Here is a 56884-nt window from a genome sequence, read left to right as displayed (position 1 = left end):
GAAGTTGCCCACAGCCGACTTCGTAAAGGCTTCCTTGAAGGCGGCGAAGCTGCCCCACTTGGCGTTGATCGCCTCGGCCAGCTTGCCCTTGGGTTCGCCGCCACCGCCCGGCTTCATGCTGTGCCAGAAGAAGGTGTGGTTCCAGACTTGGGCTGCGTTGTTGAACACGCCCCCACTGGACTTGCGGATGATGTCCTCCAGCGACATCGACTCGAACTCGGTGCCCTTGATCAGATTGTTCAGGTTCACCACGTAAGCGTTGTGGTGCTTGCCGTGGTGGAACTCCAGCGTCTCCTTGCTGATGTGGGGGGCCAGGGCGTCGATCGCGTACGGGAGCGCGGGCAGGGTGTGTTCCATCGTGTCGTCCTTTCGGTTTGTGGGAGATATTGTGGGGAGACTGCGTGCGAGGATTGTAGGCACTCGAGGGTTTGCCCGCTGCGGCCCGGGTGCGCGACCGCACGGGATGCAGGGTCAGGGCTGACGCTCGCGCACCTGCGAGACCAGCTGCCCGTCGGCGAGCACCGCGTGCACCGTGTCTCCCACCTGGACCTGCTGCACCGACACCAGCGCCCGCCCCTGCGGGTCGGTGAGGTAGGCATAGCCCCGCTGCAACACGCGTTGGGGATCGAGGGCCACCAGCCGGGCCTGCAGTGCGGACAGCCGCTGCGCGGCCGCCTGGCAGCGCACGTCCACGGCTCGCATCAGGCGGCGCGCCAGCGGGCCCTGGCGCTCGCGTGCCAAGCGCACGTGCTGGCCGGGCGCCACGGCCAGGCGCTGACCGAGCATGTCCAGTTGCGAGCGCCTGCGCGCCAGCACCTGGGCTGGGCGAGCCAGCCGCAGGGCGGCTTGGTCCAGGCGCTGGGCGAGGGCCTCCAGCCGCCGGCCCAGCCCCGAGCGCAGACGGTGTGCCAAGCCCGCCAGTTGGGCCAGGCATTCGTCGCGCGCCGGCGCCACCAGCTCGGCCGCGGCAGTGGGCGTGGGCGCCCGCAGGTCCGCCGCCAGATCAGCGATGCAGACATCGGTCTCGTGCCCCACGGCGCTGACCACCGGGATGGGGCTGGCCACGATCGCGCGCGCCAGGCCTTCGTCGTTGAAGGCCCACAGATCCTCCAGCGAGCCGCCCCCACGACCGACGATGAGCACATCCACCTCGCGGCGACGCGCTGCCAGGGCCAGCGCCTGCACCAGTTCGCGCGCCGCCGACTCGCCTTGCACAGCGGCTGGATAAACGATGACCTCGACATGAGGAGCTCGGCGCTGCAGGGCCGTGAGCATGTCGTGCAGCGCCGCCGCGGCCAGCGAGGTCACCAAACCCACCCGCGAGACGAAACGGGGCAGTGGTCGCTTGCGCGCCGCATCGAACAGGCCTTCGGATTCCAGACGGGCCTTCAGGCGCAGGAACTGCTCGTACAGCGCCCCCTGACCGGCCGGGCGCATGCTCTCGGCCACGAGTTGCAGGTCACCGCGGGCGTCATAGACAGCCAGCCGGCCACGGATCTCCACCAACTGCCCTTCGCGCGGCTGGAAGTCGAGCATCGCGGCGGCGCGGCGGAACATCGCCCCGCGGATGAGGGCGGGTTCGGGCGAGGCATCGTCCTTGAGGGCGAAGTAGCAATGCCCGCTGGGCGCGCGTGTGAAGCTGGACAGTTCGCCTTGCACCGTGACCGCACCGAAGCGCGCCTGCAGGTGGTCGGCGATGGCCCGCAGCAGGGCCGCCACCCGCCAGGGGCCACGGCCCGGGGAGTCGAGATATGACATGCGCTGGATTCCCAAGCCCGATGCGGGGTTAAAACTCCACAGCCGCATCAGACAAGGCTTTGCGCGGGGTTATCGTTGTCATCGCCTTGTCATCTCGTTGCAAGTTGTTGATTTGATTGTGTTTTTCTGTGCTCACGGATGCAGCAATCTGTCGGGAGCCTCGTCGATTCGCCACTTGGCGGGCGCTCACCCCGGGTTTCCCACAAAGTTATCCACAAGATTCGTGGATGACCGGCCGGTCGGACCACGGGGACGTCGCGGATGTGCAGCACCTCACGGCTGATGGGGTGGCCGCCGTGGCGCTTGGGGTCATAATCGCCCCCGTTGCGACCCCAGGACCCTCACCGCCCGAGGAGGATGCTCGTTGTTTTCGATCATACAAGCCGCCGGCTGGCCGATCTGGCCGCTCATCGCGTGTTCCATCGTGGCCCTGGCCTTGATCATCGAACGTTTCTCCAGCTTGCGCCCCTCGCGCATCGCCCCGCCCAGGCTGCTCGATGAAGTCCTGTCGGTCACCCGGGCCAGCCTGCCCTCGCCCGAGGTGGTGAACAAGCTGGCCGCCAGTTCTCTGCTCGGGCAGGTGTTGGCCGCCGGGCTGCGCAGCGTCATCAACGAGCCGCGCATCAGCGAACCCAACTTGCGCATCGCCTTCGAGACGGCTGGCCGCGCGGCGGCCCACTCGATGGAACGCTACCTGAACACGCTGGGCACCATCGCTGCGGCGGCGCCTCTGTTGGGCCTGTTGGGCACGGTGATCGGTATGATCGAGATCTTCGCCTCACAAGGCGGCACCACCGGCGGCAACCCGCAGCAACTGGCCCATGGCATCTCGATCGCGCTGTACAACACGGCCTTCGCGCTGATCATCGCGATTCCCTCGCTGATGTTTTACCGCTACTTCCGCGGCAAAGTCGACGAGTACCTGCTGGACTTCGAGCAAGCCGCCGAACGCTTGGTGCCCCACCTGATGCGCTTCACCGTCCAGCGTTGACATCGCAAAGGCTGCCCGTGAAGAAGATGAACTTCCACCACCGCCGCCTGGAGGAGCCGGAGATCGCGCTCATTCCGTTCATCGACGTGCTGTTGGTGATTCTCATCTTCCTGATGCTCACGACCACCTATTCCAAATTCGCCGAGCTGCAGGTGAACCTGCCGGTGGCCGATGCCCAGCCCCCGCGCGACCATCCCCGGGAGGTGATCGTCTCCGTCTCGGCCGACGGCCAGTACGCGGTCAACCGGCGTGTCGTGGACGGCCGCGCGGTGGACCTGCTGGCCGCCGAGCTGCGTGCCGCGGCCGGCGGCACCGAAGCCGTGGTGGTGATTTCGGCCGACGCCAACGCCGCCCACCAGAGCGTGGTCAACGTGATGGACGCTTCGCGCAGGGCCGGACTGAACCAGCTCACCTTCGCGACCCGGTTGAGCGAGCCCCAACGAGGCCGCTGAGTATCTTCGGTCTTTTTTGCCCCTATGCCGGTGTCCGTCAGGGTCGCCACACGCCTGCAGGCGGCCTGGGTCCGGCGCGGTCCGCTGGCCCGCCTGCTGTGGCCGCTGTCGTGCCTGTACCGCCTGCTGGCCACGCTGCGCAGCCGTGCCTACGTCTGGGGCCTACGGCGGGCCGAGCGCCTGCCCTGCCCGGTGATCGTCGTGGGCAATGTGGTGGCTGGCGGTGCGGGCAAGACCCCGACGGTGATCGCCACGGTGCGCGCACTACAGGCCGCCGGGGAGCACCCAGGCATCGTCTCGCGTGGCTATGGACGCAGCGGCCAGGGCGTGTGTGAAGTCACCCCGGGCAGCGCCGCGAGGCAGGTGGGCGACGAGCCCTTGCTGATGCGGCTGCACACCGGTGCGCCGGTGGTGGTGGGCAACGACCGTCTGGCGGCCGGCCGGGCGCTGCTGGCCCGCCATCCCGAGGTCACCGTGATCGTCTGCGACGACGGCCTGCAGCACCCCCGACTGGCACGCGACATCGAGGTGCTGGTCTTCGATGAGCGCGGCATCGGCAATGGCTGGTGGCTGCCGGCCGGGCCGCTGCGCGACGATGCCGGCCGCCGTGCGGACCTGGTGCTCTACAACGCCCCGGCCCCGTCCACGGCCCGCCCGGGTTGGCTGGCACGGCGGACCCTGGGCCCGGCCATCGCGCTGTCGGCCTGGTGGGCCGGCGCACGCACGGGGCAGCCCCTGCCGGCGCTGGCTGGACGGCGGGTGCTGGCGGTGGCCGGCATCGCCCATCCGCAGCGCTATTTCGGGATGCTGCGCGCCGCCGGCGTGTCCGTCGAGACCCTCGCCCTGGCCGACCACCACGCCTACACGGAGGCGCCCTGGGCCGGGCACCCGGCCGAGGTGGTGCTGCTGACCGAGAAGGACGCCGTCAAGCTGCCCCCCGGCTCGGCGCTGGCCGGTGACCCCCGGCTGCACGTGGTCGCGCTAGACTTCGAGCCCGATCCGCACTATCACCTGGCCTTGCAACGCCTGCTGCAGGGCGTTCGCGCCGCGAAGGCGGCGCAGGAAGACCGCCAATGGACACCCGATTGATGGAACTGCTGGTGTGCCCGCTGTGCAAGGGGCCGCTGGAACACGACCGTGAGGCGCACGAACTGATCTGCAAGGCCGACCGCCTGGCCTACCCCATCCGTGACGGCATCCCGGTGATGCTCGAAAGCGAAGCGCGCACGCTCGATGCCCCCGCCCCGACGCCGGCAGAGGTCGACACGCCGTGAGCTTCACCGTCCTCATCCCCGCACGGCTGGCCTCCACCCGTCTGCCCCGCAAACCCCTGGCCGACGTTGCCGGCCTGCCCATGGTGGTGCGCGTGGCACGCCAGGCCCAGGCCAGCGAGGCCCACCAGGTCGTGGTGGCGGCCGATCACCCCGACATCGTGCAGGCCTGCGAAGCTCACGGCGTGCGGGCCCTGCTCACGCGCAGCGACCACCCGACCGGCAGCGATCGTCTGGCTGAGGCCTGCGAACGGCTGGGGCTCGATGGCCACGATGTGGTCGTGAACGTGCAAGGCGACGAACCCCTGATCGACCCGGCACTGATCGATGCGACGGCGGCAGCACTGCTGATGCGCGAGGACTGCGTGATGAGCACCGCCGCCCACGAGATCGCCTCACCGGCCGAGTTCACGAACCCCAACGTGGTCAAGCTGGTCTGCGATGCAGCCGGACGTGCGCTGTACTTCTCGCGCGCACCCCTGCCCTGGTGGCGCGACGGCTACGCCCAGGGCATCCACGCGCTCAGTCGTCCGGCGCCCTTGCGTCACATCGGCATCTATGGCTATCACGCAGGCTTCCTGCGGCGCTTTCCTCTGCTGCCGCCCAGCCCGCTGGAGCAGATCGAATCGCTGGAGCAGTTGCGCGTGCTGTGGCACGGCGAGCGCATCGCAGTGCACGTGAGCGAAACGCTGCCCGGCCCGGGCGTGGACACCCCCGAGGATCTGGAGCGCGTGCGAGCGCTGCTCGGCGGCTGACCCTCCAGGCCGTCACGGGGAAACCCCTGTCGGGCGCGTCAGTTTCACGCAGGGGACCCCGTGATATCCTCGCCCGCAACTGGTGCCGGGCGTCTCGCGCCCGGTACGGCATTTTCCAAAGGATCCCCATGCGATTGATACTCTTGGGCGCACCGGGCGCAGGCAAAGGCACGCAGGCCGCATTCATCTGCCAGAAGTTCGGCATTCCGCAGATCTCCACCGGCGACATGCTGCGTGCGGCCGTCAAGGCAGGCACGCCCCTGGGCCTGGAAGCCAAGAAGGTCATGGACGCAGGAGGCCTGGTGAGCGACGACATCATCATCGGCCTGGTCAAGGAACGCATCGCCCAGCCCGACTGCGCCAACGGCTTCCTCTTCGACGGTTTTCCCCGCACCATTCCGCAGGCCGACGCGATGAAGGCCGCCGGCGTCAAGCTCGACTACGTGCTCGAGATCGACGTGCCCGACGAGGCCATCATCGAGCGCATGAGCGGACGGCGCGTGCACGCGCCCTCGGGCCGCACCTACCACGTCAAGTACAACCCGCCCAAGGTGCCGGGCAAGGATGACGTGACCGGCGAGGACCTGATCCAGCGTGACGACGACAAGGAAGAGACTGTGCGCAAGCGGTTGCAGGTCTACCAGAGCCAGACGCGTCCGCTGGTCGACTACTACTCGCAGTGGGCCGCCACCGGCGACCCGCAGGCCCCGAAGTACCGGCGCATCGAGGGCCTGGGTTCGGTCGAGGACATCACCGCTCGAGCCCTCGCGGCCCTGGCCTGAGCCGGCCTTATATCTTGCCCCCGGAGCCGGGCCTCAGTCGTCGGGGATCACCGCCGTCACCTCGATCTCGACCTTGGCACGGTCCTCGATGAGGGCCGACACCTCGATCGCGGTCATCGCGGCGTTGTAGCTGCCAATGAGTTCCTTGTAGGCCTGGCCGATCTCGCGCTGCTGCGCGAGGTACTCGCGCTTGTCGGTCACGTACCAGGTCATGCGCACGATGTGCTCGGGCCTGGCGCCCGCCTCGGCCAGCACCGCGACGATGTTGGCCAGGGCCTGTCGCACCTGGCCGGCCAGGTCGTCGGTGTGGAAGCGGCCCTCGGCGTCCCAGCCGATCATGCCGGCGACGAACACCATCTGGCCGCGCACGGCCACACCGTTGGCATAGCCCTTGGGGCGCGGCCAGCCCGGGGGTTGCAGGATCTTCATGTTCAATCTCCGTGTTGTCGAGGCCCGAAGCCCATCAGCGCGCGTCGCATGTCCTCGGGAATGGGCATGGCGCGATGGGTGTCGAGCGATGTGGTGACCAGCACCTGGCGGGCCGTGACGCGGGCTTCGTCGCCGCGGCGCACGCCCAGGCGCAGGCCGATCGAGGCCCCGCCCACGCGCTCGAGCGACAGTCCCAGCGTCACGACCTCGCCCATGCGGCTGGGGGCGGTGAAGTCGCAGGCCAGGCTCACCGTGGGCAATCCCGTGCGGCGCTCGCCCAGGATCTCGGCATAGGGCAGGCCCAGGGCCTCGGTGAACCAGTCCTCGACCAGCTGGTTGAACATCACCAGGTACTGGGGAAAGAACACCAGTCCGGCCGGGTCGCAGTGCGAGAAGCGAATGGGCTGCTCGCGCTCGAAGGCATGACGCTGCGCAATCGCTGGCATGACGGCCCTCACACCCCGATGTAGCGGTGCCACAGCGCCGGGTCGGCCCCGAGCTGCTCCGAATCGCCGTGCCAGACCACCCGGCCGCGCTCGATGATGGTGTGGCGGTCGGCCAGACGCACCAAACGCTGCACGTACTTGTCGATCACGAGGATGGTCTGCCCCTGGTCACGCAGGGCGGCCAGGCAGCGCCAGATCTCCTCTCTGATCAGTGGGGCCAACCCCTCGGTGGCCTCGTCGAGCACCAGCAGACGCGGGTTGGTCATCAAGGCCCGGCCGATGGCCAGCATCTGCTGCTCGCCACCGGAGAGCTGGTTGCCCATGTTGGCGGCACGCTCCTTCAGGCGGGGGAAGAGGGTGTAGACACGCTCCAGCGTCCACGGGTCGTTCGAGGCGCAGCGGTTGGCTGCAAACGCCAGCAAGTTCTCCTGCACCGTGAGATTGGGAAAGATCTGCCGACCCTCGGGCACCACGGCCAGGCCCATGCGCGCGATGCGGTCGGGGTCGCGGCCGTCGATGCGTTCGCCGAGGAAGCGCACCTCGCCCCCTTTTGCACGCACCAGGCCCAGGATCGACCGCACCGTGGTGGTCTTGCCCATGCCGTTGCGGCCCAGCAGCGTGGCCACCTCGCCGGCGGCCATGGACAGGTCGATGCCGAAGAGCACCTGGCTGCTGCCGTAGGCGGTCTCCAGACCACGGACTTCCAGCAAGGCACTCATGCCCCGATCTCCTCGAGTTCGTCGCCCAGGTAGGCCCGCTTCACCTCGGGGTGCTCGCGGATGGACTGCGGGCTGCCACTGGCGATGATGCGGCCCGACACCAGGGTGGAAATGCGGTCGGCCAGGCGGAAGACCGCGTCCATGTCGTGCTCCACGAGCAGCACGGTCAGCTCGCGGCGCAGGCTTTGCAGCAGGGCCACCATTTGCTCGGACTCCTCCGGTCCCATGCCGGCCATGGGCTCGTCCAGCAGCAGCAGCTTCGGCCGTGTGGCCACCGCCAGCCCCACCTCGAGCTGGCGCTGCTCGCCATGGGCCAGGGCCCCGGCCAGGGCGCCCAGCCGCGCCCCCAGCCCCACGCGCTGCGCGATGGCTGCGGCCTCCTCGTAACGGGCGTGCTCCTCACGGGCGCGCCGCCAGAAGCGCAGGCTCGAGCCCTGGCGGGCCTGCACGGCCAGGGCCAGGTTGTCGAGCACGCTCAGGCGCCTGAAGATGCTGGTGATCTGGTAGGAACGCACCAGGCCGCGCAGCACGCGCTCGTGCATCGGCAGGCGGGTGATGTCCTGGCCATCGAAGACGATCCGGCCCGCATCGGGCACCAGCGCACCCGAGATCTGATGGATCAGCGTGGTCTTGCCGGCCCCGTTGGGGCCGATCAACGCATGCACCTCGCCAGGCCACACCTCCAGACTGGCCTGGTCAGTCGCCGTCAGGCCGCCGAAGCGCTTGACCAGGCCCTTGAGTTCGAGCAGCGCCGGTGCGCTCATCGTGACTCCTTCGTGAACAGACCCATCAGGCCCCGCGGGGCCACCAGCACCACGAGCAACAACACCGCCCCCACGCCGAACTGCCAATGGATGGTGTAGCCCAGCGCGATTTCCTCCAGCAGCAGGAAGACGACTGCACCGACGAAGCCGCCGTACAGGTGGCCCACGCCGCCGAGGATGACCATGATCATCAGCGCACCGGACTGCTGCCAGCTCATCAGCGCCGGGCTGACGATGCCGCTCTGGTTGGCCATCAGCGCCCCCGCCAGGCCGGCGATGGCCCCGGCCAGCGCGAAGGCGACGAGCTTGTAGCGGTACACCGGAAAGCCGATGGCCGTCATGCGCGTCTCGTTCTCGCGTTGGGCCTGCAGCACATGACCGAAGCGGGCATTGAGCAGGCGCCAGATGAAGAGGAAACAGGCCGCGAAAAGGGCGAGCACCACGTAGTAGAAGTGCACGTCGTCGCGCAGGTTCAGCCCCAGGCCCAGCACGGAGCGCTGCGGCAGCGGCAGGCCGTCCTCGCCGCCGTAGTCTCGCAGCGAGATCATCACGTAGAAGAGCATCTGCGCAAAGGCCAGGGTGATCATGATGAAGTACACGCCGCGCGTGCGCAGGCTGATCGCCCCGATCGCCAGGGCGAACAGGCCGCCCATCACGGCCGCCAGGGGCCAGGTCACCCAGCCCGAGACCACGCCGTGGACCATGGCGATGCCCACGGTGTAGGCGCCGATGCCCACGAAGGCGGCATGGCCGAAGCTGACCAGGCCGCCGAAGCCCAGGATGAGGTTGAGGCTGGTCGCGGCCAGGGCCAGGATGAGGATGCGGCTGCCCAAGCTGATGTAGAAGGTCTCGTCCAGGGCCTGGGCGACCAGCGGGAACGCCACCAAGACCGCCAGCAGCGGCACAGCCCAGCGCAGATGCAACGGATGGTCGAGCACCCCCCGCAGCGGCATCGGCGGCACGCTGCGGGAGGGGGCCTGGGTCGCCAGCGGCGCGGTGGTCGTGGTGCCTTGCATCGGTTCGCTCATGGTGTCTTCAGCCTCGCGCCGGGAACAGCCCTTCGGGCTTCCAGAACAGCACCACGGCCATCAGGACGTAGATCAGGATGGAGGCCAGGGCCGGGCCCACGCCGGAGGCCACGGCCGGCCCCAGCAGACCGCCCAGGGCCACGGGCACGAAGGTTCGGCCCACGGTATCGACCACACCCACGAGCAGCGAGCCCATCAAGGCGCCGCGCACCGAGCCGATGCCGCCGATCACGATGACCACGAAGGCCAGGATGAGGATGTTCTCGCCCATGCCCACCTGCACGGCCACCAGCGGGCCCAGCAATCCCCCGGCCACCGCGCACAGCGCCGCGCCCACCCCGAACACCGCCGTGAAGAGCGTGCGCACGTCGGACCCCATGGCCAGCGCCATTTCGCGGTTGGAGGCGCCGGCACGCACCTGCATGCCCACCCGCGTGCGGGTGATGAGCAGGAACAGTCCCAGGGCGACGGCCAGCCCCACACCGATGATGAGCAGGCGGTAGGCCGGGTAGTAGAAGCCTTCCCAGAGCTCGACCGGGCCGGCCAGCGCCGCCGGCGGGTTGAGCAGGATGGGCTGGGGCCCCCAGATCATGCGCACGGCTTCGTTGCACATGAGCAGGATCGCGAAGGTGCCCAGCACCTGGGAGAGGTGGTCACGCTGGTACAGGCGCCGAAGGATGGTGAACTCCAGGGCCATGCCGAAGACTGCTGTGCCGACGATGCCCGCAGCCAGCCCCGCGGCAAAGGACCCCGACGCCTGGGCCACGGCCGCGGTGAGGTAGGCGCCCACCATGTAGAGCGAGCCATGGGCCAGGTTGATCATGTCCATGATGCCGAAGACCAGGGTCAGCCCGGCCGCCAGCAGGAAGAGCATGAGCCCGAACTGCAGACCGTTGAGGGCCTGCTCGAGGATGAGCGTCAGGGTCACGGTCGCGCCTTCGCTTTATTTCATCTTGCAGGCGCCCACGTAGGCGTCGGCGTGGTTCTTGAACACCGTGCCCAGTGTGCGATTGGTGATGCGGCCCTGGGAGTCCTTGTGCACGATGCGCAGGTAGTAGTCCTGGATGGGGTACTGGTTCGTGTTGAACTTGAAGGCGCCGCGCACCGACTTGAAGTTGGCCGCCTGCAGGGCCTTGCGCAACGCGGCCTTGTCCTCGATCTTGCCCTTCACGTCACGCACGGCGGCATCGATGAGCATGGCCGCGTCGTAGCCCTGTGAGGCATAGAGCGACGGCAGGCGGCCGTACTCCTTCTGGAAGTCGGCCACGAAACGCTTGTTCTGCGGGTTGTCCAGGTCGTGCGCCCATTGCGAGGTGTTGAACATGCCGAGCATGGGCTCACCCACCGCGCGGATCACATCCTCGTCGGCCGAGAAGCCCGGGCCGAACAGGGTGGTGTCCTTGGACATGCCAGAGGCCACGAACTGCTTGATGAAGTTGATGCCCATGCCGCCGGGCAGAAAGATGTACATCGCATCCGGCCGGGCGGCGCGCACCTGCGCCAGTTCGGCCGCATAGTCGAGCTGGCCCAGGCGGGTATAGATCTCGGAGACCACCTCGCCACCCTGGTAGTAGCGTTTGAAACCCGTCAGGGCGTCCTTGCCGGCCGGATAGTTGGGCGCCAGCAGGGCCACGCGCTTGAAGCCCTTGTCGGCCACCGTCTTGCCCACCGCTTCGTGCAGGTTGTCGTTCTGCCAGGCCACGTTGAAGAAGTAGGGATTGCACTGCTCGCCGGCATACTGCGAGGGGCCGGCGTTGGCGCTGATATAGAAGGTCTGGTTGTCGAAAATGGGCTGGCCCACGGCCAGCATCACGTTGGAGAAGACCACGCCGGTCATGAAGTCCACCCGGTCGCGCTTGAGCAGGCGCTCGGTGGTCTGCTTGGCGGCGTCGGGGCTTTGCTGGTCGTCGGCGACGATCACCTCGGCCGGCAAACCGCCCAGCTTGCCGCCGGTGTGCTTGAGCGCGAGGTTGAAGCCGTCGCGGATGTCGATGCCCAGGCCGGCACCCGGTCCGGACAGCGTGCTGAGGAAACCAATCTTCACCTTGTCGGCCGCCAGGGCCGGCGTGGCCAGCGCGCTGGCCGCCAGCGCGGCGCACACCAGGGTTCGAGGAATCAGGCGCATGGGACGTTCTCCTTGGTTGGGGGATCAAGCCTGCGAGCATGCCCGAGCCGGGCCGTTGCGGGTCAGCGGGTTCATACCGAGCGCAGCTTGAACCGCTGCAGCTTGCCCGTCTCGGTCCTCGGCAACTGGGTACGGAATTCAATCGCGCGCGGGTACTTGTAGGGCGCCACGGTGCGCTTGGCGAAGTCCTGCAGTTCGCGCACCATCGCCTCGCCCGGCGCATGGCCCTCGCGCAGCACCACGAAGGCCTTGACGATCTGGCCGCGCTGCTCGTCGGGCACGCCGATCACGCCGCATTCGGCCACGGCCGGATGCTGCAGCAGGCAGTCCTCCACCTCGACGGCGGCGATGTTGTAGCCGGCCGAGACGATCAGGTCGTCGGTGCGCGACTGGTAGTGGAAGTAGCCGTCCTCGTCGAGGATGTAGGCATCCCCGGTGAGATTCCAGCCTTGCTGGACGTACTGGCGCTGGCGCTCGTCGGCCAGGTAGCGGCAGCCCGTGGGGCCCTTGACCGCCAGACGGCCCACGGTGCCCGCAGGCACCGGGCGCCCTTCGTCGTCGAGCACACAGGCGCGGTAGCCGGGCACCACGGTGCCGGTGGCACCGGGGCGGGCATGCGCCTCGTCGGCCGAGATGAAGATGTGCAGCATCTCGGTGGCGCCGATGCCGTCGATCATCTCGATACCGGTGTGCTCCTTCCACAGCGCACGCGTGGCCGCCGGCAGGGCTTCCCCGGCCGAGACGCACTTGCGCAGGCTGCCGCCGCGGGGGGCGCCGATGCGCAGCTCGCCGGCCTGCACCGCCATCGCACGGTAGGAGGTGGGTGCCGTGAAAAGCACCGTCGCGCGAAAGCGCGGGATCGCCTCCAGCAACATCGGCGGGCCGGCCTTCTCCAGGAGCACCGTGGAAGCCCCGATGCTCATCGGGAACAGCAACAGACCGCCCAACCCGAAGGTGAAGGCCAGGGGCGGGCTGCCGATGAAGATGTCGTCGGCGTTGGCCTTGAGCACGTGGCGTGGCCAGCAGGCACAGATGGCCATCACGTCGCGATGGAAGTGCATCGTGCCCTTGGGCACGCCGGTGGTGCCCGAGGTGAAGGCGATCAGGCAGGTGTCGTCCGCAGCGGTGTCGACGTTGTCGAAGGACGGCGATTGACGCGCCATCGCGGCCTCCAGGCCCTGGGACGAATCGTCATGGAAGTAGCGGATCTCGCGCAGCACCGGATGCTGGGCCACCGCCAGCTGCAGCTCCTCGGCGAGCGAGGCATCGCACAGCGCATGGCTGACCTGGGCCTTGTCGATGATCTGACCGAGCTCCTTGGCGCGCAGCAGCGGCATGGTGGCCACGGCGATGCCACCGGCCTTCATCACCGCGAACCAGCAGGCGGCCATCATCGGGTTGTTGGGCGCACGCAGCAGCACCCGGTTGCCCGGCACCAGGCCCATCTCACGCACCAGCACGTGCGCGATGCGGTTGGCCTTGTCCTGCAGATCGGCATAGGTCCAGCGCAACCCGCCCGGGGCCTGCAGGCACAGGCGCTCGCCCTGGCCCTGCGCCACCCAGCGGTCCAGCAGCTCGGTGGCACAGTTCAGGCGCTCGGGGAACTGCAGTTCGGGCAGCTCGAAGAGGAACTCGGGCTGCCACTGCGGCGGCGGCAGACGGTCGCGGGCGAAGGTGTCCACGTGCGAGGTTCTCGTCGTCATGGCTGACCCCTTTCCTTCACATCTTTGAGCAGTTCGCGGGCGATGATGAGCTGCTGCACTTCGGTGGCGCCCTCGTAGATGCGCAGGGCCCGGATCTCCCGGTACAGGCGCTCGACCGGCATCTCGCTGACCACCCCGAGCCCGCCGAAGATCTGCACGGCCGCGTCGATGACTTGCTGGGCCCCCTCGGTGGCGCACATCTTGGCCATCGCCGCCTCGCGCGTCACGCCGCGACCCTGGTCGCGCTGCCAGGCCGCCCGGTAGGTGAGCAAGGCCGCACTGTCCACCGTGGTGGCCATCTGGGCGAGCTTGGCCTGGGTGAGCTGGAAGTCCGCCAGGCTCTGGCCGAACATCCGCCGTGTGGTGGCGCGCTGCAAGGCCTCGTCCAGTGCGCGGCGGGCAAAGCCGAGGGCGGCGGCGGCTACCGAGGTGCGGAAGACATCGAGCGTGCGCATGGCCAGTTTGAAGCCCTCGCCGGCCGGCCCGATGCGCTGGCCTGCCGGCACGCGGCAGCCGGCAAAACGCAGCCGGGCCAGTGGATGAGGGGCGATCACCTCGATGCGCTCGGCGATCTCGAAGCCCGGGGTGCCCGCCTCGACGATGAACGCGGAGATGCCCCGTGCCCCGGGGGCCTCACCCGTGCGTGCGAACACCACGTAGACGTCGGCAATGCCCCCGTTGGAGATCCAGGTCTTCTCGCCGTCAAGGACGTAGTCGCCGCCCTCCTCCCGGGCCGTGCAGGCCATCGCGGCCACGTCCGAGCCGGCTTCGGGTTCGGACAGTGCAAAGGCCGCGATGGCCTCGCCGCGCGCGACGCGCGGCAGCCAGGCAGCGCGCTGCTCGGGGCTGCCGGCCAGGCTGATCGCCCCGGAGCCCAGGCCCTGCATGGCAAACGCAAAGTCGGCCAGACCCGAATGACGCGCCAGGGTTTCCCGGATCAGGCAGATCGCACGGGTGTCGATGGCCTCGCCCACCCCCCCATGGGCGGTGCCGGCCACTGCATGGCGCAACCAGCCGCCCTGCCCCAGCGCACGCACCAGGGCGCGGCACTCGGCATCAACATCATGACCATGGGCCTGGGGCACGTGCTCGCGTGCCCAGGCCTCGAGCCCCCGTGCGAGTTCCTGGTGACGCGGCTCGAAGAAGGGCCAGTCCAGGTAGGCGGTAGTGGCCATCTCAGTTCCCCTGGAACACCGGACGCTGCTTGGCCACGAAGGCCTCATAGGCGCGGCGGAAGTCCTCAGTGAGCATGCAGATTGCCTGGGCCTGAGCCTCGGCCTCGATGGCCTGGTCCACGCCCATGTTCCATTCCTGATGCAGCATGGTCTTGGTGATGCCGTTGGCAAAGGTCGGGCCGGCGGCGATCTCGCGGGCCCATTGCAAGGCCTCGTGCACCACGGCCTCGGGCGCGCACAGGCGGTTGAAGAAGCCCCATTGCAGACCTTCCTCGCCGCCCATGGACCGGCCGGTGTAGAGCAGCTCGCTCGCACGCCCCTGACCGATGATCCGCGGCAACATCGCGCAGGCCCCCATGTCGCAGCCGGCCAGGCCCACGCGGTTGAACAGGAAGGCCGTCTTGGTGCGCGCGGTGCCCAGACGCAGGTCGCTGGCCATCGCCAGGATGGCACCGGCGCCGGCGCACACCCCGTCCACCGCCGCGACGATCGGCTGCGGACAGGCCCGCATCGCCTTGACCACGTCGCCGGTCATGCGCGTGAACATCAGCAGCTCGGGGGCCTTGAGCTGCACCAGCGGGCCGATGATCTCGTGCACGTCGCCGCCCGAGCAGAAATTGCCCCCCGCGCCCGAGAGCACCACCGCCTTGACGTCCACCGCATGCTGCAGGGCCCGGAAGAGGTCGCGCAGCTCGGCATAGGAGTCGAAGGTGAGCGGGTTCTTGCGTTCCGGGCGGCTCAGGGTGATGTGGGCCACGCCGTTCTCGCACTGCCACAGGAAGTGGCGCGCGGCATAGCCCGAGAGTTCACGCCGGTTGCCGGCAGCCAGGGCCGGGTCCAAGCCGGTGGGGGTGGAAGGAACGCTCATGCAACCTCGCTGGATGGAGATGAAGACGGGGGTTCGGCCTGGCGTGCCGCCATGTGCACGCGCAGCTGGCCCAGCAGTTCGTACAGGGCCTTGCGGTCGGCCGCGCGCAGATCGGAGAAGAACTCGATGACCCAGGCCTCGTGTTCGGCGGCGATGCGCTCGAAGACCCGGCGGCCTTCGGCGGTGAGCCGCAGCAGGAAGGCCCGGCGGTCGTCGGGCGACGGTTCACGCGACACCAGGCCTTCCTTTTCCAGCTCGTCGGTCAGGCCGGTGATGCTGCCGCCGGTCACCATCAGGTAGCGCGACAGGGCATTCATGCGCAGCCCTTCCGGATGCCGGTGCAGCTGTGCCAGGTAGTCGAAGCGCGACAGCGTGATGCCAAAGCGCGTGCGCAGGCGCTTGCGGATCTCGGTCTCGATCTGCGTGCTGCAGGCCAGCAAGCGCAGCCACAGCTTGAGGGCCATGTGATCGTCCGAGGCCGCGCGGGCCTCCAGGCCGATGCTGTGCTCGTCCAGGCCGGGCACGAGACGGAGTTTGGAGCCGCGCTTCACATGACCTCCCCGCCGCTGACCGAGATCGCCTGCCCCGTCACCGCCGCGGCGGCCTCACCGCACAACCAGGCCACGGCATCGGCCACCTCCTCGGGCTGCACCAGACGGCCCTGGGGGTTGCCGGCGGCCAGCTCGGCACGCGCCTGGGCCGGGCTGCGTCCGGTCTTGGCGACGATGCCTTCGATGCTCTGGCGCAGCAGGTCGGTCTCGGTATAGCCCGGGCACACGGCGTTGACCGTGACGCCCTTGCGGGCCAGCTCCAGCGCCAGCGCACGGGTCAGGCCCACCACGCCGTGCTTGGCCGCGGTGTAGGCGGTGACGTAGGCATAGCCGCGCAGACCGGCCGTGCTGGCGACGTTGACGATGCGGCCCCATCCGACGTCCAGCAGATCGGGCAGCGCCGCGCGGGTGCACAGGTAGGTGCCGGTGAGGTTGACGTCCAGCATGCGCTGCCACAGCGCCGCATCGGTCTTTGCGAACGGTGCGCTCTCGGCCTGGCCGGCGTTGTTGACGAGGATCTCCACCGGGCCCGACACCTCACGCGAACGAGCGAAAGCCCGGTCCACCGACGCTGCGTCGGCCACGTCCACGGCCACCACCGCATGCCCCTGACCCGGCAGTTGCGCACGCACGGCTTCGAGGACTTCGACCGTGCGGCCCATCAGCGTGAGCCGGTGGCCTTGCGCCGCCAGACGGCGCGCAATGGCCGCGCCGATGCCACGACCGGCACCGGTGACGACGGCATGTCGCGCAGTGACCATGCTCAAACCCCCAGGGCCCGGTTGGCCTGTTCGGCCGCGGCCAGGCTGCCCGACATCGCCCTCTCGCGCTCGAGGTTGCGTTCGAGCTGGCTCTTGGCCGACAGATACTGCACCGGCCAGTCCACGTCGCCATAGCCGAGTCGGGCGGCCTCCAGCAGCGTCCACGACGGGTTGGCCAGGTGCGGGCGCGCGATCGCACACAGATCGGCCCGGCCCGCGGCGATGATGCTGTTGACCTGGTCGGCATCGGTGATGGCCCCGACCGCGATCGTGGCGATGCCCGCCTCGTTGCGCACGCGGTCGGCAAAAGGCGTCTGGTACATGCGGCCGTAGACCGGCTTCTGATGGGGGCTGACCTGACCCGAGGAACAGTCGATCAGGTCGGCGCCGGCCGCCTTGAAGGCGCGGCCGATGGCCACCGCGTCGTCCGGCGTGATGCCCCCCTCCACCCAGTCGTGCGCGGAGATCCGCACCGACATCGGGCGATCCTGCGGCCACACCTCGCGCAGCGCGGTGAACACCTCCAGCGGGTAGCGCAACCGGTTGGCGAGCGACCCGCCGTAGTCGTCGGTGCGCCGGTTGGTCAGCGGCGAGATGAAGCTCGACAGCAGGTAACCGTGGGCGCAGTGCAGCTCCAGCCAGTCGAAGCCGGCCTGCGCCGCACGCCGGGCAGCCGCCACGAAGTCCTCGCGCACGCGATCCATGTCCTGGCGAGTCATGGCACGCGGCACCGGCCCATCATCGAGGTAGGGCACCGCCGAGGCAGACAGGAGCGGCCAGTTGCCCGAGCGCAGCGGCCGGTCGGCCCCGTCGTCCTGCCAGGGTGCGTTCGTGGAGCCCTTGGCGCCCGCGTGGCCGAGCTGCATGCCGATCCTGGCCTCGGTATGGGTGTGCACGTAATCGACGATGCGCTTCCAGGCCTCGCGCTGGGCGTCGTTCCACAGGCCGGGACATGCCGGGGTGATGCGCGCGTCGGGCGACACGCAGGTCATCTCGGCGAACACCAGGGCCGCCCCACCCATCGCCCGTGCCCCCAAGTGCACCAGGTGATAGTCGCCCGGCACGCCGTCGATGGCGGAGTACTGCGCCATCGGCGAGACGACGACGCGGTTCTTCAGCCTCACCCCCCGCACCGTGAACGGTGTGAACATCGGCGGCACCGGCGCACGCGAGCCTTGGCGCCGCACACCCGAGCGCTCGGCCAGCCAGTCTTCGAAGCGTTCCACATAGACCTTGTCGCGCAGACGCAGGTTCTCGTGGCTGATGCGCTGGCTGCGCGTGAGCAGCGAATAGGCGAACTGCTCGGGCGGCAGGTGCACATAGCGCGAGACGTTCTCGAACCACTCAGTGGAGTTGCGCGCGGCGTTCTGGATGCGCAGCACCTCGACGCTGCGCACCGCCTCGTAGTCACGCAGGGCTGCGGCCAGGTCGCCCGGATGGCGCTGGATGCAGCGCGTCAGCTCGATCGCGTCCTCCAGGGCCAGCTTGGTCCCCGAGCCGATCGAGAAGTGGGCGGTGTGGGCCGCATCGCCCATCAGCACCACCGGCGCGCGGCCATTGTGGTGCACCCAGGTCTTGCACACCACGCGCGGGAACTTGATCCATTGGGCCGAGCCGCGAAGATGGGTGGCGTTGGACATCAGCTTGTGGCCGTCGAGGTACTTCGCGAAGAGCCGCTCGCAAAAGGCGATGGACTCCTCCTTCTCCATCTTGTCCAGGCCCGCCTTGAGCCAAACCTCCTCGGGCGTCTCGACGATGAAGGTGGAAGTGTCGGCGTCGTAGCGGTAGGCATGCGCCTGGAACCAGCCGTGCTCGGTCTCCTCGAACGCGAAGGTGAAGGCCTCGAAAAGCTTGTGCGTGCCCAGCCACACGAAGCGGCAGCGGCGCACATCGATGTCTGGCTGGAAGGTGGCCGCGTACTTGCTGCGGATGCGGCTGTTCAGGCCGTCGCTGGCGATGATCAGGTCGGCACCGGGGAAGTCCTCGTCGCTGCCCACCTCGGTCTCGAACACCAGCTTCACCCCCAGGGCCTCGCAACGAGCCTGCAGGATGTTGAGCAGGCGCTTGCGTCCGATCCCGCAAAAACCGTGACCGCCGGAGCGGATCGTGCGCCCGCGGATGTGCACGTCGATGTCGTCCCAGTGGTTGAAGGCATCGAGGATCTGCGAGGCCGTCTCGGGGTCGGCCTGCTGCAGGTTGCCCAGCGTCTGGTCCGAGAACACCACCCCCCAGCCGAAGGTGTCGTAAGGGCGGTTGCGCTCGACCACCGTGATGTCATGGGACGGGTCGGCGCGCTTCATCAGCAGCGCGAAGTACAGGCCGGCCGGGCCGCCTCCGATGCACACGATCTTCATGCCCGTGATCCCAGGGATTGGCGATGTGATTAATTTAGAACTCAAGTATTTGGAGGTCAATCAATTCGCCCCTGGGACCAACCCCACCCGGGTTTCCACCGAGGCCGAGCGCAGCCCTTCCAGGCGTCCCGGGGTTTGGGTCACAATTGACGTTTACGTCAACGTCATATCTACCCCTCACCCGCACAAGGAGCACATTCATGGACATCAAGGGCAAGGTCTTCATCGTCACCGGCGGGGCCTCGGGCCTGGGCGAAGGCGCGGCACGCATGCTGGCGCGCGAGGGCGGCAAAGTCGTGATCGCCGACCTGCAGGCCGACAAGGGCGAGGCCGTGGCCCAGGACATCGACGGCGTGTTCGTGAAGTGCGACGTGGCCAGCGAGGACGATGGCAAGACGGTGGTCGCCCGGGCCGTCTCGCTGGGCAAGTTGATGGGCCTGGTCAACTGCGCGGGCATCGCCCCGGCAGTCAAGACCGTCGGCAAGGACGGCGCCCACCCGCTGGCCGTGTTCACCAAGACGATCACCGTCAACCTGATCGGCAGCTTCAACATGATCCGCCTGGCGGCCGAGGCCATGTGCAGGAACGAGCCCGAGCCCACCGGCGAGCGCGGCGTGCTGATCTCCACCGCCTCGGTGGCGGCCTATGACGGCCAGATCGGCCAGGCGGCCTACTCCGCCTCCAAGGGGGGCGTGGTGGGCATGACCCTGCCGATCGCCCGCGACCTGGCGCGCAATGGCATTCGCAACATGACGATCGCCCCCGGCATCTTCGGCACGCCCATGCTGTTCGGCATGCCCAAGGAGGTGCAGGACGCCCTGGCGGCCAGCGTGCCCTTCCCCAGCCGCCTGGGCACCCCCGAGGACTACGCCAAGCTCGTGCACCAGATCATCACCAACGAGATGCTCAACGGCGAGGTGATCCGCCTGGACGGCGCGATCCGGCTGGCGCCGCGCTGAGCTCCTGCCATGCGATGCCGCGCGGCGAGCACCGCCTTGCTGGCCCTGCTGCTGGGCTGCGCAGCGACGCCTGCACCGGACGTCGTCCGGCCTCACCAGCCTGAGGCGGCCACCGGCCTGAGCCAGCGCTCGGCGGTGCTCGTGCGCGAGCAGGCGGTGGCCGCCGCGCACCCGCTGGCTGCCGAGGCCGGCTGGCGCATGCTGCGCGCCGGCGGCACGGCCGTGGATGCCGCCATCGCCGCCCAGCTGGTCCTCACCCTCGTCGAACCCCAGTCCAGCGGCATCGGTGGCGGCGCCTTCCTACTGCACTGGGACGGCCGGCGGCTCGACGCCTGGGACGGCCGCGAGACCGCACCGGCGGCCGTTGACGAACGACTCTTCCTCGACGCCCAAGGCCGCCCCTTGCCCTTTCGCGAGGCCGTCGTCGGCGGCCTGTCGGTGGGCACGCCCGGCGTGATGCGCATGTTGGAGGCCGCGCACCGCGCGCACGGCCGCCTGCCCTGGGCCCAGCTCTTCGAACCTGCCATCGCGTTGGCCGAGGAGGGCTTTCCGGTCGGCGAGCGCCTGCACGCCCTGCTGCGATCCGATGAGCACCTGCGGCGCGACCCGGCCGCCGCTGTCTACTTCTACCGGCCTGACGGTCACCCCCATCCCGTGGGCCACCGGCTGCGCAACCCGGCCTTGGCGGCCGTGCTGCGCACGCTGGCCCGCGAGGGAGCCGACGCCTTCTATCGCGGCCCGATCGCGCGCAGCATCGTCGCCAAAGTGCGCAGCCACCCCACCCGGCCCGGGTACCTGAGTGAGGCCGACCTCGCCGCCTACCAGCCGCGGCGGCGCGAAGCCCTGTGCAGCCCCTGGCGCACCTGGCGGCTGTGCGGCTTCCCGCCGCCATCGTCTGGCCATCTCGCCATCGCCCAGATCCTGGGCATGCTCGAGCACGCAGCCCCACCGGGCCCAGTGCTGGTGACAGGGCAGCCTGGCCCCGACTTCCTGCATGCCTACGCCGAAGCCTCACGGCTGGCCTTTGCCGACCGCGCCCAGTACGTGGCCGACCCCGATTTCGTCACGTCCCCGGCTGGTCACTGGACCAGCCTGCTCTCACCCGCCTACCTGGCCGAGCGTGCCCGGCTCATCGGCCCACGTGCGATGCAGCGCGCCCATCCCGGACGCCCCGGCGGCCGGCCCAGCGCCTGGGCCCCTCAGCCCGAAGCCCCCGAGCGCGGCACCTCGCATCTGTCGGTCCTCGATCGCGAGGGCCGCGCCGTGGCGCTGACCACGACGATCGAGGACGCCTTCGGTGCCCGGCTGCTCGTCGATGGCGGCACGGGCCGGCCCGGCGGCTTTCTGCTCAACAACCAGCTCACCGACTTCGCCTTCGTGCCCGCCGATGCCGACGGCCGCCCCGTAGCCAACCGCGTCGAACCCGGCAAGCGCCCCCGCTCGTCGATGAGCCCCACGCTGGTCTTCGACCGCGCCAGCGGCGAGCTCGTGCTCAACGTCGGCTCGCCGGGTGGGTCGCTGATCATCCATTACACCGCCAAGGCCCTGCTGGGCACCCTGGCCTGGGGCCTGGACGCGCAGCAGGCCCTGGACCTGCCCAACTTCGGCACCACCGGCGGCCCGCTGCTGCTGGAGGAAGGACGCTTTCCGCCCGGCACGCTGGAGGCGCTGCGCCAGCGAGGGCACACGGTGCGCGAGGCGCCCATGACCAGCGGCGCCCAGGCCCTGCAGCGCCACCCCCGCGGCTGGCTGGGAGGTGCCGACCCGCGCCGCGAAGGCGCGGTGCGCGGCGAGTGAATCCTCAACGGCTCGCCACCGGCCGCCCCTGCGCGGCCAGGGCGCGGATCTGCGCGGCCGCCGCATCCAGCGCCTCGCGCGGTGCGCGGCCCGTGTTGATCTCGCGCAGCGCGGTGGACAGGTGCTGCCAGAACCAGGTCATCTCGCTGTTGCTGGGCATGGGCCGGCCCGCGTAGATCGCCTCCATCGAGGCACGCACCCGGGCATCGGCATACAGGCGCCAGAACATGCGGCGCGAGGCCGGCACCCCCAGGGGCTTGTCGGCGTTGATGGCCTGCAGGCTCTCGGGCCGCAGCAGGTGGTTCTCGATGAAGTCGATGGCCCACGCACGCCGCGGCGTGCCCTCGACCACCATCGCCCCCAGCACCCCGACGAAGGGCCGGGCCGGCTTGCCGCCCAGCGTGGGCAGCGGGGCCACGCCGAAGTCGATCCCGGCCGCAGCCAGCCCCTCCCAGGCCCAGGGGCCGGTGATCCACATCGCCTGCTGTCCGTCGCGCATGTCGGCCTCGGCCTCCGAGTAGCTCAGGCCGCCCTGCGGGATCATGCCGACAGCCATCAGTTGCTGCAGGTACTGCCCGGCCCGCACCGCGCCGGGATGATTGATGCCCGTGTCGCGCGGCTCGTAGCTGCCGTCGATGCGGCGCTGGAACACATAGGCCCCGCCGGCGGCCATCAGCGGCCAGGTGAAATAGGGACTGCCGGTCTCCCAACCCAGGGCCCGGATGCCTTTGGGCTTGAGCCTCTCGTGCAGGACCAACACCTCCTCGAAGCTCGACGGCGGCTGGCCCACCAGCGCTTTGTTGTAGACCAAGGCCACGGCCTCCACCGACAAGGGATAGCCCCAGAGCTTCCCGCCCTGTGTGAACCCGTCCCAGGCCACCTGCACGATGTCACTGCGCACGGGCTCGCCCGGCTGCACCGGCGCAATCCAGCCCCGCTGGATCCAGTCGCCGATGCGGTCGTGAGGCCAGATCCAGATGTCCGGCCCCGCCGCGCCGCCCTCCTTCATCACGGCCTCGAAGCGATCGACGGCCTGCTCGAAATGCTGCACCACCACCTTGCGCCCGGTGCGCTGGGCATAGGACTGCGCCACGCGGCGCAGGCCCTCGTGGCCTTTGTCGGCATTGATCCAGATCGTGAGCGGGTCGTCGGCCGTGCGGGCACCCGCCGGAAGCTGCCACGACCCTGCGCAGCCGCAGACCCCCATAGATAGAAGTTTGACTACATTTCGCCGATCTTTCCGCACACTGACCCCCTCGTTGCCCTGCGCTCTCGGCGGCGCAGTCTATGCGCGAAAACACCTCATAAAATCAGGATTCTCCCGAACAGAGAAGCTGGGGCGGCTCCGGCTTGCACGGACCTGGGTTCGCGGAAGTACAGATATAGTATTTTGACTACATTCCTCGATCTGGCGCCCTGTGTGCAACGCGCCCCCTCCTGCACAGCGGCGGTAGACTCCTGGCGTGATCCCCCCCGGCTTCAAACAGGACCTGCTCGCCCGCCTCGACATCGTCGAGATCGTGGGCCGCCACGTCCAGCTCAAGAAGGCCGGCATCAACTTCAAGGGCCTGTGTCCCTTCCACGGCGAGAAGACGCCGAGCTTCATCGTCAGCCCCTCGCGTCAGACCTATCACTGCTTCGGCTGCGGTGCGCACGGCAATGCCATCGACTTCCTGATGGAACAGGGCGGCCTGGGCTTCGTCGACGCAGTGCGCGAGCTGGCCCAGCAGGCGGGCCTGGCCGTGCCCGAAGACGACAGCACCCCCGAGGAGCGGGCCCAGGCCCAGCAGCAGCGCGACCGCCAGCACACGCTCACCGAGGTGCTGGAGCGCGCGGCCGCCCACTACCGCAGACAGCTCAAGACCAGTCCGCGCGCCATCGACTACCTCAAGCGACGCGGCCTGACCGGCGAGATCGCCGCACGCTATGGCCTGGGCTATGCCCCCGAAGGCTGGCGCACGCTGGCCAGCGCCTTCCCCCGGTATGACGACCCGCTGCTCGAAGAAAGCGGCCTGGTGATCGTCCAGGGCGATAACGACGAGGCGCGACGCTACGACCGTTTCCGCGACCGCATCATGTTCCCGATCCGCAGCGCGCGCGGCGAGGTCATCGGCTTCGGCGGACGGGTGATCGACCAGGGCGAACCGAAGTACCTGAATTCCCCGGAGACCCCGGTGTTCGTCAAGGGCCGCGAGCTCTACGGCCTGTACGAGGCCCGCCAGGCGTTGCGCCAGCTCGGCTATGCCCTCGTGGTCGAAGGCTACATGGACGTGGTCGCCCTGGCCCAACTGGGCTTTCCCAACGCCGTGGCCACCCTGGGCACGGCCTGCACGGCCGAACACGTCCACAAGCTCCTGCGCTTCACCGACACCCTGGTCTTCAGCTTCGACGGCGATGCCGCCGGCCGGCGTGCGGCCACCCGGGCGTTGGAAGCGGCCCTGCCCCACGCCACCGACACCCGCACGATCAAGTTCCTCTTCCTGCCGCCCGAACACGACCCCGATTCCTACATCCGAGAGCATGGGCGCGAGGCCTTCGCCTTGTGCGTGGCGCAGGCGGTGCCGCTGTCGCGGCAAATCCTGGACACCGCCCGCGACGGACTGGACCTGGGCAGCGCGGAGGGCCGGGCCCACATGCTGGCCGCCGCCAAACCCCTGTGGAACGCCCTGCCCGATGGCGTGCTCAAGCAGCAGATCCTGGCCGACCTGGCCCAGGCCGGCGGCCTCAACCCGCCCGACCTGCTCGCGCTGTGGCAGGGCCGCGCCCCGGCGCCGGGGCGCGGTGGCGACGGCCCGACGCGCCGCTCCGCCCGGCGCTCGCGCGAGGAACCGCCCCGCCCGAGCGGCCCGCGCAAGACCCCGCCGGGGCCGGCCGAGCAGGCGGTGCGCCTGCTGTGGCTGCACAGCCCCTGGTGGGACCGCCTCACCGGCGAAGACCACGAACTGCTACATGCCCTGCCCGCCCCGCTGGGCCCGCTGTGCGCCTGGCTCGAACGCCACCTGGCCGACCACGGCCCGCAACCCTGGTCGGCCCTGGACGAAGCGCTGTCGGGCCACCCCCTGCACGAGGCGGCGCGCCGGCTGGCCGGCGCCATCCACCCGGACGACAACCTCGGCTTTGCGGACCTGCGCGCCCTGCTCGACCGCCTGATCATCGAGCGCCTCAAGGCCGAGGAGACGCGACTGATCGAGCATGCCGCCCGCGATCCGGCCGCGTTGCAGCGCTATCGTGAGGTCCACGAGCGCCGCCGCCGCCTCGAGGCCGCGCGTGCGGCTGAGGCCGGCTCCTGAACATCCCCGGGCCGACCCCGTCTGGCATCAAGGCCTTTGACGGATGGGCCGGTGTCGCCGATAATGTGATGTTTGTTGATGCGGCAAGAGTGACAGCAGCACCTGCGGGCCCCGGCCACCCGCGACACGGGTTCCATCCAGGCCACCCCGACCCCGCCAGGGCTGCAACCCATCCCCGTTCACGCCAGCTTGCCCTCTTGAGTCGACACCTGCCGGCCTCATCTGGGTCTTGCAGTGTCGACCGGCTTCGCTCGTGCATCGCCTGCGTGTCGCCCCGGCCCTTGCGGCCCGCGCCCGGCTGCCGCACCGGCCGAGGCCACCCGCCCCAGACCATCCGAGGAAACGCATGACCGCCAAGAAAAGTGCCAGCTCCAAGGCGTCCACCCCCAAGGCCGCCGCCGCCGAAACCGCCGCCGACAAGAAGAAGACCGCCAAGGCCGCGGCCGTGAAGGAGGCCCCGGCCAAGGCCGCCGCGTCCGCGAAATCGGGCGGCACCCGTGCCGCCAAGACCGGCGCACCTGCGGAAAGCACATCCAAGGGCAAGCGGGGCCGCAAGCCCAAGGCGGAGACCACCTCGGCCAAGAAGGGCCGCGCCGAGCTCGACGCGGACGAGGACTTCTCCGACATCGACGCCGAGCTCGAGGCCGAGATCGAGCCGGAAGTCGAGGCGATCGACGAGGGCGACGACAAGCCCAAGGCCAAGCCGCTGCGCATGAAGGTCAGCCGGGCCAAGGAGCGCGCGCTGATGCGGGAGTTCGGGCTGGACGAGACCACGCTGACCGAGGAAGAGGTCAACAAGCGCCGCACCGAGCTCAAGACCCTCATCAAGATGGGCAAGACGCGGGGCTTCCTGACCCACGCGGAGATCAACGACCACCTGCCCGAGAAGCTCGTCGAGACTGAGATCATGGACGCCATCGTGTCCATGCTCAACGACATGGGCATTGCCGTCTACGAACAGGCCCCCGACGCCGCCACGCTGCTGATCGCCGGCGGCACCACCACCACCGCCACCGAGGAAGAGGCCGAGGAGGAAGCCGAGGCGGCGTTGTCCACGGTGGACAGCGAGTTCGGCCGCACCACCGACCCGGTGCGCATGTACATGCGCGAGATGGGCACCGTCGAGCTGCTCACCCGTGAGGGCGAGATCGAGATCGCCAAGCGCATCGAGAAGGGCCTGCAGGACATGATGCTGGCCATTTCCGCCTCGCCCACCACCATTGCCGAGATCCTCTCGCTGGGCGACAAAATCGCCGCCGGCGAACTGCAGATCTCCGAGGTGGTCGACGGCTTCGTCTCCGACGACGAGGCCGACGACTACGTGGCCGAGGAAGACTTCGACGAATTCGACGAGGACGACGACGACGATGGCAACGGTGGCTCCAAGGCGCTGACCAAGAAGCTCGAAGAGCTCAAGGCCGCGGCGCTGGAGAAGTTCGCCAAGCTGCGGATCGAATTCGACAAGATGCGCCGCGCCTACGAGAAGGATGGCTACAAATCGCCAGCCTACAACAAGGCCCAGCAAGCGATCTCCAACGAGCTGATGACCATCCGCTTCACGGTCAAGACGATCGAGAAGCTGTGCGACATCCTGCGCTCGCAGGTCGACGACGTTCGGCGCTACGAGCGCGAGATCCGCAAGATCGTGGTCGACAAGTGCGGCATGCCGCAAGAGCACTTCGTCAAGACCTTCCCGGCCAACGTGCTCAACCTCAAGTGGGGCGAGAAGGAAGCCGCTGCCGGCAAGCCCTATAGCGCGGTGCTTGCGCGCAACCTGCCGGCCGTGCAGGAGCTGCAGCAAAAGCTCATCGACATCCAGGCCCGTGCCGTCGTGCCGCTGGAAGATCTCAAGGAGATCAACAAGCGCATGAATGAAGGCGAGGCGGCTTCACGCGAAGCCAAGCGCGAGATGATCGAGGCCAACCTGCGCCTGGTGATCTCGATCGCCAAGAAGTACACCAACCGCGGCCTGCAGTTCCTCGACCTGATCCAGGAAGGCAACATCGGCCTGATGAAAGCGGTGGACAAGTTCGAGTACCGCCGCGGCTACAAGTTCTCGACCTACGCCACCTGGTGGATCCGCCAGGCCATCACCCGCTCGATCGCCGACCAGGCCCGCACCATCCGCATCCCGGTGCACATGATCGAGACGATCAACAAGATGAACCGTATCTCGCGTCAGCACCTGCAGGAATTCGGCGTCGAGCCCGACGCTCCGACGCTGGCCGAGAAGATGGACATGCCCGAAGACAAGATCCGCAAGATCATGAAGATCGCCAAGGAGCCGATCTCGATGGAAACCCCCATCGGCGACGACGACGACTCCCACCTGGGCGACTTCATCGAGGACACCAACAACACCGCGCCGGTGGACGCGGCCATGCAGGCCGGTCTGCGCGAGGTGGTGAAGGACATCCTCGACAGCCTCACCCCGCGCGAGGCCAAGGTCCTGCGCATGCGCTTCGGCATCGAAATGAGCACCGACCACACGCTGGAGGAAGTGGGCAAGCAGTTCGACGTGACACGTGAGCGCATCCGCCAGATCGAGGCCAAGGCCATCCGCAAGCTCAAACACCCCAGCCGCTCGGACAAGCTGAGGACGTATCTCGACAATCTTTGATGGGCGAGATACGCACCGCCGCAGGCGGTCAGGCTCGCTCAGCGAGCCTGCCTCGGCTTGTGCCGCGAATGGTTTTGGTGTGAAAGCAACGGCCCGGGGCCACCTTCGGGCCGTTTTCGTTTGCCCCCCCACGGCTGCAGCTACACTGCGCGTGAGTTTTTTCACACTGTGCAGATGGCCTCATCCCACGAGCGTACCGTCCTGTTTGCCGATCTGCGCGGCAGCACCTCGCTCTACGAATCCCTCGGCAATTCCCAGGCCGCCGAGATCGTCACCCGCACCATTGGCATGCTCAGTCAGGTGGTGCGCAAGCGCAGTGGCACGCTGGTCAAGACGCTGGGCGACGGCGTGATGGCCGTCTTCGACCGACCGACGCGCGGCTTGCGTGCGGCCCGCGAGATGCAAGAGGCCATCGCCCGCATCATGGCCGATGTCCACACGGGCGCGGCCTCCTTGAAACTGCGTGTGGCCCTGGCCCACGGCGAGATCGTCGATGTGGCCGGCGACTGTTTCGGCGACGCCGTCAACGTGGCGGCCCGGCTGCTCGAGCATGCCGGCGACAATGAGGTGCTGGTCACCGACGCCGTGTACGAGCAGCTCGGCCGACTGGATCGCCAGCGTTTGCGCAGCCTCGAACGCTTGCATCTGCGGGGGCGGGCCGAGCCGTGCAAGGTCTTCATGCTCGAGACCTGGGCCGACGATGCCCCGGCGTCCACACTGTTCTCCGACTTCACCGACACGCCATCGGCCGACTGCCTGCGACTGACGGTGGGAGGCGTGCACCAGGTCTTCACCCCCCAGCAGACCCCCGTGATCCTGGGACGCAGCCCGGAGTCGACGCTGTGCATCGACGACACCCGCGTGTCGCGCCTGCACGCGCGCATCGAATGGCATGGCGGCAACTTCCACCTCGACGACCAGAGCAGCAACGGCAGCTTCGTGCGCTTTGCCAACGAGGCCGAGACCGTGGTGCTGCGCCGCGGCCGCTGCATGCTGCACGGCCATGGCGTGATCGGGCTGGGGTCGCCTCCTGGCGACCCCAAGGCCGCCTGCCTGCACTTCGAGATCTTCAGCGTCGGCCCCTGAGGCGGGCCCTCGCCCCGCCGTTCAGGCCCCCAGGCGATCGGCCAGCTCACCCAGGTGACGCACCACGTGGCGGGCCCCCTCCGGAGCCCCTTGCACGTCGGCGTGGATGTCAGGACGCGCCACCCAAGCCGCCTGCAAGCCCGCCGCCAGGGCCGCCCTGACGTCCAAGGCCAGGTCGTCGCCCACATGCAGCACCCGGGGCGCAGGCGCCCCGGCGCGACGGCAGGCCTCCAAAAAAATGGCCGCATTGGGCTTGCCCACGCCAAAGCTGCGTGCGCTGACCACGCTGCGGAACCAGCGGTCCAGTCCGATGGTCTGGAGGTCGGCGTTGCCATTGGTCAAAGCCACCAACGGGAAGCGTGCCGCCAGGCGTTCGAGCGCCGGCACCACATCGTCATAGATCTCGACGCGGTGCCGCCAGGACAGGAAGAATTCGAACGCCGGCTGCGCCAGACCCACATCGTCGCCGGCCTGGGCGAGCGCACGCCGAAGACTTTCCTGGCGAATGGCGCTGAGATCGTGGGCCCAGTGCGGGTGGGTGCGGGCCATCTCGTCGCGCAAGGCTCTCAGGCCGGCCGTGTCGAAGCGGTCCGCCGTGGCCGGCGCATGCTGACGCAACCACGCATGCAGTTGCGCCTCGGCCCGCTCGATGGCGGGCCCTACAGGCCACAGAGTATCGTCCAGGTCGAGCGTGAGGGCCAAGGGAGGCACGGCGGGTCGTACGAAGTCTGTCACCCCCACACGGTAGCGCATTCGTCAACTGCTGCCGCAAACCTGGGGCAATCCCGCACTCGGGCCTTGCGGATTACGCCCCCAGTTCCCCTATAGTACCCGGCGGATTCCTGCTGTACCCCTGCCTCTACCGGACACCATGTCCTGCCCGCCCGACGTCGAAGAGACCCAGCGCCTGGAGCGCCTGCACGAGTTGCGCATCATCGACACGGCCCCCGAGCCGAGTTTCGATGCGGCCGTGAACCTGGCCGCCCGGCTCACCGGCTGCCCGCTGGCGCTGCTGGGGTTCATGGACCGCGAGCGCCACTGGTTCAAGGCTGTGGTCGGTGCCCCGGTGCAGGAAGTGCCGCGGGATCTGGCGCTGTGCGATCAGACGATGCACGATGCCGGTCTGAGCGTGGTCGAGGACCTGACGGCCGATCCCCGTTTCGCCCATCACCCCTTCGTCGTCGATACGTATCGGCTGCGCTTCTTTGCCAGCCTGCCTGTGCGGGTCGAAGATGCAGTGGTCGCCACGCTGTGCGTCTACGATGTTCAGCCGCGGACGCTGGCTGACGGCGCACGACATGGCCTGCTCCAGCTCGGTCTGATGCTGGAGGACATGCTTCTGTTGCGGCTCAAGGAGCAGCGCTCACGGCTGCAAGAGGCGCGCGTGCGCACCGCCGGCCTTGCCGGCAACGACTGGCTCTGGGAGTCCGATGCCGAGGGTCGCATCACCTGGGTGTCGGCCGGTATCGAACGTCACACCGGACTGAAGCCGCAGGACGAGATCGGCCACCGCGCACGCGACTTCTTCCTGCCCAGCTCCGACCCGCAGCACCAGGCGGGCCATGAGACCTACCTGCGGGCCCGCGCCGCATGCCAGCCTTTCAGCCAGGTCGTGATGGAACGCGACACCCCCCGCGGGCGTCTGGCCGTGGCCGTGTCCGGAGTGCCGGTGTTCGACTCGTCGGGGCGGTTCCGCGGCTATCGCGGCGCCACCCGCGTGGTGTCGGAGGAACTTCGCCTGCAGCAGCAAGCCCGCCGAACCCAGCAGCTGCTGCAAGAGGCCATCGACAGCGTGGGCGCGGGCATCGTGATTGCCGATGCCGACCACCGCATCGTGCACGCCAACCGCGCCTGGCGCGAAAGCATGGGCTGCCATGTCGCCTGCGACGAAGTCGCGACCTGTGACGAAGCTTTGCGTCGGGCCGTTCAGGCCGGGGACTATCCTGATGCCATCGGGAGGGAGGCCGAGTTTATTGCCTGGCGTACCGCCCCGCGCGCGGCGAGCGCCCCGCCGCTGGAAGTGCGCTGGCGCGATCGATGGTTTCTCGTCAGTGAAGAACCCATCGCCAGCGGCGGTCATATTTGCGTGACGCTGGACATCACGGCGCGTCGTCAGGCCGAGCTTGCGCTGGAGCGTCGCGATGCCGAGTTGCAGATCATGCGCCGCGCTTTGGAAGCCGAGACGGCCTTGCCCATGACCGTGGTCGATGCCCAGGCCCCGGACCTGCCGCTGGTCTACGTCAACCCGTCCTTCGAACGTCTCACTGGTTATCGGCGTGACGAGATTCTCGGCCGCAACTGCCGCTTCCTGCAGTGCGAGGACACCGATCCGATGATGCTGGCCGAACTGCGCTCGGCGCTGGCGCGCGGCGAAAGCTGCACCGTGGTGCTGCGCAACCGGCGCAAGGACGGTCGCCGATTCCTCAACGAATTGCACGTGTCGCCCCTGCGCGACGCCCAAGGCCGCCTGACCCACTTCATCGGGGTGCAAAACGACATCACCGAGCGCAGTGCCGCGGCCGACCGCCTGCGCCTGAGCGAGGAGCTCTACCGGTCAGTGGCCCTGTCGATCAGTGACGGGCTGATGGTGCTCACGCGCGACCGCTATGTCGTGGCGGTCAATCCAGCGGCCTGCCGCATCCTCGATGCACCGATGGACGCCCTGATGATGCGGCCCGGTCTCGACCTGCTGACCGAGGATCTGCGCCCGCTGCCCGCCGAAGCCCATCCGGTGACGCGCTCGCTCGAGGCCGGGGAGCCGGTGGCCGAGGAGGTGTATGCCATGCGCGGCCGCGACGGCGCCGTGCGCTGGCTCGCGGTGAGCACCCAACCGCTGCGCCTGGCCCCGGGGGAACAGCCGATGTCGGCCGTGATCACCTTCCGCGACATCACGCGCCAGCGCCGCGCGGAGCTCGCACTGGCGCAAAGCGAGCAGCGTTGGAAGTTCGCCCTCGAAGGCAGTGGCGACGGCGTATGGGACTGGGACGCGCAAACCAACACGGCGTATTACTCGCGCAGCTGGCGCGCCAACCTGGGTTACGAGCACGAAGAACTGAGCAACCACCCCCAGGAGTGGCGGCAGCGTATCCACCCCGATGACTGGCCGGCGGTACGCCGCGCTCTGGTGGCCCACCTGAAAGGCCACACCGAGGTCTACCAATCCGAGCACCGGATGCGCCACCGTGATGGGCACTATCTCTGGGTGTTCGAGCGCGGCAAGGTCATGTCGCGCTCGCCCGAAGGTCGAGCTTTGCGGGTGGTGGGCACCTACTCGGACATCACGCGCTTGAAGCAGGCCGAACAGGCGCTGCGCGACAAGCAAGCCGCCGAGCTGGCCAGTCAGGCCAAGACCGAGTTCCTCTCGCGCATGAGCCACGAAATGCGCACCCCGCTCAACGCCATGATGGGCTTCGCCCAGTTGCTGGCGATGAACGCCGACCGGACGGAGCCGGCCCAGGTGCACGACTATGCAGCTCACATGCTGCAGGCCGGCCGCCACCTGCTCGCGCTGATCAACGATGTGTTGGACCTGCAGCGCGTGGAGGCGGGGCAGCTCGGCCTGTCGATGCAGACGCTGCCCGTGCGCGATGTGACCGCCCAAACCCTGGAATTGCTGATTCCCTTGGCGCGCGAAGCCCACGTGGACATCGACGACCACATCGGCGCCAACGAGCATGTGCTGGCCGATGCCCAGCGTCTGCGCCAGATCCTTCTCAACATCGTGTCGAATGCGATCAAGTACAACCGTCCTGGCGGCCGCGTGGCGCTGCGCGCCCACCACCTGCCCGGCAACCGTGTGCGCATCGATGTGGAGGACACCGGGGCCGGCCTGGACGCTCGACAGCTCGACCGCTTGTTTCAGCCCTTCGAGCGCCTGGGACGGGAAACCTCCAACGTCGAGGGCACTGGCCTGGGCCTGCTCATCGCCAAACGCCTGATCGAGGAGATGGGGGGCAGCATCAGTGTGCGCAGCACCCTCGGCGTGGGCACCACGGTGAGCCTGGAACTGCCTCGTGCCGATCCAGTGGCGGGCCGGGCGGCCGGGCCCGGCCCGCACGAACAGCCCCCACACCCGCCAGGCGGGATCGGCCCACTGCGCATGCTTTACGTCGAAGACAACCCGGTCAACGCCCTGCTCTTCCAGGAAGCCATGAGCCTGTGCAAGCACATCGAACTGCAGGTGGCCGAGGACGGCGAGCAGGCCTTCACCCTGGTGCGGCGCTGGCGGCCCGACGTCATCGTGCTCGACGCCCATCTGCCCGGCATGTCCGGCTTCGAGGTGCTGCAAGGCCTGCGCCGGGACCACGGCCTGCACGCCACGCCGGCCTTCATGTGTTCGGCCGACGCGATGCCCGACGACATCGAGCGGGCTCGCCAGGCTGGTTTCGCCGGCTACTGGACCAAGCCGATCTCGATCTCGCAGGTGCTGGCCGACATCGAGCGCGTGGCGCCCAGACCGGGCGTGGCCGTCTGAGACCCGCCCCCCGCAGGGGCGACCCCGCCCGGCGATGGTGGGGCTGTCGCGGCTCGGGAATAATCCAAGGCCCACAAGGAGCCCCACCCCCATGCGCTTCGCCCCTGAACCGGCCCATGCCCACGGCCGCGAAACCACGACCGGCGTGTTGCTGTGCAACCTCGGCACCCCCGACGCCCCCACCGCGCCGGCGCTGCGCCGCTACCTGGCCGAGTTCCTGAGCGACCCGCGCGTGGTCGAGATCCCGCGCTGGCTGTGGAAGCCCATTTTGCACGGCATCATCCTGCGCGTGCGTCCGTCCAAGTCTGCCGCCAAGTACGAAAGCATCTGGACCGAGGAAGGCTCCCCTCTGCGTGTGTGGACCGAGCGACAGGCCAGACTCCTGCAGGGCTACCTGGGCGAGCGCGGCCACCGCGTGAAGGTCGCCGCCGCCATGCGCTACGGCCAGCCCTCCATCGCCACGCAACTGGATGCGCTGAAGGCCGCTGGGGCCACCAGGGTGCTCGTGTTGCCCCTGTACCCCCAGTACTCCGGCACCACCACCGCCAGTGTGATCGACGCCGTGGGCGCCTGGGCGGCGCGCACGCGCGCGGTACCCGAGCTGCGCTTCGTGAACCGCTACCCCGATCACCCGGGTTATATCGAGGCCCTGGCTCGGCGCATCGGCCACCACTGGATGGACCATGGCCGGCCCGACCGGCTGGTGCTCAGCTTCCACGGCGTGCCGCAGCGCACCCTCGAGCGGGGCGATCCCTACCACTGCGAGTGCCACAAGACCGCCCGCCTCGTGGCCGAACGTCTGGGCCTGCGCCCCGAGGACTACCAAGTCACGTTCCAGAGCCGCTTCGGCAAGGCGCAGTGGCTGCAGCCCTACACCGAGCCCACGCTCGTCGAACTGGCCCGCCGGGGTGTGGGGCGCGTCGACGTGATCTGCCCTGGCTTCGTCAGCGACTGCATCGAGACCCTGGAGGAAATCGCGATGGAAGGCCGCCAGGCTTTCCTCGGCGCCGGCGGCCGGGAGTTCCACCACATCGCCTGCCTGAACGACCTGCACGAATGGATCGTCGCGCTCAGCGACATCGCCGAACAGCACCTGGCCGGATGGCCCACGCGCGAGACCTGCGACCCCGCGATGCTGGCGCGCCAGCGCGAACGCGCCCTCGCGCTCGGCGCAGCGGCCTGAGGTCGGCATGGACGGTGTACGCCTGGACAAGTGGCTGTGGGCCGCGCGCTTCTACAAGACGCGCAGCCTGGCCAGCGACGAAGTCGGCAAGGGCCGGGTGCGTGTCAACGACCAGAGCGCCAAGCCGGCGCGCGAGATCCGGGTGGGCGACCGCCTGAGCCTCCAGCAGGGGTCGTCGACCCGCGTCGTGATCGTGCGCGGCCTCAGCGAAGTGCGCGGTCCCGCACCGGTGGCCCAGCAACTCTACGAAGAAACGCCGGAAAGCCTGCGCGCACGCGAGGAAGCGGCCCGCCAGCGGCGCTACCTCGCCGACCCTGCCCAGGCGATCGAACAGGGCCGTCCCACCAAGCGCGACCGGCGCAAGCTGGCCGACTGGCAACGCTGGAGTGTGTCGCTGGACGATCCGCCCAAGCGGTGATGCGGCCACCGGCGTCAGCGCTGCACGCGCGGCGGCCCCGGGGTCCGCACCTCAGGGATTCACGCACTCGACCCGGGTCGCCCGCACATGGTCGCCAACGATACGGCCCGTCACCCGTACGCGCGCGCCGTTGGCCGGTTCACATTCACGCTGCGTGCCGGCGTCCAGTTCGACGAACGTGTCGCGCACCGTGAAGCGGGATCCGGACAAGCCGGACACCTCCCCGGTCAGTCGCGCGATGGAAGCCTCGCTGGCAGCCGTGCGCAACTCGAAGCGGGCTTCACGCAGCACCTGCAGCACCGCGTCGTAGCGCGCCTGCACGTCCACGTAACGCCCCTCCACCAGGTCGTCCAGGCTCCCTCCGTTCACCTGGGCCGACGACCGCTCGATCACGGCATCGGCGACGCACACGTAAACCGAGGGAGGCCGCGGCGCGTCCGAGCAGTCCTGCACCGGCCCTGACAGACGCACCGACTGTTGCGGCAGCCATTGCCGGCGCAGGATCTGAATGCGATCGGCCTCGACATACCGGTCGCCCGGCTGGCCCAGGATGCCCCCACGCGTCCACACCCGCACCGACTGACCCTCGGCCAGTGCCTGTTGACCGGGAACGATGACCGTGCGGCTGTCCCGCTGCACCCGCAGGCCACCGATCCTGAAGCTGTCCGGTGTCAGGCCCGCGACGGAACCGCCCAGGCGCAGCCAGGGGCTCTGCCCGGGCCTGTCCACCATGGCGATCCGAGAGGCCACGATCTCGCGCACCCCACCGCTCGTGCGGGCCAGGCCGTGCACTTCCACCCGCTGCCCCACTTGCAGCGCCGAGGCGTCGGCCACCCCCACCAGCAGCGTCAAGGGCCCCTGCTCAGCATCGGTATTGACGAGCACGCGCTGGCCGCCCACCTCCAGCGGCGAGACCGAAGTGACTGGGCCGATCAGCTCAGGCGAGATGCGGATCTCGGAGACCACGCGCCGCCCCGCAGCATCGATCTCGAACTCGAGTTCGACGCGCTGGCCCAGGCCGAGCCGGATCTGTCCCGGCGGGATGTCGGGAGCCCCCTCCACACTGTCCAGCCTCACGCGCGCCTGGGTATCGTCGAGTTCCAGCCCATCGACCCAGACGCTGCCAAAGCCCGATACCGCGCCCGACGACGACACCGGTGCCCCCGTCCCCCCCGAGCCCACGCCACCGCCGCCGCAGGCGGCCAGCCCCCCGGCAACCACTAGGATCATCAGGCCGATGCGGCCCCACGACAGCACCCTGTTCACGAAGAAGACTCCTTCGGGCCGACCGCAGCCTCCGTATCGGACGCCTCAGGCTCCATGTAGTAGTAAACGCCAAAACGCATGCGATGAGGCTGCGAGGTCTGCCGGTCAGCCTGGAAGCGTCGATGGGCTTCCTCGGCCATGCGGGCGAAGTCCTGTGCCCACAACTGCCGTGCCAGCGCCCCCAGCGCCTCGGCCGAAGCGCGCGACAGGCCGCTGGCGAACACGCTTTGCTCAAGCAGGCGCGGTTCCGTGGTGGTCAGGTTGTGTACCGCGGCGGCCAGGTGATCGGCCCCATTGGCAGCGAACAGCTCGGCCATCGCGGCCTCGTCGGCCGACGGCACGTAGCTGTCGGCCACCAGCTCCACCCACTCGCCATCGACGCGCACGAGCGACAGCCGCTCCAGCTCGTCGAGCAGGGTGCGTGGGTGCACATCGGTGGACACCTCCCGCGCCAGGGCTTCGAACGAGCCGCGTTCGCCCAGGCGCGGCAGCCGCAAGGGGCGGGCGCTGGCCGGATCGCGCCAGCGCGGGTCGGTGGCCCAGCGGGTGAAGACCAGCGACGCCGGCGAAAAGCTCTTGTCGCGCTGCAACGCCCTGCCCAGGTGGGCCAGGGCGCGCACGTCCTTGCGGTGCACGCCGCTGAGCACGCTCAGGGCCGAATCGGTGGTGCGCCGCCCCTGGCGGCGCAGTTCCTCACCCGCCACCTCCACGAACACGCGTTTGAGCGCCGCGACGAACGCCCCATACTGCACGCCCTGGCGCAGCAGCCAGCGCACGATGGGCGTGGCCAGCGCCAGCGCGGTGCGCAAGGCCAGGTCGGCACGGCGAGGGCCCGTCGCCCCCGCGGGCTCGGCGGTGGGCTCGGCTGAGGGTGAAGTGTCCAAGGGGATGGGACCGATGCACAGTTTCAGACCCTCATCCTACCTTGCGCAAGATTCCCAGGCGCCCCCCGCCTGGGGGTGGGCCGGCCAAGCCCAGGCCGATTGCCGGCAAAATGCGCAATTTTCCCGTACATGGCTGCCCCGGCCTCTTGAACCCCTGGGGCAAGCCCCCATCTGCGCGCCACTCGATGGGAACCACGACATGACAGAACCGCAGCATCCTGAACAGAATCAAGCTCCTGCCCCCGAACTGACCGCCGAGCCGGCCGAGCAGGTGGCCCTCGAGCAGAAGCTGGCCGAACTCGAGGCCCGGCATGCCGAGGTGTCCGACGCCTATCTTCGCGCCAAGGCCGAAGTCGAGAACACCCGCCGCCGCGCCGAGGAGGAAATCGCCAAGTCGCGCAAGTTCGCCATTGAGGCATTCGCCGAGAGCCTGCTGCCCGTCAAGGACAGCCTGGAGGCGGCCCTGGCGGTCGAGAACGCCACCCCCGAGCAGATGCGCGAGGGCGTGCATGCCACGCTGCGCCAGCTCGCCCAGGCCCTGGAGCGCAACAAAGTGCTTGAAGTGAATCCGTCTGCCGGCGAAAAGTTCGACCCCCACCAACACCAGGCCATCAGCATGGTGCCTGCCGAGCAAGAGCCCAACACCATCGTGGCCGTGCTGCAAAAGGGCTACGTGATCGCCGACCGGGTGCTGCGCCCGGCCCTGGTCACCGTGGCGGCCCCCCGCTGAAAGCCCTTGAAAAGCCCCTCACTTATCCACAAGTAGCGGACAACCGAATCTCTCAGATCAGGAGCATCCAACATGGCAAAAATCATCGGCATCGACCTGGGCACCACGAACTCGTGCGTGGCCATCATGGAGGGCAACACGCCCAAAGTCATCGAAAACAGCGAGGGCGCCCGCACGACGCCGTCGATCGTCGCCTACCTGGAAGACGGCGAAGTGCTGGTCGGTGCCTCGGCCAAGCGCCAGGCGGTCACCAACCCGAAGAACACCCTGTATGCCGTCAAGCGTCTGATCGGCCGCAAGTTCACCGAGAAAGAAGTGCAAAAGGACATCGACCTGATGCCCTACTCCATCGTGCAGGCCGACAACGGCGACGCCTGGGTCGAAGTGCGGGGCAAGAAGCTCGCTCCCCCGCAGATCAGCGCCGAAGTGCTGCGCAAGATGAAGAAGACCGCCGAGGACTACCTGGGCGAGCCCGTCACCGAGGCCGTGATCACCGTGCCGGCCTACTTCAACGACAGCCAGCGCCAGGCCACGAAGGACGCCGGCCGCATCGCCGGTCTGGAAGTCAAGCGCATCATCAACGAGCCCACCGCAGCCGCCCTGGCCTTCGGCCTGGACAAGACCGCCAAAGGCGACCGCAAGATCGCGGTGTATGACCTGGGCGGGGGCACCTTCGACATCTCCATCATCGAGATCGCCGATGTAGACGGCGAAAAGCAGTTCGAGGTGCTGTCGACCAACGGCGACACCTTCCTGGGCGGCGAGGACTTCGATCAGCGCATCATCGACTACATCATCGGCGAGTTCAAGAAGGAGCAAGGCGTCGATCTGACGAAAGACGTGCTGGCGCTGCAACGCCTGAAAGAAGCCGCCGAGAAGGCCAAGATCGAGCTGTCGTCCAGCCAGCAAACCGAAATCAACCTGCCTTACATCACGGCCGATGCCTCCGGGCCGAAGCACCTGAACATCAAGCTCACGCGTGCCAAGCTCGAAGCCCTGGTCGAGGACCTGATCGAGCGCACCATCGAGCCGTGCCGCATCGCCATCAAGGATGCCGGCGTGAAGGTCAGTGACATCGACGACGTGATCCTCGTCGGCGGCATGACCCGCATGCCCAAGGTGCAGGAAAAGGTCAAGGAGTTCTTCGGCAAGGATCCGCGCAAGGACGTCAACCCCGACGAGGCCGTGGCCGTGGGTGCGGCCATCCAGGGCTCGGTCCTGGCCGGCGACCGCAAGGACGTGCTGCTGCTCGACGTCACCCCGCTGTCCCTGGGCATCGAGACCCTGGGCGGCGTGATGACCAAGATGATCAGCAAGAACACCACCATCCCGACCAAGTTCTCGCAGGTCTTCTCGACGGCCGACGATAACCAGCCTGCCGTGACGATCAAGGTCTACCAAGGCGAACGCGAGATGGCTGCGGGCAACAAACTGCTGGGCGAGTTCAACCTCGAAGGCATCCCGCCGGCCCCGCGCGGTGTGCCCCAGATCGAAGTGACCTTCGACATCGACGCCAACGGCATCCTGCACGTGAGCGCCAAGGACAAGGCCACGGGCAAGGAGAACAAGATCACCATCAAGGCGAACTCCGGCCTCACCGAGGAGGAGATCCAGAAGATGGTGAAGGACGCCGAGCTCAACGCCGCCGAGGACAAGCGCAAGCTCGAACTGGTGCAGGCGCGCAACCAGGCCGATGCCCTGGTGCACAGCGTGCGCAAGTCCCTGGGCGAGCACGGCAGCAAGCTCGAGGCCGCCGAGAAGGACGCCATCGAGTCGGCCCTCAAGGACGTCGAAGAGGCGCTGAAGGGCGAGGACAAGGCCGCCATCGAAGCCAAGAGCGAGGCGCTGATGAAGGCCAGCCAGAAGCTGGGCGAGAAGGTCTATGCCGAGATGCAGGCGGCCCAGGCTGCCGCCGGCCAGGGCGACTCCGCCTCCGGTGCTCAGGCGTCGGCCAAGCCTGCCGACGACAACGTGGTGGACGCCGAGTTCACCGAAGTGAAGGACAAAAAGTAATCGACGCTGGCCCGCCCCCGGGCTGGCGGCTCCAAGCCGCCGGGGGCCGGGATGAAAGCACCCCCGTGGGCAGCGAACACTGCACACGGGGGCTTTGCGTTTGAAGGTGACCGAGAAGATGGCAAAGCGCGACTACTACGACGTCCTAGGTGTGGCGAAGAACGCGTCCGACGAGGACATCAAGAAGGCCTACCGCAAGTTGGCCATGAAGTACCACCCGGACCGCAACCAGGGTGACAAGGCCAAGGAAGCCGAGGAGAAATTCAAGGAGGCCAAGGAAGCCTACGAGATGCTCTCGGACCCGAAGAAGCGCGCGGCCTATGACCAGTACGGCCATGCGGGGGTCGACCCGAACATGGGTGGTGCAGGCTTTCGCGGCGGACCCGAGGGCTTCGGCGGCTTCGCCGAGGCCTTCGGCGACATCTTCGGCGACATCTTCGGGGCGGCCGGCGCTCGCCGCGGCGGCCCGCAGGTCTATCGCGGCAGCGACCTGTCGTATGCCATGGAGATCACGCTGGAGGAGGCTGCCCACGGCAAGGAGGCCCAGATCCGCATCCCGAGCTGGGAGGAATGCGACACCTGCCACGGCACCGGCGCCAAGCCAGGCACCAGCGCCAAGACCTGCGGCACCTGCCATGGCTCGGGGACCGTGCACCTGCGCCAGGGCTTCTTCAGCATCCAGCAGACCTGCCCCCACTGCCACGGCAGCGGCAAGGTCATCCCCGACCCCTGCCCCAGTTGCGGTGGCCAGGGCCGGCTGAAGAAGTCCAAGACGCTGGAGGTGAAGATTCCCGCCGGCATCGACGAAGGCATGCGCATCCGCTCGGCCGGCAACGGCGAGCCCGGCACCAACGGCGGCCCGCCGGGCGACCTGTACATCGAGATCCGCATCAAGAAGCACGAGATCTTCGAGCGTGACGGCGACGATCTGCACTGCACCGTGCCGGTGAGCATCACCACCGCGATCCTCGGCGGGACCATCGAGGTGCCCACGCTGTCGGGCCGTGCCGAAATCGAGCTGCCCGAGGGAACCCAGCACGGCAAGACCTTCCGCCTGCGCGGCAAGGGCATCAAGGGTGTGCGCTCGGCCTATCCCGGCGACCTGTACTGTCACATCCAGATCGAGACGCCGGTCAAGCTCACCGAGCACCAGCGCAAGCTGGTCAAGGAACTGGACGAATCGCTCAGGAAGGGCGGGGAACGCCACTCGCCCAATGCCAAGAGCTGGACCGACCGGGTCAAGGATCTGTTCAAGTGAGCGCCTCCCGCGGGGGCTGTGACCGCGGGAAATGCAGGGACATCGCGGTATGACCCTGCCCCGACCGCGCCGAGGCGTGCCCGCCATGCGAGCGCATCACCGCCTGGGTGATGGCCAGACCCAGGCCCGTGCCCTCGCTTTGGCCATGACGGCGTGACCGGTCCACGCGGAAGAACCGATCGAACAGCCGGGGCAGATCCTGTGCCTCGATGTCCGGCCCCTGGTTGTGCACGGTCAGCACACAGTCGGTGGGCCGCTCCTCCAGCGTCACGCGCACCGCCGTGCCCGGCCAGGCATGCCGCAGCGCATTGGACAGCAGGTTGCTGATGGCGCGGCGAACCATCAACCGGTCGCCCACGATCTCGCCATCGCCTTCGACCAACAGCTGCAGCCCTTTGTCCTCGGCCAGGGCCTCGTAGAAGTCGAACAGCGCCCTCACCTCCTCGGCCAGGACGATGCGCTCCGGCCTTGGCAGGGCCAGTCCGTGATCGGCCTGGGCCAGGAAAAGCATGTCCGAGACCATGCGGGCCAGGCGCTGCAGTTCCTCGGCATTGGACGCCAGGATGTCTCGGTAGGCTTGCGCCTGCCGCGGCTGCGCCAGGGCCACCTGCGTCTGCGTGAGCAGGTTGCTGATGGGGGTACGCAGCTCGTGAGCCAGGTCGCCGGAGAACTGTGACAGCCGCTCGATGTCCGTTTGCAGACGATCGAGCATGGTGTTCAGCCCCTGGGCCAAGTCGGCCAGTTCCACCGGCACATCCTGCACCGGCATGCGATGCTCGAGCTGCCGGGCCGTCACGCGCTGGGCGCGGGCCTTCATCTCCCGCAGGGGAGCCAGTCCGCGCCGCGCCGCCCACCAAGCCAGCAGGCCACTCACGAAAGCGGCCGCGGCCAGATAGGCCGTCAGCGACCGGGTCAGCGACTGCATGAAATGCTGGTGGTGCCCGATGTCCAAGGCGAGGGTCAGGACGAAGGCCCGCCCTCCTCCCAGTTCGGCGGAAGCCGGCAGGGGAAACTGCAAGGCGCGCAACGTCCGGCCGTCGCGGGTCCATTCGAAGGGCGGGCCGGAGTCCTGCAGGCGCTGGACGGCCTGGGCCAGCCCGAGACCGTCGCGGTCATACACGGCGCGCCCGCGGTCATGCAGTTCGGCATGCAGCCCCTCATGGCTGGACAGCAGATGATCCAGATGGCGGGCCAGCTCATCCTCCGACCGGCTTTGGGCGACGAGCCGGGCGATCAGGCGTGACTTGTCGCGCAGCAGCTCCTCGTCGAGCTCGACGAAATGCGCATCGGTGGCGCGGAGCACGAACAGGCCCAGCCCGAGCAGCACCGCCAGCGACACCAGGGTGTAGAGCAGCGTCAGGCGTGCCGTCAGCGTGAGGTGGCGCCTCATGGGCGGGCCTCGGGCACCTCGAGCACGTAGCCCATGCCGCGCACGGTGTGGATGAGCCGCGGCTCGAAACCTTCGTCCACCTTGGAGCGCAGACGGCGCACGGCCACCTCGATCACGTTGGTGTCGCTATCGAAGTTCATGTCCCACACCTGCGAGGCGATCAGCGAGCGCGGCAACACCTCACCGCTGCGGCGCATCAGCAGCTCCAGCAGACCGAACTCCTTGGCCGTGAGGTCGATACGGCGGCCCGATCGCGTCACGCGGCGGCGCAGCAAGTCGAGCTCCAGGTCGGCCACCCGCAAGGTCGTGGCCTCCAGGCCCGAGCGGCCTCGGCGCAGGATGGTGCGTACGCGCGCCAGCAGCTCGGCAAAGGAGAAGGGCTTGACGAGATAGTCGTCCGCCCCCAGTTCCAGGCCGCGCACCCGCTCCTCGACCTGGTCGCGCGCGGTCAGGAAGAGCACCGGCCGGTCCCAGCCGCGGCCGCGCAGCTCACGCAGTACCGCCCAGCCGTCCAGCCCGGGCAGCATCACGTCCAGGATGACCAAGTCGGGGTCGCCGGCCAGCGCCAGGTGCAGCCCGTCGGCACCGTCGGTGGCCAGATCCACGGTAAAACCGGCCTCGCGCAGTCCCTGACGCAGGTAATCACCCGTCTTGGGTTCGTCTTCGACGATGAGGATCTTCACGACCGCTGGACTGTCTTGAACAGACGCAAGTGTGCCTGGACCGTCGCCCGGCGCATCCAACCTGACAGATTTGTCATCTTGCCGACAGCTTCCCGTGGGCCTGTCCCACCTAGAATCCCGTCCATCCGTTGACGTACATCATGGCAGACATGCTCCATCTCAAACAACCGCTTCTTGCGGCCACCCTCTGGGCCGGTCTGGCGACGGTGACCCCCACCGCCCTGGCCGCACAGGGCGATGCCCCCCTCGACTGGCGCGAGGCCAACGACACGGTCGGACAGTTCCAGCGCGGCCACGTCGACGTCCTGCGCTGGGAAGAGGCCCACCTCAAGGAAACCCCTGAGCCGGCGGCGCCGCCGGCCACCCTGTCCTTGGCGACCCCCGCCGACGCCGTGCGCCAGGCCTGGAAGGCGCATCTCTCGCTGGCCGGCGTGCAGGCCCAGCTCGGTCCGGACCTCACCGATGCCGTCGCCCAGGGACGCTGGACGGCGATCGATCCCGGGATGCACCGTCGCGTGCAAGGTCTGGGCGAGCTGCTCGCCGTGGCCCGCGAGGCGCGTCAGGCATGGATCCACGCCGTGGCCGCGCGCCAGAGCATCGGCTTGCACCGCGAGAGCCTCGTGGCGGCCCAGACGGCGCACGAGCTCGGTCGCCGCATGGTGCAGGTGGGCAACTGGAGCCGCCTGCAGGGGGCCCCGACCTCGCTGGCACTCAGCGAGGCCAAGATGTCCCTACAGCGGGCCGAGTACACCGCGGCCCTGGCCGAGCGCGAGCTGATCCGCGTGCTGCGGCTCACGGGGCGGCACGACCGCATCGCGCTGCCCGAGGGCTTGCCGGCACTGCCCGAGTCCTTGATGAGCGCCGATGCGCTGAAGAGCCACCTGCAGCGCCTGCGCAGCCAGTTGCAGCGCGCCGAGGCCCTGCGTGCGGCCCCTCACGCGCGAATGGCCTACGAGGCCTATCGCGCCAGCCACGCCCTGGCCACGGGCTACCGCGACGAGGTGCTCAAGACGCGCGAGCTGATGGCCGAGGAAGCCGTGCTTCGCTACAACGGGATGCTCAAGAGCGTCTGGGACCTGCTGTCGGAAACCCGGTTGCGCTTCGCCGCCGCGGCCGAGACCGTCAGTGCCCAACGCGACTTCTGGCTGGCCGAGGCCGATCTCCAATGGGTGCTCCAGGGGGGCGAGCCCACGAACTTCGTGTCGCTCGGCGGTGGCGGCGCCGCCGCCGCGGGCGCTGCCCCGGCCCACTGACCCTCTTTCCCGGACAACACCATGCAAGCTTCCTCTTCCCGACGCCGATTCTTTGCCGGTGCTGCCGGCGCCGTGGCCGGTCTGGCCGTGGCACGCTCGGCCCTGGCCGCCCTGCCCGAACCGGTGGTCCAGACCTCGCCCCAGACCGCACCGCCGCTGGTGCCGCCCAACGGCCGCCCTTACAACCCGGTCGTCACGCTCAACGGCTGGACCCTGCCGTGGCGCATGAACAACGGCGTCAAGGAATTCCACCTCGTGGCCGAACCCGTGGTGCGTGAGGTCTCGCCCGGCTTCCACGTCAACATGTGGGGCTACAACGGCCAGAGCCCGGGCCCCACCATCGAGGTGGTCGAGGGCGACCGGGTGCGCATCTTCGTCACCAATCGCCTGCCCGAACACACCAGCATCCACTGGCATGGCCAGCGCCTGCCCAACGGCATGGACGGTGTGGCCGGCCTGAACCAGCCGGCCATCCCCGTGGGCAAGACCTACGTCTACGAGTTCGAGGCCCGCCGCCCCGGCACCTTCATGTACCACCCTCACGCCGACGAGATGGTGCAGATGGCCATGGGCATGATGGGCTTGTGGGTCACCCACCCGCGTGCGAAGCACCCGTACATCAGCGAGGTCGATCGCGACTTCTGCTTCCTGCTCAATGCGTTCGACGTGGAGCCAGGCAGCAAGACGCCGCGCATCAACACGATGCTCGACTTCAACATCTGGTGCTTCAACAGCCGTGTGTTCCCGGCCATCGACACGCTCAACGTGCGCTTGAACGACCGCGTGCGCATCCGCGTGGGCAACCTCACGATGACCAACCACCCCATCCACCTGCACGGCCACGAGTTCCAGGTGACGGGCACCGACGGCGGCCCCACACCGCCGAGCACGCGCTGGTACGAGGTGACCACCGACATCGCCGTGGGCCAGATGCGCCAGATCGAGCTCATCGCCGACGAGGAAGGGGACTGGGCGCTGCACTGCCACAAGAGCCACCACACGATGAACGCGATGGGGCATGATGTGCCCACGATGATCGGCGTGGACCATCGCGGCCTGGTGCGCAAGATCCAGAGCATCGTGCCCGACTACATGCTGATGGGCGAGCGCGGCATGGCCGACATGGGCGCAATGGAAATGCCCCTGCCAGACAACACCGTGCCGATGATGACCGGCCAGGGACAGTACGGCCCGCTCGAGATGGGCGGCATGTTCACTGTCTTCAAGGTACGCCGCGACCAAAAACCCGGCGACTACAGCGACCCAGGGCCCTTCAGGCATCCGCCGGGCACCGTGGCCTATGAATGGACGGGGGCGCCTCCCGCTGCCGTGCGCGCCGACTCCCCACCGCCCGGCCCGCCCCCGGCCCGCGCGGTCAAACCTCATGGCAAGGGCCATGCCCACTGACACCCCCGTTCAAGGAGACCCCTCCATGCAGAATGTCGCTCATGCCCTCGCCCTGGCGGGCCTGCTGCTGGTGCCAGCGGCGGCCGCTGCGCACGGTGACCGCCACCATGACGGCCGCTCCGGCCCCGTGGTGATGGAGCAGAAGCCCTGGGGCATTGCCGGTCAGGCCAAGGCCGTGAAACGCACGATCGAGATCAAGATGACCGACGACATGCGCTTCACCCCCGCCGAGATCGAGGTCAAACGGGGGGAAACGATCCGCTTCATCCACCACAACAGCGGCAAAGTGATGCACGAATTCGTGCTCGGCACTCGCCGGGAGCTCGAGGAACACGCCGCGCTGATGAAAAAGTTCCCCGACATGGAGCACGACGAGCCCTACATGGCCCATGTGCCCCCGGGCAAGACGGCCGAGATGATCTGGCACTTCAACCGCGTGGGCGAGTTCGAATTCGCCTGCCTGCTACCCGGCCACTTCGACGCCGGCATGGTGGGCCGCATCCGCGTCGTGCAGCGCTGAAGAAGGCTCAGGGCGCATCGGCTTGGCCTATAGTGGGGATGCCCTGCGCATCCCATGGACATCCCGCGACCCCACCCACCCGAATTTGCGCCTTCCCGATACGCGGCCCCACGCCGCTGGACCCTGGGGTGGCTGGCCGCGCTGATCCCGCCCTCGGTGCTGGCCGGTGAGAAGCCCCCCGAACCCGTCTCGCCCATCGTGGAGGCCGCCTCCTCGGCCCGGCAGTCCCTGCGATCCACCGCCGAATGGCTGGCACGCGGCGTGGACAGCTGGTTCGGCGACCGCCCCTTCGAGGACGGCGGCTCGGTGCGCCACGGGCGCTTCCAAGGGCGGCTGCTGTTGCGCGAGGGACAGTCACCCGACCTCGGAGCCCGCTTCAACGCCAGCTTCCGCCTGCCCAACATCGAACGGCGCACCACCCTGTTCTTCCTGGGGAGAGACGATCCTCGGGACGTGGTGACGGACCAGCCGCAGGCCCTGACCCGCGAACAGCACCTGCAGCGCGAAGACTCGCGCCGCGATGCCTTCTTCGCCGGCCTGGGTGTGGACGCCGGTGGCGGTTTCGACATCCGCGTGGGCCTGCGCGGCGGCCCCAAGCCCTACGCACAAGTGCGCTACCGGCACCAATGGCAACTCAGCCCGGTCAACCGACTGGACTTTCGCGAAACCGTCTTCTGGACCCGCCACGACCGCGTGGGATCCACCACGGCCCTGTCGTACGAGCACGATGTCAGCGCCAGCCTGGTCGGGCGCTGGCTCAACGCGGCCACCTACACGCAGCGTAGCCAGCGCTTCGAGTGGTCGAGCAACCTCGGTCTGTACCGCTACTTCGACCACCAACGCCTGCTGTCCACCGAAGCCCTCTTCCGCGGCCACGAAGGAGGAGGCGTCAACGTCGAGGAATACGGCCTGCAACTGAGCTGGGAACAACCCCTGCACGAAGACTGGCTGCTCGGTGAAGTCTCCCTGGGCCACTTCCGTGAACGCGAGACGGCAGCCGAACCGCGCCGAGGCCTGTGGGCCCTGGGGCTGGCGCTGAAAATCCGGTTCTGATCCCCCCTGCTTCAGAACAGCTCGGCCTGGCGCTCGTCCCCAGGGGGCCGGAAGGCCGTCGTGTCCAAGGGCGGCGCATGGCGCGCCAGCCCGGCGCGGGCACAGGCCTTGTCGACGCGCTGGGCGATGAGCTGCGCCCACGGCCCCTGGCCTTTCATGCGCGAGCCGAACTCGGCGCGATAGTCTCTCCCGCCGCGCAGGTCACGCACCCTTGCCATGATGCGCTCGGCACGTCCGGGCACGTGCTCCTGCAGCCACTGCTGGAACAAGGGGTTCACCTCCCAGGGCAGACGCACGACGGTGTAGTGGATCGATGTGGCCCCCGCGTCGGCAGCGGCATCGATCAACCGCTCGATCTCGGGCTCGTTCAGGAAGGGAATGATCGGCGCGACATTCACACCCACCGGCACGCCAGCCTGGGCGAGAGTGCGCACCGTCTGCAACCGCCGATGCGGTGCCGCCGCACGCGGCTCCAGGCGCCGACACAGCGCGCCGTCCATCGTCGTCACGCTCACGAAGGCCATGGCCCGGCGTTCGGCCGCATCGGCGGCGATCAGGTCGAGGTCACGCTCCACGCCCGAGGACTTGGTGACGATGGTGTATGGGTGTCGGCAGCGGTGCAGCACCTCCAGCACCGCCCGCGTGAGCCCCAAGCGACGCTCGATGGGCTGGTAGGCATCGGTGGCCGAGCCGATGTTGATCGGGCTCACCCGGTGCCCAGGCCGAGCCAGTTCATGCACCAACACCTCGGCCGCGTTCACCTTCGCCACCAGCTTCGTTTCGAAATCCAGCCCGGGCGACAGGTTCAGATAACTGTGCGTGGGCCGGGCGTAGCAGTAGATGCAGCCATGCTCACACCCCCGGTATGGGTTGATCGACCACTCGAAGGGGATGTCGGGCGAGTCATTCGGGCTGAGCAGCGAGCGCACGCGCTCCTCCATCACCTCGGTGCGCGGCACCGGGGCCGCTCCATCGGCAGCGGACTCCGCCTGCACCCCGGAGCCCCATCCATCGTCAAACCATTCGCGCTCGCTGGTTTCGAAACGATGGGCCAGCCGCCAGCCCGTGCCACGGCCCTTGAAGACCAAAGGGCGGGAAGGAGGGGCGGCCATGGGATCTAGAGTACTGTACAGAATTACAGTATTCTAGATTGTCGGCGCCTGCGCAAGGGCCTGAGCCACCCAGCCTTCCCGCCCCGGTTCACTCGGGCCGGTCAACGCCCCAGCGAGCCACACGAGCCTTTGGCGCTGGCAGCTCCTGATCGCTGAAGGGGCGCGCAGTCCTGGCGAGACGCACAGGCATGCCTGCCCCCCTCGCCAGTCAGGCTCGTGCGGCGGCGTCAGGCCGCACACAACTGCGCCTTGGCGGCCAGGTACTCGCTGCGCAGGCGCTCGATGAAGACCCGCGCGGGCACCACTTCCTTGATGGCGCCCACGCCCTGCCCGGCGCCCCAGATGTCCTTCCAGGCCTTCTTCGCCCCTTCGCCGCCGAAGTTCATCTTGCTCGGATCGCTCTGCGGCAAGGCATCCGGATCCAGGCCGGCACGCACGATGGAGCCGCGAAGGTAATTCCCATGCACCCCGGTGAAGAGGTTGGAGTAGACGATGTCCTGACTGGTACTCTCGGTGATCATGCGCTTGTAATCGTCCACCGCCCTGGCTTCCTCGGTGGCAATGAAGGCCGAACCGATGTAAGCAAAGTCCGCCCCCATCGCCCGCGCGGCCAGGATGGCACGGCCATTGGCGATCGAGCCCGACAAGGCCAGCGGGCCGTCGAACCACTCGCGGATTTCCTGCACCAGCGCAAAGGGGCTGGTGGTGCCCGCGTGGCCTCCGGCCCCGGCTGCCACGGCAATCAGCCCGTCGGCGCCTTTGTCGATGGCCTTGTGGGCGAAGGTGTTATTGATGATGTCGTGCAGCACGATCCCGCCCCAGCGGTGCACGGCATCGTTCACGTCCGTACGCGCGCCCAGCGAGGTGATGATGATGGGCACCTTGTACTTCTCGCACAGCGCCATGTCGTGCTCGAGCCGGTCATTGCTCTTGTGCACGATCTGGTTGATCGCAAAGGGAGCGGCCGGACGGTCCGGATGCTGTCGGTTGTGGGCGGCCAGCGTCTCGGTGATCTCGGCCAGCCACTCGTCGAGCTGAGACGCCGGGCGCGCATTGAGCGCCGGCATCGAGCCGACGACGCCCGCCTTGCACTGCTCGATCACCAGCCGGGGATTGCTGATGATGAACAGCGGCGAGCCGATGACCGGCAGCGGCAGGTTCTGAAGGACGGTGGGCAATGGCACGGGATTCTCCTCGACTCAGAAAGCTTCGATGTCCAGGCCCATCACGCTGTCGGCCCCTTCGACGATCGCGTCGCGCGCGGCCGGCGCCTTGGCCAGGATGTGCTCGGCATAGAAGCGCGCCGTGGCGATCTTCGCCTGCATGAAGGCGGTGTCCTCGCCGGCGGCCAGCCGGTCCTCGGCCACGATCAGCGCACGCGCGAGCTGCCAGCCGGCCACCACATTGCCTGCGAGCATCAAGTAGGGCACGCTGCCGGCGAACGCGGCGTTGGGGCTCGTCTTGGCTTGGCTGACGATGAAGTCCACCACCTGCACGAAGGCTTCACGGGCGGCTTTCAGACGCCTGAGCACCGCGCGGGCGGCCACACTGTCGCGGCGGGCCAGTGCGGCCTCGGTGGCCTCGATCTGCCCTGCGATCGCCTTGGCCACCTGGCCGCCGTCGCGGGCCGTCTTGCGGCCCACCAGATCGTTGGCCTGGATCGCCGTGGTCCCTTCATAGATGGGCAGGATGCGCGAGTCCCGGTAGTGCTGGGCCGCGCCGGTCTCTTCGATGAACCCCATGCCGCCGTGCACCTGCACCCCCAGGCTGGTCACCTCCAGGCTCATCTCGGTGCTGTAGCCCTTGACCAGCGGCACCATGAACTCATAGAAGGCCTGGTTCTGCCTGCGCACTTCCGCATCCGGGTGCGCGTGAGCGGCGTCATAGGCCGCCGCGGCAGTGATGGCCATCGCGCGGCAGCCCTCGGTGTAGGCCCGCATCGTCATCAGCATCCGACGCACATCCGGATGGTGGATGATGGGCGCGCTGCCCGGCTTGGAACTGTCCACCGGGCGGGACTGGATGCGCTCCTTCGCATAGGCCGCAGCCTGCTGATAGGCCCGCTCGGCCACCGCGATGCCCTGCACGCCCACGGCATAGCGGGCTGCGTTCATCATGATGAACATGTACTCCAGGCCACGGTTCTCCTGGCCCACCAGGTAGCCCACGGCCCCGCCATGGTCTCCAAACTGCAGCACCGCCGTCGGGCTGGCCTTGATGCCCAGCTTGTGCTCGATGCTCACGCAGTGCACGTCGTTGCGCTCGCCAAGCGTGCCGTCGGGCTGGACCAGGAACTTCGGCACGATGAACAGCGAGATGCCCTTCACCCCCTCGGGCGCACCGCTCACGCGGGCCAGCACGAGGTGGACGATGTTCTCGGCCATGTCGTGCTCACCGTAGGTGATGAAGATCTTGGTTCCGTAGAGCTTGTAAGTACCGTCCGGCTGCGGCTCGGCACGCGTGCGCACCAGGGCCAGATCCGACCCCGCCTGGGGCTCGGTGAGGTTCATTGTGCCGGTCCACTGCCCCGAGATCATCTTGGGGATGTAGGTGCGCTGCTGCTCGGGTGAGCCGGCCGTCAGGAGCGCCTCGATGGCGCCATCGGTCAGCAGCGGGCATAGCGCAAAGCTCAGGTTCGCGCTGTTGATCATCTCGATGCAGGCCGCGCCGATGGTCTTGGGCAGGCCCTGGCCGCCGAAGTCGGTGGGGTGCTGCAGGCCCTGCCAGCCGCCCTCGGCGAACTGACGGAAGGCTTCCTTGAAGCCTGGCGTCGTGGTGACCTGGCCGTCCTTCCAGGCGCTCGGGTTGCGGTCGCCCTCCACGTTGAGCGGCGCCACCACGCCCTCGTTGAACCTGGCGCATTCCTCCAGGACGGCCTGGGCGGTCTCCACGCCGGCGTCCTCGAAACCGGGCAGCTTCGCCACCTCGGCCAGGCCGGCCAGTTCTTTCATGCAAAACAGCATGTCCTTCACGGGGGCACGGTAACTCACGGCATCTCCTCGCTTGTCACTCAACGGACAACTTGTGCACCAGGCGGAAAAAAGACCCGTGGCCTGTGCAGGGGGCACACGGGTCCCGCGGGCCGCGACACGACGGCGTCACGGCCCCTGTCGGCTTCACAGGCTCTTGACCAGCTCCGGCACGGCTTCGAAGAGGTCGGCCTCCAGGCCGTAGTCGGCCACGGAGAAGATCGGGGCCTCGGGGTCTTTGTTGATCGCCACGATCACCTTGGAGTCCTTCATGCCCGCCAGGTGCTGGATCGCCCCGCTGATGCCGGCAGCGATGTAGAGCTGCGGCGCCACGATCTTGCCCGTCTGGCCCACCTGCCAGTCGTTGGGCGCATAGCCCGCATCCACCGCCGCGCGGCTGGCGCCCAGCGCCGCCCCGAGCTTGTCCGCCAGCGGGGTGAGCACCTCGTTGAACTTCTCGCTGGAGCCCAGCGCCCGCCCGCCCGAGACGATGATCTTGGCCGCCGTCAGTTCGGGCCGGTCGCTCTTGGTGACCTCGCGGCCCACGAAACTGGACAGGCCGGCATCGCCGACCGGGGCAATGGGTTCGACGGCCGCGTTGCCGCCGCTGGCCGGCGCGGCATCGAAGCCGGTGGTGCGCACGGTGATGACCTTCACCGGGTCGGCGCTTTGCACGGTGGCGATCGCATTGCCCGCGTAGATCGGGCGCTCGAAGGTGTCAGGGGCCACCACCTTGGTGATGTCGGAGATCTGGGCAACATCCAGCTTGGCGGCCACCCTGGGGGCGGCATTCTTGCCGTGGGCGGTGGCCGGGAAGAGGATGTGGCTGTAGCCGCCAGCCACGGCCAGCACCTGGGCGGCGATGTTCTCGGCCAGCTGCTCCTCGAGCTGAGGCGCATCGGCGTGCAGCACCTTGGCCACCCCGGGGATCTGGGCTGCCTGCCGCGCAGCTTCGCCCACGTTGTGACCGGCCACCAGCACATGCACGTCCGACCCACAGGCCAGCGCGGCCGTCACGGTGTTGAACGTGGCCCCCTTGAGGTTGCCGTGCTCGTGTTCTGCAATGACAAGAATGGACATGACGGGGCTCCTCAGATGACCTTGGCTTCGTTCTTGAGCTTGCTGACCAGCGTGGCCACGTCGGGCACCTTGACGCCCGCGCCTCGCTTCGGGGGTTCGGCCACCTTCAGGGTCTTCAGCCGCGGGGCCACATCCACCCCGAGGTCGGCCGGCTTGAGCACCTCCAGGGGCTTCTTCTTGGCCTTCATGATGTTGGGCAGCGTCACGTAGCGCGGCTCGTTCAGGCGCAGGTCGGTGGTGACGATGGCCGGCAGCTGCAGCTTGACGGTCTCCAGGCCGCCGTCGACCTCGCGGGTGACGACCACCGCGCCGTCGGCCACCTCCACCTTGCTGGCAAAGGTGCCCTGGGGGCGGTCCAGCAGCGCCGCCAGCATCTGACCGGTCTGGTTGCAGTCGTCGTCAATGGCCTGCTTGCCCAGGATGATGAGCTGGGGCTGTTCCTTTTCGACCACGGCCTTGAGCAGCTTGGCCACGGCCAGCGGCTGCAGCTCGGCGTCGGTCTCCACCAGGATGGCGCGATCGGCACCGATGGCCATCGCCGTACGCAGCGTTTCCTGACACTGCCCCACGCCGCAAGAGACCGCTACGATCTCGCTGATCACCCCCTTCTCCTTCAGACGGGTGGCTTCTTCCACCGCAATCTCGTCAAAGGGGTTCATGCTCATCTTGACGTTGGCGATGTCCACCCCCGTGCCGTCGGACTTCACACGTACCTTGACGTTGTAGTCGACGACGCGCTTGACTGCGACCAGTGCCTTCATGCGACGCTCTCCTTCGGATTGACGTAAACGTAACATCCCATTCTATGGTGCAGTGCACAGCCAGACTGTTGTTCAGGCGACAAGCGCTTCCGGGTTAACCCTAGAGTCGCAGATCGTGCACAAAATAGAACGATCGTTCGATTTTGCGCATTCTAGCGGATCGCCCCCCAGGGCCGTCCAGTGGCCCAGCCTAGAGTCGGGTCTCCAGGCCCCTTGTTCACTGCCGCGGCGGCCGCCCCCTGAGCGCCCGTCTCCCGGCGCATGAGCGCCGACAAGCATGCATCCCTTGCAAAGACATCCCAGGCTAGACTGCGGCGCATCAACAGCTTCTTGCGCAAGCTCAGGGAGCCGACATGGAGGTGCTGGGGTGCACGCATGCTCCCTGGGTCGCGCCTGAGATTCAGCAGGCACTCGGACGCCACGTCGGGCTCATCGACACGGCCCCGTCCGTGGCCGACAGGCTGCTCAGGTGCCGGCCCGTCTTCGGCAGCGGTGGGATCAAGGTAACGCGTCTTCCACCGTAAAGCGTTGACGCCCGCGGCGCCGGCGAGGTCTTGCAGCGCTTCGCCCGGCGCCACCCGCCCGCGCTGGACTGGCCCCTGCGTAAAGCACGGCCCGCGTGACCAGCGCCGATCGCCCTGCACGAGGGCCACGCAGCCTCAATCGCCTGCAGGCGAGAGACGAAACTCCTGCACCGTGGGCAACGCCGTCAGCGCGGACGCGAGGCGTGACAGGCTCTCGCCGGCCTGGGTGCGCACGACCATGCGGTACTCGAAGACCGTGCCTTCGGCCTCGAGCCGGTAGGTGAGGTTCGCGATCGAAAAACCATGAACTTCCAGCAGATGGCGCAGTTCATCCTCCGGCATCACGCGATCCCGCGCAAAACGCACGCTGAAGTGGGCATGCTGACGGGTCGGCATGCGGCCTTCGATCAGCCGAAACACCGCCAACACCCCGAGGGTGATGACCGTGGCCAATGTGGCCGCGAAGAAGAAGCCCACGCCGATCAGGATCCCCACCGCGGCCGTCACCCAGATCGATGCCGCCGTGGTGAGACCGCGCACCGACAGCCCTTCCTTGAAGATCACCCCGGCACCCAGGAAGCCAATACCCGTCATGATCCCCTGGGCCATGCGAGTCGGGTCGATCTGGGCCCGCGCGGCTCCGGGGCCGACAAACCACTCGGCGTGGTAGACAGTGATCAGCATCAAGAGACTGGAAGCCAAGCACACCAAGGTATGGGTGCGAAAACCCGCCGGTCGCCCGTGGTAGCTGCGCTCCAGGCCGATCAGCCCTCCCGCCAGCACAGCCCCCAGCAGATGAATGCTGATCTCTCGGTAGACAAAGGGCACTGAGGCAAACAGGTCCGGCATGGTCGGCCTAGATCCGGCAGTTGGGCGCGCCCCCCGAGCGGGCCGGTATCGGCCGCGCTGGCAAGGCGTAAACCGCAGCGATGGCGGGTGCCGTCGCGAGGATTGGCAACACTGCTGGCGCGGTCAAGGCCGGCCCGCCCGGGTGCGCAGCGCGATCACCCGAAAGGTGAAGAGCATCGTGGCCCATTTCGTCAAGCGTCTCAAGACCTTGCATGCGCAGCAAAGCGATCAACTGCCGGATCTAGGTTCAGATCATGCCCAGCATCCATGGCCTCTGTCCAGCCGCACGGCGGGGCCAGCGGGCATGACCTACAATACGTGATGACGGGCCTCCCCGCATGGGAGCATGGCCAACCGGGTCAGGTCGGGAACGAAGCAGCCCTAACCATCGCGAACAGTGCCGGGGTTAAGGCTCGTCACCCTGCCCTATCGGCGCCACTCGAAGCGCTGCTGCGGCGCCAGTGCAATCGACTGGCTGCGGCTCATGGACTCGGCCCGAGCGCGCAGCGTCTTGCCATTCACCACCCCGCCCCTTTGCGCACCGGCTCTCCAATGGCCTGGCGCACCGCCTGCGGCCATTCGTACTCCCGCGAGGTATGCGCCACCAGCCACACGCCCGTGGCCTGGCCCCAGTTGATGGACAAGGGGATGTAGGGGGCTAGCAGAAAGATCGCAACAGCCGGGTCTTGCCACTTGGTGTACAGCACCGTTGCGATGCTCAGACCTGAAAGCGCAATCAAGTGATAGAACAAGGTGATCCCCGGGTGCTCCTTCCACCACCAGCCATAGCGCGGCCCGAAGGGGCCGGTGCGCCCGGCCGCTTGCCACCAGCTGGGCCGGTCGTCGCGGCGCTCGTCCAGCGGCTCGCTGGGGTGCGGCAGGTGCGGCCCGCGCTCTTCCATGAAGCGGCGAATGTGCTCCCACAGCGGGGCCACCATGGGCTCGGTCAGCGCCAGGCCCAGCGCCACCTGAAAGTGCCCGATCAGGGTGGGATCCTCAGCACTCCTGCGCACCGTAAACGCCAGCCGGTGGATACGCCGCGCCCCCGTGCCCGGGTTGGGCGCCACTTCGGTGTGGTGCTCGGCTTGCACCAGGTCCCAGTCGTACGCGCAGGCCTTCACCGGCCAGGGCTTGAGCAGGCCCCACAAGCCCGGGGCCACTTCGCGCTGCATCACGTACACCTTGCGGTGAGCGCGATCGAAGATCACCGGCAGATCCCTCGGCCCGCCCCACAGCATGCGTACCGGGGTGCCGACCATGTAAAGCAAAAAAAACAACGAGAAGGCGGCCATGAGCAAGCCACCGAGGAAAAAGAATGCTTGATAGCCTAAGCCGTCGATCGAGAATATGAACGGCCAGGTCATCGCCCCTCCCCCCCCCAACGCTCCTAAGCCACCGACCATCAACCCTATGGCCGCCTGGATCATCGGCATGCCTTCGAGCTCCTGGCGCATGGCCGTGAACTCGATGGCCTCGGGGTAGATCGCCTTGATCCACCCATACGCCTGCGGCCGCTCGGCGGCTCTTCGCTTTTTGTCGTAACGCCCCAGCGCCGGGCGCAGGCGCACGCCGCCGCGCTTTTTGACGTCTTCCACACTCGCGCTGCTGACCGCCACCCGGTCGCCCGCCGCGTAGATGGGCAGCACGTGCTGGCCGTGCTCGTACAGCGGCTCCAGTGCAATCGACTGGCCGCGGCTCATGGCATCGGCCCCAGCGCGCCGCGTCTTGCCATTCACCACCCCGCCCCTTTGCGCACCGGCTCTCCAATGGCCTGGCGCACCGCCTGCGGCCATTCGTACTCCCGCGAGGTGTGCGCCACCAGCCACACGCCCGTGGCCTGGCCCCAGTTGATGGACAAGGGGATGTAGGGGGCAAGGAGGGCCATAAAGGCAATCGGATGGCCACTCATCCTGACCCATCCAGCAATGAAGAGAGCAAGGCCCGGAATAGCAATCAAGTGATAGAACAAGGTGATCCCCGGGTGCTCCTTCCACCACCAGCCATAACGCGGCCCGAAGGGGCCGGTGCGCCCGGCCGCTTGCCACCAGCTGGGCCGGTCGTCGCGGCGCTCGTCCAGCGGCTCGCTGGGGTGCGGCAGGTGCGGCCCGCGCTCTTCCATGAAGCGACGGATGTGCTCCCACAGCGGGGCCACCATCGGCTCGGTCAGCGCCAGGCCCAGCGCCACCTGAAAGTGCCCGATCAGGGTGGGATCCTCAGCACTCCTGCGCACCGTAAACGCCAGCCGGTGGATACGCCGCGCCCCCGTGCCCGGGTTGGGCGCCACTTCGGTGTGGTGCTCGGCTTGCACCAGGTCCCAGTCGTACGCGCAGGCCTTCACCGGCCAGGGCTTGAGCAGACCCCACAAGCCCGGGG

Annotated in this window: 50 protein-coding genes and 1 other RNA gene (1 of these 51 cut by a window edge); 22 read left to right on the top strand and 29 right to left on the bottom strand. The window is 68.3% G+C overall.

Going from position 1 to position 56884, the window contains the following annotated elements; translation table 11 throughout:
- Together ACK4ZD_RS04985 and xseA are read right to left on the bottom strand one after the other, a co-directional pair.
- Window positions 1-357 carry the 5' portion of a superoxide dismutase gene (locus tag ACK4ZD_RS04985; protein ID WP_409659392.1) on the bottom strand. 225 nt of this gene lie to the left of the window's left edge, so only the first 357 of its 582 coding nucleotides appear in the window; the start codon lies at window positions 355-357; its stop codon lies off the left edge, out of view.
- 114 nt (window positions 358-471) lie between these two features.
- Window positions 472-1758 carry an exodeoxyribonuclease VII large subunit gene (xseA, locus tag ACK4ZD_RS04980; protein WP_409659390.1) on the bottom strand — a complete coding sequence of 429 codons (1287 nt, stop codon included), beginning with the start codon at window positions 1756-1758 and terminating at the stop codon, window positions 472-474.
- A 364-nt stretch (window positions 1759-2122) separates the two neighbouring features.
- Between xseA and ACK4ZD_RS04975 the strand changes: the two genes are divergently transcribed.
- The 6 genes from ACK4ZD_RS04975 (at window position 2123) to adk (ending at window position 6009) form a co-directional block, all read left to right on the top strand.
- A complete protein-coding gene (locus ACK4ZD_RS04975) occupies window positions 2123-2749 on the top strand; it encodes a MotA/TolQ/ExbB proton channel family protein (RefSeq protein WP_409659387.1) in 627 nt (208 codons plus the stop codon).
- Window positions 2750-2775: 26 nt separating this feature from the next.
- Complete coding sequence (locus ACK4ZD_RS04970) at window positions 2776-3201, top strand: ExbD/TolR family protein (RefSeq protein WP_409659458.1); 426 nt, start codon at window positions 2776-2778, stop codon at window positions 3199-3201.
- A gap of 24 nt (window positions 3202-3225) precedes the next feature.
- Window positions 3226-4290, top strand: a complete 1065-nt coding sequence (lpxK, locus tag ACK4ZD_RS04965; RefSeq protein WP_409659386.1) for a tetraacyldisaccharide 4'-kinase — start codon at window positions 3226-3228, stop codon at window positions 4288-4290.
- Window positions 4275-4475: a Trm112 family protein gene (locus ACK4ZD_RS04960; RefSeq protein ID WP_409659384.1), complete on the top strand. Its 201-nt coding sequence runs from the start codon at window positions 4275-4277 to the stop codon at window positions 4473-4475. The genes lpxK and ACK4ZD_RS04960 overlap by 16 nt, the downstream gene beginning before the upstream one ends.
- On the top strand, window positions 4472-5227 hold the full coding sequence (gene kdsB / locus ACK4ZD_RS04955; RefSeq protein WP_409659382.1) for a 3-deoxy-manno-octulosonate cytidylyltransferase: 756 nt from the start codon (window positions 4472-4474) through the stop codon (window positions 5225-5227). Before ACK4ZD_RS04960 ends, kdsB begins: the two co-directional genes overlap by 4 nt.
- Window positions 5228-5355: 128 nt before the next feature.
- Window positions 5356-6009: an adenylate kinase gene (adk, locus tag ACK4ZD_RS04950; protein ID WP_409659380.1), complete on the top strand. Its 654-nt coding sequence runs from the start codon at window positions 5356-5358 to the stop codon at window positions 6007-6009.
- 33 nt (window positions 6010-6042) lie between these two features.
- Here the strand turns inward: adk and ACK4ZD_RS04945 are convergent, their stop codons facing one another.
- The 13 genes from ACK4ZD_RS04945 to ACK4ZD_RS04885 all read right to left on the bottom strand — a co-directional run bounded on the left by ACK4ZD_RS04945 (window position 6043) and on the right by ACK4ZD_RS04885 (window position 18932).
- Complete coding sequence (locus ACK4ZD_RS04945) at window positions 6043-6438, bottom strand: RidA family protein (RefSeq protein ID WP_409659379.1); 396 nt, start codon at window positions 6436-6438, stop codon at window positions 6043-6045.
- A gap of 2 nt (window positions 6439-6440) precedes the next feature.
- Window positions 6441-6884, bottom strand: coding sequence for an acyl-CoA thioesterase (locus tag ACK4ZD_RS04940; protein ID WP_409659377.1), 444 nt, complete (start codon window positions 6882-6884; stop codon window positions 6441-6443).
- An 8-nt stretch (window positions 6885-6892) separates the two neighbouring features.
- Window positions 6893-7603: an ABC transporter ATP-binding protein gene (locus ACK4ZD_RS04935; protein ID WP_409659375.1), complete on the bottom strand. Its 711-nt coding sequence runs from the start codon at window positions 7601-7603 to the stop codon at window positions 6893-6895.
- The gene (locus ACK4ZD_RS04930) at window positions 7600-8367 is read right to left on the bottom strand and encodes an ABC transporter ATP-binding protein (RefSeq protein WP_409659372.1); all 768 of its coding nucleotides are present in this window, start codon (window positions 8365-8367) and stop codon (window positions 7600-7602) included. Before ACK4ZD_RS04930 ends, ACK4ZD_RS04935 begins: the two co-directional genes overlap by 4 nt.
- A complete protein-coding gene (locus ACK4ZD_RS04925) occupies window positions 8364-9320 on the bottom strand; it encodes a branched-chain amino acid ABC transporter permease (protein ID WP_409659457.1) in 957 nt (318 codons plus the stop codon). Before ACK4ZD_RS04925 ends, ACK4ZD_RS04930 begins: the two co-directional genes overlap by 4 nt.
- Window positions 9321-9402: 82 nt before the next feature.
- On the bottom strand, window positions 9403-10323 hold the full coding sequence (locus ACK4ZD_RS04920) for a branched-chain amino acid ABC transporter permease (RefSeq protein WP_409659370.1): 921 nt from the start codon (window positions 10321-10323) through the stop codon (window positions 9403-9405).
- 15 nt (window positions 10324-10338) lie between these two features.
- On the bottom strand, window positions 10339-11520 hold the full coding sequence (locus ACK4ZD_RS04915; RefSeq protein ID WP_409659368.1) for an ABC transporter substrate-binding protein: 1182 nt from the start codon (window positions 11518-11520) through the stop codon (window positions 10339-10341).
- Between the two features lie 71 nt (window positions 11521-11591).
- Window positions 11592-13223, bottom strand: a complete 1632-nt coding sequence (locus tag ACK4ZD_RS04910) for an AMP-binding protein (RefSeq protein ID WP_409659366.1) — start codon at window positions 13221-13223, stop codon at window positions 11592-11594.
- Window positions 13220-14398, bottom strand: a complete 1179-nt coding sequence (locus ACK4ZD_RS04905) for an acyl-CoA dehydrogenase family protein (protein ID WP_409659365.1) — start codon at window positions 14396-14398, stop codon at window positions 13220-13222. The genes ACK4ZD_RS04910 and ACK4ZD_RS04905 overlap by 4 nt, the downstream gene beginning before the upstream one ends.
- A gap of 1 nt (window position 14399) precedes the next feature.
- A complete protein-coding gene (locus ACK4ZD_RS04900; RefSeq protein ID WP_409659364.1) occupies window positions 14400-15266 on the bottom strand; it encodes an enoyl-CoA hydratase family protein in 867 nt (288 codons plus the stop codon).
- A complete protein-coding gene (locus ACK4ZD_RS04895) occupies window positions 15263-15817 on the bottom strand; it encodes a MarR family winged helix-turn-helix transcriptional regulator (protein ID WP_409659362.1) in 555 nt (184 codons plus the stop codon). The genes ACK4ZD_RS04900 and ACK4ZD_RS04895 overlap by 4 nt, the downstream gene beginning before the upstream one ends.
- Window positions 15814-16578: an SDR family NAD(P)-dependent oxidoreductase gene (locus ACK4ZD_RS04890; RefSeq protein ID WP_409659360.1), complete on the bottom strand. Its 765-nt coding sequence runs from the start codon at window positions 16576-16578 to the stop codon at window positions 15814-15816. Before ACK4ZD_RS04890 ends, ACK4ZD_RS04895 begins: the two co-directional genes overlap by 4 nt.
- A 2-nt stretch (window positions 16579-16580) precedes the next feature.
- Window positions 16581-18932 carry a bifunctional salicylyl-CoA 5-hydroxylase/oxidoreductase gene (locus tag ACK4ZD_RS04885; protein ID WP_409659358.1) on the bottom strand — a complete coding sequence of 784 codons (2352 nt, stop codon included), beginning with the start codon at window positions 18930-18932 and terminating at the stop codon, window positions 16581-16583.
- 200 nt (window positions 18933-19132) lie between these two features.
- Here ACK4ZD_RS04885 and ACK4ZD_RS04880 point away from each other — a divergent pair, with 200 nt between their 5' ends.
- Window positions 19133-19891, top strand: coding sequence for a 3-hydroxyacyl-CoA dehydrogenase (locus tag ACK4ZD_RS04880; protein ID WP_409659356.1), 759 nt, complete (start codon window positions 19133-19135; stop codon window positions 19889-19891).
- A 9-nt stretch (window positions 19892-19900) separates the two neighbouring features.
- Entirely contained in the window at window positions 19901-21688 is a 1788-nt protein-coding gene (locus ACK4ZD_RS04875; RefSeq protein ID WP_409659354.1) for a gamma-glutamyltransferase family protein, read from the top strand.
- Between the two features lie 4 nt (window positions 21689-21692).
- Here the strand turns inward: ACK4ZD_RS04875 and malE are convergent, their stop codons facing one another.
- On the bottom strand, window positions 21693-22895 hold the full coding sequence (gene malE / locus ACK4ZD_RS04870) for a maltose/maltodextrin ABC transporter substrate-binding protein MalE (protein WP_409659352.1): 1203 nt from the start codon (window positions 22893-22895) through the stop codon (window positions 21693-21695).
- Window positions 22896-23151: 256 nt separating this feature from the next.
- Between malE and dnaG the strand changes: the two genes are divergently transcribed.
- From dnaG to ACK4ZD_RS04855, 3 genes are all read left to right on the top strand, one after another.
- The gene (dnaG, locus tag ACK4ZD_RS04865) at window positions 23152-24978 is read left to right on the top strand and encodes a DNA primase (protein ID WP_409659350.1); all 1827 of its coding nucleotides are present in this window, start codon (window positions 23152-23154) and stop codon (window positions 24976-24978) included.
- Window positions 24979-25324: 346 nt separating this feature from the next.
- Window positions 25325-27598, top strand: coding sequence for an RNA polymerase sigma factor RpoD (gene rpoD, locus ACK4ZD_RS04860; RefSeq protein ID WP_409659348.1), 2274 nt, complete (start codon window positions 25325-25327; stop codon window positions 27596-27598).
- A 174-nt stretch (window positions 27599-27772) separates the two neighbouring features.
- Window positions 27773-28684, top strand: coding sequence for an adenylate/guanylate cyclase domain-containing protein (locus tag ACK4ZD_RS04855; protein WP_409659346.1), 912 nt, complete (start codon window positions 27773-27775; stop codon window positions 28682-28684).
- 21 nt (window positions 28685-28705) lie between these two features.
- Here ACK4ZD_RS04855 and ACK4ZD_RS04850 read toward each other — a convergent pair whose 3' ends face one another.
- The gene (locus ACK4ZD_RS04850) at window positions 28706-29437 is read right to left on the bottom strand and encodes an HAD family hydrolase (protein ID WP_409659344.1); all 732 of its coding nucleotides are present in this window, start codon (window positions 29435-29437) and stop codon (window positions 28706-28708) included.
- Between the two features lie 118 nt (window positions 29438-29555).
- On the opposite strand from ACK4ZD_RS04850, the gene ACK4ZD_RS04845 reads away from it, so the two are divergent.
- From ACK4ZD_RS04845 to ACK4ZD_RS04835, 3 genes are all read left to right on the top strand, one after another.
- Window positions 29556-33158: a PAS domain S-box protein gene (locus ACK4ZD_RS04845; RefSeq protein ID WP_409659342.1), complete on the top strand. Its 3603-nt coding sequence runs from the start codon at window positions 29556-29558 to the stop codon at window positions 33156-33158.
- A 91-nt stretch (window positions 33159-33249) separates the two neighbouring features.
- Window positions 33250-34341, top strand: coding sequence for a ferrochelatase (gene hemH, locus ACK4ZD_RS04840; protein ID WP_409659341.1), 1092 nt, complete (start codon window positions 33250-33252; stop codon window positions 34339-34341).
- A 7-nt stretch (window positions 34342-34348) separates the two neighbouring features.
- Window positions 34349-34759, top strand: a complete 411-nt coding sequence (locus tag ACK4ZD_RS04835) for an RNA-binding S4 domain-containing protein (protein WP_409659340.1) — start codon at window positions 34349-34351, stop codon at window positions 34757-34759.
- Window positions 34760-34810: 51 nt separating this feature from the next.
- On the opposite strand, the gene ACK4ZD_RS04830 is transcribed toward ACK4ZD_RS04835, so the two are convergent.
- Window positions 34811-36025: a DUF5666 domain-containing protein gene (locus ACK4ZD_RS04830; protein WP_409659338.1), complete on the bottom strand. Its 1215-nt coding sequence runs from the start codon at window positions 36023-36025 to the stop codon at window positions 34811-34813.
- On the bottom strand, window positions 36022-36909 hold the full coding sequence (locus ACK4ZD_RS04825; RefSeq protein ID WP_409659336.1) for a DUF6502 family protein: 888 nt from the start codon (window positions 36907-36909) through the stop codon (window positions 36022-36024). The genes ACK4ZD_RS04830 and ACK4ZD_RS04825 overlap by 4 nt, the downstream gene beginning before the upstream one ends.
- A gap of 199 nt (window positions 36910-37108) precedes the next feature.
- Here ACK4ZD_RS04825 and grpE point away from each other — a divergent pair, with 199 nt between their 5' ends.
- The 3 genes from grpE to dnaJ all read left to right on the top strand — a co-directional run bounded on the left by grpE (window position 37109) and on the right by dnaJ (window position 40910).
- Complete coding sequence (gene grpE, locus ACK4ZD_RS04820) at window positions 37109-37639, top strand: nucleotide exchange factor GrpE (protein ID WP_409659334.1); 531 nt, start codon at window positions 37109-37111, stop codon at window positions 37637-37639.
- A gap of 72 nt (window positions 37640-37711) precedes the next feature.
- Window positions 37712-39652: a molecular chaperone DnaK gene (gene dnaK / locus ACK4ZD_RS04815; RefSeq protein WP_409659332.1), complete on the top strand. Its 1941-nt coding sequence runs from the start codon at window positions 37712-37714 to the stop codon at window positions 39650-39652.
- A 118-nt stretch (window positions 39653-39770) separates the two neighbouring features.
- Window positions 39771-40910: a molecular chaperone DnaJ gene (dnaJ, locus tag ACK4ZD_RS04810; protein WP_409659330.1), complete on the top strand. Its 1140-nt coding sequence runs from the start codon at window positions 39771-39773 to the stop codon at window positions 40908-40910.
- Here the strand turns inward: dnaJ and ACK4ZD_RS04805 are convergent.
- A complete protein-coding gene (locus ACK4ZD_RS04805) occupies window positions 40903-42300 on the bottom strand; it encodes a heavy metal sensor histidine kinase (protein WP_409659328.1) in 1398 nt (465 codons plus the stop codon). The genes dnaJ and ACK4ZD_RS04805 overlap by 8 nt on opposite strands.
- Complete coding sequence (locus ACK4ZD_RS04800) at window positions 42297-42983, bottom strand: heavy metal response regulator transcription factor (protein WP_409659327.1); 687 nt, start codon at window positions 42981-42983, stop codon at window positions 42297-42299. The genes ACK4ZD_RS04805 and ACK4ZD_RS04800 overlap by 4 nt, the downstream gene beginning before the upstream one ends.
- A gap of 149 nt (window positions 42984-43132) precedes the next feature.
- On the opposite strand from ACK4ZD_RS04800, the gene ACK4ZD_RS04795 reads away from it, so the two are divergent.
- Genes ACK4ZD_RS04795 through ACK4ZD_RS04780 form a run of 4 tightly spaced genes read left to right on the top strand, consistent with a single transcriptional unit; the run spans window position 43133 to window position 47216 of the window.
- Window positions 43133-44236 carry a hypothetical protein gene (locus tag ACK4ZD_RS04795; RefSeq protein ID WP_409659325.1) on the top strand — a complete coding sequence of 368 codons (1104 nt, stop codon included), beginning with the start codon at window positions 43133-43135 and terminating at the stop codon, window positions 44234-44236.
- 21 nt (window positions 44237-44257) lie between these two features.
- Entirely contained in the window at window positions 44258-45643 is a 1386-nt protein-coding gene (locus ACK4ZD_RS04790; protein ID WP_409659323.1) for a multicopper oxidase family protein, read from the top strand.
- 25 nt (window positions 45644-45668) lie between these two features.
- Window positions 45669-46163 carry a cupredoxin domain-containing protein gene (locus ACK4ZD_RS04785; protein ID WP_409659321.1) on the top strand — a complete coding sequence of 165 codons (495 nt, stop codon included), beginning with the start codon at window positions 45669-45671 and terminating at the stop codon, window positions 46161-46163.
- A 54-nt stretch (window positions 46164-46217) separates the two neighbouring features.
- On the top strand, window positions 46218-47216 hold the full coding sequence (locus ACK4ZD_RS04780; protein WP_409659319.1) for a hypothetical protein: 999 nt from the start codon (window positions 46218-46220) through the stop codon (window positions 47214-47216).
- Between the two features lie 11 nt (window positions 47217-47227).
- Here ACK4ZD_RS04780 and ACK4ZD_RS04775 read toward each other — a convergent pair whose 3' ends face one another.
- From ACK4ZD_RS04775 to ACK4ZD_RS04750, 6 genes are all read right to left on the bottom strand, one after another.
- Window positions 47228-48328: a PA0069 family radical SAM protein gene (locus ACK4ZD_RS04775; protein ID WP_409659317.1), complete on the bottom strand. Its 1101-nt coding sequence runs from the start codon at window positions 48326-48328 to the stop codon at window positions 47228-47230.
- Between the two features lie 227 nt (window positions 48329-48555).
- Window positions 48556-49512 carry an NAD(P)H-dependent flavin oxidoreductase gene (locus ACK4ZD_RS04770; protein ID WP_409659315.1) on the bottom strand — a complete coding sequence of 319 codons (957 nt, stop codon included), beginning with the start codon at window positions 49510-49512 and terminating at the stop codon, window positions 48556-48558.
- Window positions 49513-49527: 15 nt separating this feature from the next.
- A complete protein-coding gene (locus ACK4ZD_RS04765; protein WP_409659313.1) occupies window positions 49528-51318 on the bottom strand; it encodes an acyl-CoA dehydrogenase in 1791 nt (596 codons plus the stop codon).
- A 126-nt stretch (window positions 51319-51444) separates the two neighbouring features.
- Window positions 51445-52377 carry an electron transfer flavoprotein subunit alpha/FixB family protein gene (locus ACK4ZD_RS04760; RefSeq protein WP_409659311.1) on the bottom strand — a complete coding sequence of 311 codons (933 nt, stop codon included), beginning with the start codon at window positions 52375-52377 and terminating at the stop codon, window positions 51445-51447.
- Between the two features lie 11 nt (window positions 52378-52388).
- The gene (locus tag ACK4ZD_RS04755; RefSeq protein ID WP_409659309.1) at window positions 52389-53138 is read right to left on the bottom strand and encodes an electron transfer flavoprotein subunit beta/FixA family protein; all 750 of its coding nucleotides are present in this window, start codon (window positions 53136-53138) and stop codon (window positions 52389-52391) included.
- A gap of 659 nt (window positions 53139-53797) precedes the next feature.
- A complete protein-coding gene (locus tag ACK4ZD_RS04750; RefSeq protein ID WP_409659307.1) occupies window positions 53798-54511 on the bottom strand; it encodes an MgtC/SapB family protein in 714 nt (237 codons plus the stop codon).
- Between the two features lie 323 nt (window positions 54512-54834).
- Here ACK4ZD_RS04750 and ffs point away from each other — a divergent pair.
- Window positions 54835-54932: signal recognition particle sRNA small type (ffs, locus tag ACK4ZD_RS04745), an RNA gene on the top strand.
- 97 nt (window positions 54933-55029) lie between these two features.
- Here ffs and ACK4ZD_RS04740 read toward each other — a convergent pair.
- Window positions 55030-56247 carry a DUF6708 domain-containing protein gene (locus tag ACK4ZD_RS04740; RefSeq protein ID WP_409659305.1) on the bottom strand — a complete coding sequence of 406 codons (1218 nt, stop codon included), beginning with the start codon at window positions 56245-56247 and terminating at the stop codon, window positions 55030-55032.
- Window positions 56244-56884, bottom strand: a 641-nt coding sequence (locus ACK4ZD_RS04735) for a DUF6708 domain-containing protein (protein ID WP_409659303.1), incomplete at its 5' end; no start/stop codon positions are given. The genes ACK4ZD_RS04740 and ACK4ZD_RS04735, both read right to left, overlap by 4 nt.

Source organism: Caldimonas sp., from assembly GCF_046291045.1.
Taxonomy (GTDB): Bacteria; Pseudomonadota; Gammaproteobacteria; order Burkholderiales; family Burkholderiaceae_C; genus Caldimonas.
Note: the sequence above shows the minus strand (reverse complement) of the source record. Positions and strands in the feature narration are given on the sequence as shown.

Coding starts and splice junctions, on each gene's coding strand:
- xseA (WP_409659390.1), bottom strand. CDS start 1,758: ATGTCATATCTCGACTCCCCGGGCCGTGGCCCCTGGCGGGTGGCGGCC.
- ACK4ZD_RS04970 (WP_409659458.1), top strand. CDS start 2,776: ATGAACTTCCACCACCGCCGCCTGGAGGAGCCGGAGATCGCGCTCATT.
- lpxK (WP_409659386.1), top strand. CDS start 3,226: ATGCCGGTGTCCGTCAGGGTCGCCACACGCCTGCAGGCGGCCTGGGTC.
- ACK4ZD_RS04960 (WP_409659384.1), top strand. CDS start 4,275: ATGGACACCCGATTGATGGAACTGCTGGTGTGCCCGCTGTGCAAGGGG.
- adk (WP_409659380.1), top strand. CDS start 5,356: ATGCGATTGATACTCTTGGGCGCACCGGGCGCAGGCAAAGGCACGCAG.
- ACK4ZD_RS04945 (WP_409659379.1), bottom strand. CDS start 6,438: ATGAAGATCCTGCAACCCCCGGGCTGGCCGCGCCCCAAGGGCTATGCC.
- ACK4ZD_RS04940 (WP_409659377.1), bottom strand. CDS start 6,884: ATGCCAGCGATTGCGCAGCGTCATGCCTTCGAGCGCGAGCAGCCCATT.
- ACK4ZD_RS04935 (WP_409659375.1), bottom strand. CDS start 7,603: ATGAGTGCCTTGCTGGAAGTCCGTGGTCTGGAGACCGCCTACGGCAGC.
- ACK4ZD_RS04930 (WP_409659372.1), bottom strand. CDS start 8,367: ATGAGCGCACCGGCGCTGCTCGAACTCAAGGGCCTGGTCAAGCGCTTC.
- ACK4ZD_RS04925 (WP_409659457.1), bottom strand. CDS start 9,320: ATGCCGCTGCGGGGGGTGCTCGACCATCCGTTGCATCTGCGCTGGGCT.
- ACK4ZD_RS04915 (WP_409659368.1), bottom strand. CDS start 11,520: ATGCGCCTGATTCCTCGAACCCTGGTGTGCGCCGCGCTGGCGGCCAGC.
- ACK4ZD_RS04910 (WP_409659366.1), bottom strand. CDS start 13,223: ATGACGACGAGAACCTCGCACGTGGACACCTTCGCCCGCGACCGTCTG.
- ACK4ZD_RS04905 (WP_409659365.1), bottom strand. CDS start 14,398: ATGGCCACTACCGCCTACCTGGACTGGCCCTTCTTCGAGCCGCGTCAC.
- ACK4ZD_RS04900 (WP_409659364.1), bottom strand. CDS start 15,266: ATGAGCGTTCCTTCCACCCCCACCGGCTTGGACCCGGCCCTGGCTGCC.
- ACK4ZD_RS04890 (WP_409659360.1), bottom strand. CDS start 16,578: ATGGTCACTGCGCGACATGCCGTCGTCACCGGTGCCGGTCGTGGCATC.
- ACK4ZD_RS04885 (WP_409659358.1), bottom strand. CDS start 18,932: ATGAAGATCGTGTGCATCGGAGGCGGCCCGGCCGGCCTGTACTTCGCG.
- ACK4ZD_RS04880 (WP_409659356.1), top strand. CDS start 19,133: ATGGACATCAAGGGCAAGGTCTTCATCGTCACCGGCGGGGCCTCGGGC.
- ACK4ZD_RS04875 (WP_409659354.1), top strand. CDS start 19,901: ATGCGATGCCGCGCGGCGAGCACCGCCTTGCTGGCCCTGCTGCTGGGC.
- malE (WP_409659352.1), bottom strand. CDS start 22,895: ATGGGGGTCTGCGGCTGCGCAGGGTCGTGGCAGCTTCCGGCGGGTGCC.
- rpoD (WP_409659348.1), top strand. CDS start 25,325: ATGACCGCCAAGAAAAGTGCCAGCTCCAAGGCGTCCACCCCCAAGGCC.
- ACK4ZD_RS04855 (WP_409659346.1), top strand. CDS start 27,773: ATGGCCTCATCCCACGAGCGTACCGTCCTGTTTGCCGATCTGCGCGGC.
- ACK4ZD_RS04850 (WP_409659344.1), bottom strand. CDS start 29,437: ATGCGCTACCGTGTGGGGGTGACAGACTTCGTACGACCCGCCGTGCCT.
- ACK4ZD_RS04845 (WP_409659342.1), top strand. CDS start 29,556: ATGTCCTGCCCGCCCGACGTCGAAGAGACCCAGCGCCTGGAGCGCCTG.
- hemH (WP_409659341.1), top strand. CDS start 33,250: ATGCGCTTCGCCCCTGAACCGGCCCATGCCCACGGCCGCGAAACCACG.
- ACK4ZD_RS04835 (WP_409659340.1), top strand. CDS start 34,349: ATGGACGGTGTACGCCTGGACAAGTGGCTGTGGGCCGCGCGCTTCTAC.
- grpE (WP_409659334.1), top strand. CDS start 37,109: ATGACAGAACCGCAGCATCCTGAACAGAATCAAGCTCCTGCCCCCGAA.
- dnaK (WP_409659332.1), top strand. CDS start 37,712: ATGGCAAAAATCATCGGCATCGACCTGGGCACCACGAACTCGTGCGTG.
- dnaJ (WP_409659330.1), top strand. CDS start 39,771: ATGGCAAAGCGCGACTACTACGACGTCCTAGGTGTGGCGAAGAACGCG.
- ACK4ZD_RS04805 (WP_409659328.1), bottom strand. CDS start 42,300: ATGAGGCGCCACCTCACGCTGACGGCACGCCTGACGCTGCTCTACACC.
- ACK4ZD_RS04795 (WP_409659325.1), top strand. CDS start 43,133: ATGCTCCATCTCAAACAACCGCTTCTTGCGGCCACCCTCTGGGCCGGT.
- ACK4ZD_RS04790 (WP_409659323.1), top strand. CDS start 44,258: ATGCAAGCTTCCTCTTCCCGACGCCGATTCTTTGCCGGTGCTGCCGGC.
- ACK4ZD_RS04785 (WP_409659321.1), top strand. CDS start 45,669: ATGCAGAATGTCGCTCATGCCCTCGCCCTGGCGGGCCTGCTGCTGGTG.
- ACK4ZD_RS04780 (WP_409659319.1), top strand. CDS start 46,218: ATGGACATCCCGCGACCCCACCCACCCGAATTTGCGCCTTCCCGATAC.
- ACK4ZD_RS04775 (WP_409659317.1), bottom strand. CDS start 48,328: ATGGCCGCCCCTCCTTCCCGCCCTTTGGTCTTCAAGGGCCGTGGCACG.
- ACK4ZD_RS04760 (WP_409659311.1), bottom strand. CDS start 52,377: ATGTCCATTCTTGTCATTGCAGAACACGAGCACGGCAACCTCAAGGGG.
- ACK4ZD_RS04755 (WP_409659309.1), bottom strand. CDS start 53,138: ATGAAGGCACTGGTCGCAGTCAAGCGCGTCGTCGACTACAACGTCAAG.
- ACK4ZD_RS04750 (WP_409659307.1), bottom strand. CDS start 54,511: ATGCCGGACCTGTTTGCCTCAGTGCCCTTTGTCTACCGAGAGATCAGC.